Here is a 57,671-nt window from a genome sequence, read left to right as displayed (position 1 = left end):
CCCAAATAATCCTGTTAAGCTTACAATTGCACATACATTATTTTGTGGAGCAATTTCTACAGCTATAACACCTGTCAGTACTTGCACTCCAAATATAAAGAATCCTGATAAGATTGCACCAAGGTTCATAAGAATTATGTTTTGGCCAAAGTTCATTGCAATAAAAGTGAGTGCTATACCCAACATGTAAAGTAATGCCAGCAAGCTTCTATTTTGAAAAAAGTACATATCACTAATTCTTCCTGTGATTAAAGTTCCAAGGATTCCACCTAAATCATATACGCCTGTTATTAGTGAGGATTGTACAAGAGAAATTTGTAATTTATCCCTTAAAATTATAGGAAACCAAAAGAAGATTCCCATTTTTATAATATAAGCACAAAAAGTAGCACAACATAGAAACCATATGGAACTTTTCACTTTGACACCTATCTGAGATTTCTGCACCTTATAATAGGTAGTAAAGTTGGCACTTTCTTTGTAATATGCTTTTAATATTATATAAATTCCAAAAAGTAAGCATAAGAGACCAGAGTACAAAAATGCACTTTTTGCATCATATATTTTAATTATACTTGGTAATACAATTAAAGTAATACAAGAACCAAGTTGCTGAGATGCGCTCATAACTCCCCATGATGATGCAATTGAAGAGATGCTAGAGTTTGTAACCATAAACTTGGTAATAGCTGGCCAACCTAACCCTTGTGTCCAAGCTAATAATATTAATGTTAACAGTAATAAAGTTAGATTATTATATGATAAAGTTATACCAATGGTTAATAATCCAGTTGCAATATTGCATAGCCCAAACATAAATAATGGATTATTTTTGGAGTCCATGATTATTCCATTAACGAATTTTGATACTCCATAAAAAAAAGAAAAGCAGGCAAAAAAATAGCTTAATTTTACATGGTCAGTATCTATTAACAGTGGTAGAGCAATTGGTATACTTTGTCTTGATAAATAAAGCAGCATATATCCACAGAAGAATAGCAAATATTGAAAGAAGACAAAGTTCACACCTATTCCCAAATAGCTCTATGCAGATGCTAGCATAATACTATATTGGTATAATATTGTTTGACAAGAAGTTTGCAAACAATTAGTGCAGAAAATTACTTACTTAGTATCTTTCTTATAGCAGATACAGTAGTATTAATATCTTCATAGCTTATATCTCTATGTGTTATAGCTCTGATTTTACCTCTTATGTTAGCCATTCTAATTCCATAATTTGTAACTAGTACGTTTATTAATTCTTGAGTAGATATACAATTAGTACGTAATGAAAAATACGCTATATTAGTTTTGTATAGGTCGATATCAATTATAACTTGATCTATGGAGTCTAGGCCTTCTATAAGGTGCTGCATCTTTTTATGATCTTCCTCTAAACAATTTATATTATTATGTAAAGCATATAAACATGCAGCTGAAATAATGCCAGCTTGGTGCATACCTCCGCCAATTTGAAACTTATAGTACCAAGCTTTTTCAATAAACTCTTCACTTCCAAGCAATATTGCGCCCATTGGAGCACCTAATCCTTTACTAAAATCAATGAATACCGAATCAAAATAACTTGCATACTCTTTTGGAGATATTTTAGTATGAGCACAAGCGTTGAACAGTCTTGCTCCATCTAAATGAGTGAATACGTCATTCTCTTTGCAGAGACTTGAGATCTCTTGAATATATTCTAAAGGCCACACAGCTCCACCACCAAAATTTGTCGTTTGTTCGATAGAAACAAGCCCAACTCTCGGAATATTTCTTAAACTAGGACGAGTAATAAACTCAACAATTTGTTCTCCAGTAAATATTCCTCTCGTACCTTTGATGGGCAAAGGAGTGGCATGTGCCTGGGCTGCGATCAAGCCAGATTGTACTATGAGCGGATGTGAAGTTTCATCAAGCAGCAAGTAATCACCAGGTCTTTGAATGTGTACTTTATAAGCAATTACATTGGACATCGTTCCTGAAATCAAAAAGATTCCTGCAGGTTTACCTAATATTTTACATGCGGTTGCCACTAATTCGTTCACAGTTGGATCTTCACATGCAGCTTCGTTTCCAACTTTTGCTTTAGCCATCGCTTCCCTCATTTTAGCTGAAGGGTCAGTGTTTGAATCGCTAAAGAAATCTATTTTTATTCTCATATTAAATTTAACACAACTTCCTTTATAATTTCAGCAGCTTTCATGATGTCTGTTTCCTTTGTGCCAAGATGGGTAACTGCTCTTATATGAGACTCGAGCCAAGGAAAAAGCAATAAACCATAAGCTTGGCACTTACTCAAGAAAACCTCATTAGTTACATTTAGTGCTTTTATACTAAAGCTTACTATATTAGTTTCTGGATAAGGTAGTACCAGTTTTATGTGTGGAATTTCTTTAATCTTATCTGCAAACAATTTAGCGAGTTTATTATCTTCTTTAAGCCTAGAGATATTATTCTGTAGTACGTATTTTGCTGCATTAGCACAATACCCTATCTGATGGTAACCACTGCCTAGCCAAACCTGTAGCTTTTTAGCCCTTTCAATTATCTCTCTTTTACCCATAAGCATTGAACCAAAAGGAGCGCCAAGTCCTTTAGTAAAAGAAAAGCTCATTGTATCCACATATTTAGCATAATCTGCTAAAGCAATATTTGTTTCGATATGAGCATTAAATATTCTTGCACCGTCTAAATGAAGATTTACATTGTGAGCTTTTAAAAAGTGATATAACTCGACTTGTTTTTCAAAAGGATAAATTTTACCATTAAACCCATTTATACTATTTTCTATAGAAACAAGACTCACCTGAGCAAAAATTTTATACCTCGGCTTAGAATTAATAGCATATTCTACTTCATCAACATCTAAGATTCCGCTATTATTTCTAATACAATTAAATACGATATTATTTACTTTTGCATTGCCTGCGCTATCGAAAAAATTAACGTGATAATTATAATGAGTTATTAGTTCATCACCAGGACTTGTTTGACTGGCAATGGCGAATCTATTTGCAAGCATACCGCTGGTTACAAATAATGCTTCTTCTACTTTGAATAATTGTTTGCAATATTCTGATAAGTCATTACAGCTTTTGTCTTCACCATAAGCAAAATCTCCAACAGTTGCATCACTTATTGCATGTATAACGTTGGAGCTCTGCAGAGTTGTAGTGTCGCTTCTCAGATCAATAATTTTTTCCATCTTCTTTTTTGCCATTCAAACAACCAATTTGAGCATTCCAAAGTTCTTTATAAAGACCGTGTTTAGAAACTAGTTCAGCGTGTTTACCATCTTGGACAATTTTTCCTTTGTTAAATACTATAATTCGGTCCATGTGTAAAAGTGTAGAAATACGGTGTGCTATAGTAATTGTAGTTTTATTTTTCATCAATTTGAATAAACTCATTTGAATTGTTTTTTCTGTTATAGAATCTAACTGACTAGTTGGTTCATCGAGAAATAATATTGGAGCGTTTTTTAAAAATGCCCTTGCTATTATTATTCTTTGTCTTTCTCCTCCAGATAGCTTGATGCCTTTTTCTCCAACTGTAGTTCCATATTGATCTGGTAGAGTCATAATGAAATCGTGAATACCAGCCAGCTTTGCAGCTCTCATTATTTCTTCGATAGTAGATTGAAGTTTACCATATATGATGTTTGCTAAAATAGTATCATGAAATAACAATGGGTCTTGAGGTATTACAGATATTTGTTGCCTCAAAGAACTCTGTGTAACTTCTGATACTATTTGATTATCAATCTGTATATTACCTTTTTTAACATCAAATAGCCTTAGAATTAAGTTTATAAAAGTAGATTTACCACCTCCAGAATAACCAACTAGACCTACCTTTTCGCAAGGATTAATGGTAACTGAGAAATCTTGAAATAATGGCTTCTGACCTTCATAAGAAAAAGAAACATTGTTAAACGTTATTCTTCCACTTAATAAATTTAATTCTTTAGCATTTTCCTTATCTTGAATTTCTGGTACGGTAGTCAAGATTGGCAATGCATCTGAAACTTTGCCGAAATGAGTAGAAAATTGGGTAAGATTCCTAGTTAGATGGTTAAGAAACTCTATAATCGATATATTAATTCCAAGTACAAGAACAATATCTCCTATTGCGATTTTGTTCAATTGATAATCATGAATTAAAAAATACAAGTTTACTGCTTGGAGTATATCAAATGAATAGCCGTATATAAACCAAAGCCAAAAGTATGCCCATTGTAATTTTCTCTCTGCAATAGTTCTTTTCTTGCATATTTGAAAAAATTTGTCTCTCTCATGTGCTTGCTGAGAAAATAACCTTACTGATATAACATTTAAAATACTATCTGCTATACTAGCTATTACCTGTGAATTTTGTTTAGAGTAATTATCAGCTAATTCAGTAAGCACACGAAAGCTGAAAATCGAGACTAAAATAAAAATGCTTACCCAAGTGAATGTAGCGATTGCAAACTTTATGTTTACTAATGATAAGGTATAAATAGCTAAGACTAATGCTATACTGTAACCGAAAAAACAATCTATAAGCAATCTTATTAACTCTATCACACTATCCATTAAGCTACTGACCTTATGTACTAAGCTTCCAGATAAATTGTTCTGATAATAGGAATGGTCTTGTTGGAGTAGCCTACAAAAAGATATATCAGCTATCTTTTGACGCATTAAGGTAAACATTTGAATGTCAACAAAATAGCCATAGAATCTAAAAGCAGTAGTGATAAGTAATGCCATACCAAGATAAGCGCTTACAGGTAATAAAAGATTTTCAATTACGTTACCTTCATGATATTTTACAGCTGTATCTAGAATATTTTTTACTAAATACTTTCTAAAAGACAAATCAACAGCTACCACCATGGCAACTAAAGACATTATAAGTACATTAAGTTTGAATTTAGATGCTATATTCAAGATGAACATCAATACACATTTGAAGCTATCAACTCTACTTCTGTTCATTTATAATGCTAGCTCCACTACGTTGACTTTTTTATTGAGAAATACAAGTAGTGAAAACCATAAATTTTTGTATATTTTCCCTGAGATGTCTCCAGCATCATGTAGTGCTGATGCTTTATTTAGAATAAGCAGCTTATATAAATCTCGCTTAGCCTCAGTAGTGTCGATCTCAGAAATATTTGTAGTTGTGTCTGTAATAAAGGCTAACCAGCTCTTGATAAGTTCTTCCATGTTTTTTGCTTTTATACTTTCCTGGTAGCCAAACAATGACAAGCATTCTCTCAGTATAGATTCTGTTAACTCACCACAATTGAGTATACCAAAAACTGAAGGCTGAGGTTTTGGCACATAGGGAAGATCTTGATCTTTTACAATCCACCTTGTTACATAAGCAAATCTATCTTTAGCATCTGTATTCTTATCACTACCATGCCATAACCGTGAATCAAAAACTATCGCATCTCCTGCTGAAATAGGTAGTGACTTAATTTTGTAATTTTCCCGGTTATTTGAGTACTGATCAAAAAAATATGGGTACCAAAAATCAACTAAAGGCTGTATTTCCCATTTATGACTGTTTTCTATAATTTGCAGTGCACCTGAAGTTTCACTTACATTATTCAAAGCTAACCAAACAGAAAAGTGGTAAGGATCATCGAAACTATAGGAGATGTCTTGATGAAAGGGAACTGCATCTATTAAATCAGCAGTTTTACATATAACATTTGACTTTTTCTGCAGTATCTGACACTGAAGTGACTTTTCAAGGTAATTTTTAATAATTTTATTCAATGCTTGAGAGATAATTCTAGTTACTTGAGATGACGTGCCCCATCTGCCGGTACAGTTTAAGTAGTCAGAAGTTGAAACACTTAGTTCTTGGGATAGCTTTGATATTTTATTTGTTATATCACTTAAAGACTGAGTTATTAGTTCTAAAGGAACCAGATTTTTGATAATAAAAAAACCATTTTTTTGTAGTATTTCCATATGATTAACACCTGACATCAATGACTGATAAGTAATCTGTTAAAGGCACAACAGCAAAAATTTTGAATCCTTTTACTTGTTTTAATATTTTGTCCCAATCGCTTAATGTTCTTAGTTTACCTCCTGTTTCAACCATTACATTAATATCTACAGAGCCTCCAGCTGGAGAGCGGTAATCTAAAATAGTTTCTATCAATAAAATACGAGATATTCCTTTGACCAATTTTAAATAAGATAATACTTTATCATCATCATAATGCTGTAGAAAGCGGCAAAAGACACCTAATTCATAATTTGTAGCTGATAGTTCTTCCTGAGTTATAAGTTTGACTTTTAAATTTTCTACTAACTGTCTTGGTACTTTATGTTCGTTATATAGGCCTATAGAACCTTTATTGTGTATATCAGAATAAGCAAGAAATAAGGAGTGTACACCAAATAGCAATATATTCTTAGCACCATCTATATTGATCCTAGAATTAAACTCTTTAGTATCAAACCTAGAATATCCTAGCAATGCTTGGTAAAACGCTATTTTCTTATCTTCTGATGCTTCTCTTTCCTTAAAAGATTCAAATGAAGAGATTGACTTCTGTTTTAGTATATCGGCAATATTTAACCAATTCTTTTCAGCGGCAACTCTTGCCCACATTGTTGCTGCTTTTGGCAAAAATGGTATTTCCTTAAAACACTTACCTTTTGATGATAGTTTCCATAAGTCCTCGTCCTTATCATAATCAATAAACCCTATTTCCCACAACGCCCTTAACAGCCTTTCTAGATTTGGTACGATAATGTTTAACTTTTTAGATAAAAACGGCACAGTTGCAGGTAAAATATTTAACAAATCAAGTTCAATAGCAACGCTTGTTAGGTAAGTTTTCCAAAAGGCTGAAAGTTCTGCAGAAATCCTATGCACTTGAGATTCTTTACCTAAATCAAAAATACTAAACTTTACATTTCCGGTAATATCGATTTGTCCTAACACACCTTCAAAAGTTTCAACTTTTGCCATCCCATTATAGAATGCTTCTACCATTTTAAATCTCTGCTGGTAAACAGGATCACCATTAATATCTATATGAAACCAACCATGTTGATCTTCTGCAATAGAATACCCTTTATGAAAAACATTAAGTTTTTTATACCATTTATTATGTACTAACTTTCCATGATGATTAATATGTGTAGCTTTACCATCCTTATAGACTACAGCGATACCATCCTTAAAATCTCCAACATAATCATATTCCTCCTGATAAATCCTGTTGCCATTTAAATTAATATGAAAACATTTATCATGTCTTCTAACTACACAAGCATCTTCCTGATAATTTCCAATCCATTGATAAGACTGTTTGTATACTCTACATCCAGATGAATCAATATGGTAACACCCTGTATCATCTTCTACGGCTGCTCTATTAAAGTAGAATCCAAAAGTTTTTAGAAATCTATTATGATAAACTGCTTCTCCTCTTACATTGATATGATAAGCACCTGTCTGATCATAAACCGGTGCAAGACCGGGCTCATGAAATTTACCAACCTTTATAAACCTATTTTCATACAAAGGATTTCCTAGTAATTCGTGAAAACTCTCACACGGTGAAATTTTAATAGATTTAAGATTATCTTTGATTAATTGATCAAAGGTTTTCTCATGTTGCATGTTTTGCATAATTTGTAATTTAAATAATTCTTTTGTAAGCTTAGGTACTCACTACTCTGCCATATTTCCTCGAGTTTAACCTCATTAACATTACCAAAATTTCCTAATGTCTTACGGAGTTCATCTGGAGCACAGCAAGGACTAAACTTTCCTTCATTGTTTATCCATGCTTCTTTACCTAAAAATGGGCATTGACCACCTGGAGCCAAATCCTTAATACCTTCTTGAGAAAGGATTGTGAAATTTTCTAATTTTATCTTTTTACCATTTGGCAATAGAATATTATCTCTAAGTTCGTATAACCTTCTCACCTCCGTGTTCCATCTACTAATTGCTAACTCATCTCTTCTCATAGATAGATCCTTAATTTCCTCAAAATGTGCCCAAAGATGATGTCCTTTAACTCTATCTATGCCGTTTTTTATGGCCATCTTAACTATGTCATAGAGTTCATGTAAATTACTTTCCAAAAATATTAATTGTAAAGTAACGGTACACCTTTCACCTGTATCGCTAAAGTATTTATCTCTAACTTCAAGGAAAGTTTTTAAATTTTCTGTCACTACTTCCCATTTTGAACCTTTCATGATTCTTTCATGAGTTTCTTTAGTTGCCCCATTCCAGGAAATCTTAACATCAGACAAAATTGGCACCAATAATTCAGCCCATTTTCTAGCTCCTTTAATAGGAAAAGAACCATTGGTCGTGAGGTTAAGCTTAAGGCCGAACTCATGGCACAAATTGATTATTTCATCAAAGCTTTTATACATTAAAGGCTCACCCATAGTAGAAGGAATGATTTCCCTTAAAGGTGTTCCAGCTGCTTCCTTAATTACTTTTCTGATAGTTTCTATCGACAGTATCTTAGGTTTTATTCCTTTAGCTTTCTTCTCTTCTTTAACTTTGCTGTATGGTGAAAAACATTCGCACATTATACAAGCAAAATTGCAGTAATCTGGATTAGTATCAAAAGTAATTCTCCAAGGACCAGGTTTCAAAGCTACTGATTTGCCTTTCTTTTCAATAGCATTACGGTAAATCTTGTTAAGTTTCTCAGTATGCTCACCTATAGAAGGTATATTTCCATTTTCAGTATAAGGATAGCCTTTTTGGGTAAGTTTATTATATAACTCCTGATCTGTAGATAGGACTTGCATTTTTTCTGACAAACTACTTGCATCTCTGTGCTTAAATAATAGTCCATCTCTTACATATTCTGCCATGCCACCATAATCGGCTGTTATAACTGGTATTCTAAGTTGCTGTGCTTCATGTATTACTAACGGTGAATTTTCACCCCAAATTGAAGGAACGACTATTGCATCGACTTTATTAAATACGTCAGTAACTATATTCTTATTATCATAACTTCCCATCCATTCTATTCTTTCTTTAACAACAGGTGAAAACTGATCGGCAATCGCTTTTAAAGCTTTAGTTTCTTCTCTTGCTGCTCCCCAAATTCTAAGTTTTGCTTTAGATGATAAGTGAGAAAAAGCTTTCAATAATAGATCAACACCTTTCTCGGGAGTATGAGTACCAATATAACCGAAAATAAACTCTTTTTCTTGCGCTCTATTTCTATTCTTAAGACGATTGAGATCAAAACCATAATCAAGATAAGAAATTTTGTTTATCGGAACATTAAAATCCTGAGTAAATTTATCCATCAAGAATTTCGATGGGGAAATAAAGTAATCTATATAGTCTATTATTTTCCTTGTGTGCTTCATTCTAGTTGCAACCCATTGTTCCCAATAATTTATGTCTGAATTCAGGAATTCTTCATCTCCTGTAAAATATCCCTTGTAACATTGGGTTGCACATTTTTGATCCTTTTGTCCATCACAAAGCTGTAATAAATCTTCAGAATTACGTTGAATAAACCTTCCTCTTGGACACATTAACCAAAAGTCATGTAGCGTAAAAATTGTAGGTATATTTTCTTTAAAAGCAATTTCTGGTAAAGTAATTGATAGATGATTAAGATGACCAAAATGTATAAGATCTGGCTGAAAGTTATCTATTATTCTTTTAAATTTTATATTTACTTCTTCATTGATAAATTTATAACGATATTTAGCTGTAGGTATATTAATTAAATGCAGTAAAATCCGGGAATCACTACGATCTAGGACTGTAGTGTAATAAAAATCAGGTAAAAAGCTATTTTCATACCTGGTAAATACTTGTACCTCATTGTTATTTGCTAGTTCATGAGCAAGAGTTTGGCTGTAAACCTCTGAACCAGCACTATAATAAGGAGGGTAACCATGAATAACTTTTAATATTTTCATATATTACCATATCTATATTGTTAGGATATTCTTTTGTATTGTTTTGCAGACTTTTTATAAATTTACTTAATCCTATTTCTAATGAATACTTTGGAGACCAACCAAGTAGCTCTTTAGCTCTAGTAAAATCACCATGGAACTTAGTTACGTCAAAATTTCTTGGAGGATAAAAATCAATTCTAGAATCACTTTTCGTGACTTTTAATATTGTTTTTGCTAAGTTTTCTAAAGTACATGGGCTATTAGTAGTAAGATGAATAGCAGGAAGAGAAGATTTTTCACTTTGTAAATATTTAACAGTTAAGCATATACCCTCTATAACATCATCCAAATAGGTAAAATCAAAAACACATTCTTTACCTTCTATTTTAATTGGATCACCTCTTAATGCATTAATACAGAGTGCAGGAATTACTCTACTGTTATGATCTAGTAAACCACCATATACATTTGAAAAGCGTAATATTGCTACATTAAAATCTTTTAAACTTGTTATTTGTTCCTCAATAAATGCTTTGCCTTTGGCATAATTATTTATTGGATCGATACTAGCAGATTCTGTAACTGGCAGTTCCTTCTGCTCTCCATAAACTTCCCTACTACTTGCATATATAAACCACGGTTTATTTGGAAGTGACTTACATAACCCTAAAAACCGCATTGTACCATCAACATTAATTTTTTGACACAGTGTAGGATAAAGTTCACCATGTATAACTCTAGAAATTGCAGCCAGATGAATGATTCCTGTACACTGAGCAAGTAGTGGTACTATATCTTCTGAAAAAAAACTGAGTGGATTATCGCGAAACCTAATATCGCAGCTTATTACTTCATGGCCTTGGTTTTCTAACTTTTTCACCAAGGTTGACCCTATCAAACCTGCAGCACCTGTTATTAATATCCCCATGTATACCCTCTCACTACAACTAGGAAAATTTGTCGTACCAATTATCTTACAAGTAAGAATTAAAAGGTATTATAAAACCAGTATAAAATAAATGTCAACTTAAATTAGTGAATAAAAAAATGTAGTTATGAAATAAAAGTTGGCTGCCTTCTTTCTTGAAAATAGTGTTCGGCTTTAATCAAATCCTCCTTATTATTTACTCCCATTGCTTCTCTTTCATCAGAGACTACATAACCTACACTCAAGTTATTGGTTGCTGCAATGGGTACTATATCATTAAGACAATATTCATTGGTCGAATTATTGAATTTTATTTCTTTTACTAAGGTAAAAAGATCTTTAGCATATGAAACTATTATTCCAGAGTTTGCAAGAAGCATTTTATCTCCATTTTTTAGGATTTTTTGAACATTTCCGTAATTATCAATTACTAATCTTCCATATTGTTCATCTTGACTATTGAATCCAAGAAGAACTAAATTATTATACTTTAAACAATCAGTCATTTTCATAACTGTATCACTAGATATAAAGGGAGTGTCTCCATACTGTATTAAAACTATGTCTTGATTAGATAACTCCTCCAGATTTTCTAGAGCAATTTTAACTGCAGTGCCAGTACCTGTAATATCTTCTTGAATTATTAGTTTTATATTGTATTGATCGATTATACTTTTTAGGGTATCAAACTTTTCTAAATCTTTTAGAAGGGAGTTGTTAACAACAATTGATAAGCTTTTTAGACTCAGCAATTTTGCATTAGAAATTATATGTTCTAAAAGAGTAAGATTTCCCACTTGGTGCAACGCTTTTGAATATTCAGAATTCATTCTACTGCTCTTTCCTGCTGCTAATATTATCAAAATGTTACTCATACATAACTCAGGAATTGATTAGGTAGTAAGTTAATTTATAATTAGTAAGATGTAAAGTCCACTGTAATTTTCTAGAAACCCCAACTATGGATTAGCAAAGAGTAGAAAAGCTGGAAAAATAGGGTAAACTCCGAAAATATTTTGTGATAAATATAGGAGGTACCCATGAAAAAGGATATTACAGAACTTTATTGTTTCGTCGAGGATTTTTGTCGTGTTATTGATAAAAATTTTGCTGATAAGCTCCTGTCAAACGGTAAAAGACCAACCAGAGTAGCTGGAATTACTGTTGCTGAGATCCTTACAATTACCTTATTATATCATCAATCACCATGCAAAAATTTCAAAGCTTTTTACTTGCTTTATCTGCCACTCTACAAAGCAGAATTCCAGAAGTTACCGTCTTATGACAGATTTATTGCCCTTAAACCAAGAGTTTTATGGTATCTGGCACTACTGTTGCAGTGGTTCTGTACTCAAGCAGAAATGACCGGAATTTCCTACATTGATACTACTACAATCACTGTTTGTCATGAAAAAAGAATCTCCAGAAACAAAACTTTTTATGGTTTGGCAGAAATTAGTAAGAGTACATATGGCTGGTTTTTTGGCTTTAAACTGCATCTGATTATCAATGAAATTGGTGAAATTCAGGCATTTACGTTAACAAAAGGCAATGTTGACGATCGAAAGCCGGTAGCAAATTTAACCGAAAAACTAACAGGCCTTTTATTTGGTGATAAAGGTTATATTAAAAAAGATCTATTTCAAAAATTATTTGATCGTGGGTTACAGCTTGTCACTAACATTAAAAAGGGCATGAAGAATATCCTGATGCCACTTCGTAACAAGATTTTATTAAAAAAAAGATCGATTATTGAGACGGTTTTTGATTTCCTGAAAAATAAATTTGAACTTGAACATACGCGACATAGGTCTCCTATAAATTTTTTGGTGCACATTTTTTCAACATTAGTTTCATATTCTATGCACTCAAAAAAGCCCTCTATTTCTATGCCTTATTTCCTTTAGTAATCCATAGTTGGGGTTAGAAGATAACTACCATCGAACAGACAAAACTCGTTAAATTAGCATCTGTAGTAATTCTTAAGTAAAATTTTAGAAAGAGACGCCCCATAGTTATAATTGAGTGTGTGCTACTTTCAAGTATGGTTTTTATTGATGAAACCTCTTAGACCACTCTGTTTGAAATAAGGTAACTACTGCTTAATTCACCAAAAAGCCTGTAATTAAGTTTTAAAGCGAGTTTGCCCAAAACACACAAATCGATTGTACCTCTTTAGCGTCTGTAATGCCCTTTAAAATTTGAATAAAAGGTACTTTTACTAATTCTATTAGTATAAAATAAACTTGTGCATGATGTTATCGTCATTTTTATTCATTGTAAAGAAAATTTTGTATGAAAGTTTTTTAGAAAACTCACTTACCCCTCTTAAATGTTCTGAACATTCTGAAAATTTGAATAAGTGAAAACATAGGCTGTTTGTAAACAAAAAAGTAATTGCTATTTTCAGAAACTTTTTGAAAAATTACCATAAAACATCTAAATCTTTAATAGGCAAGACCGCACCATTTGCTTGTAGATAGTAATGTGTTGGCTTTATTAACTTGTGCTCTACTTTATCTCCTACTGAAACTTTAAATTCCATATCCTGCACACAAAGAAATCCATATTTAGAATTGGTTCCATATCCTGCAGCATTACGAAAGAATTTAATCTGTCCAAGAGTTGCAAGATTATTTATTCTTTCTCTAATATTGCGCTCACTGCCAAGCCCTTCTTCTCCTTCAAAACGCTTTGCAAATTGTCCAGCAGTATAAATATTACCTTGATATGCGCTACTGCGAATTAAACTCAAGATAACCTCATGTTTTCTCATCCGTTCTAAATCCAACTTTTTGCTATATTGATCTCTGATTATTGGTTCTGAATTTAAAACTGAATTGTCATGTACAAATGCCCCATTTTTCCAGTAAAGTGTCATTTGCCCGTTATTGCACTGCGAATAGTTAGATTTTTTGCGCGATAAAATTCTCTCATCAGGAGAAGCATTAGCTTTATCTGGTCTAGTCAAATACCAACGAGACCTTACTGTATTATTCCATGCTGTTGAACCACCTGTACCAGTTTTACGTATTATTCCCGCATCAGAAGGATGGGCAAGTAATAAAACAGCTCCTTTTATTTCTTGAGCTATTCGACCACAACAACCTTGAATAAATTGTCTCACATGAGAACGGTCGTTTTCATTTCCTCCAAATAGGTCTGCTGCTGTATCTAATACCACAAGCTTCGGCTGAAACGATTTAATATCCTCAAGTAACTCTTGAAAGTAAGTAGTTAATTGACCAGTATCTTTGTTATTAAAAACCATAAGTTGATTATTGTGCCCTGCTCGTGACCATAAGCCAACATTATCCTGAAAATCAGAAGATTCCATACCTGATTGATAAAATTCATTTATTGCGCATTGCCGACGCCAAAGTTCTTCTTCATCATCTTCACAGAACACACCGTATGTCTTTATTTTTTCCAGATCTATTCCAAGCCAAGGTTTACCAAAAGCAGCGGCTGTCATTAATTGTTGAGCAAGGAGAGATTTTCCAACACCACCATCACCATAAAGAGCTGTAACACTTCCTAAAGGGAGCCAATCCTTAATAACCCACTTTCTTTCTGGAGGGATATTGGTCCAAACTGTAGTATCAATTCTTTTTGACTTTCTTGAAGAATAAGGGCTTTTGTTGTTAAGGATAAATTCTTCAACGTTCATTCCTTCTAGCACACTATCTGCAGCATCCCAAGATTTTGGCTTATCTTGAGGAATCTTGAGAATAGAAAGTGATGCAACTCCAAAACCAGAAAGCTTTTTTGCGGCTTCTTGAGCATAATCTTTTCCAGGATCATCGTTATCTGGCCATATAATAATGTGTTTACCTTTAAGTGGAGTCCAATCAGTTTTCTCAATAGGTGCTTTTGCTCCAAACATTGCTGTTGTTGCAGTGATCCCTTGTTCTATGAGTAGCTCAGCACATTTTTCCCCTTCTACCAATATCACTCTATCAGATTTAGTGATGCCTGGAATGTTATACAGAGGCCTGATCTCAGGTGCAGTAAAGGTAGATTTTTTAGCATCAAATGGTTGATAACTTTTTCCTGAAGCAGTATCATAACGATATTTGCTGGCAATCAACTGATTATCCTGATCGAGATAGTCCCATTGAGTTATTCTCTTTTGCTCTTTAGTAGGTCGCTTGTTACATCCTATCCATTCACTTATCGAAGAAATTACTTCAACAAATTCTATTTTAGCGTTTTTCCCATGTGCAGCTGCCCAAAGATCAATAATGTCACCACCGTCCCCAGTTGCAAAATCAATCCATAATCCGACCTTTCCATACGCTAATTCAACTTTGAGGCTTTTGCCTTTATTACCTTGTACATCACCTATCTGAAATTTGTCACCATGAAAAGTTCCTCTTGGAAATAAATAAGAAAGGCATGATCTTATGTTTAATAATAGTTGTCTTTTTATTTCTTCTACATCAAATTGCTCTAATGGTTCTAAATGTGAGACAGTATTGTTAAAATCATAATTTAAAGTATTTTTTTCTTTGACGTCAGTTAAAAAATCTTGTATCATAAGTTAAATCTCCTTTTAAAGTTAAGTATTTGAAAGGTTTTTGAGTAAGGCTGTTTTGATGGGGGTCTTACTCGTTGTTGTTGAGGAAAAGCTATGGTGGGGGTTCTCTTAGCATATGTTTTACGCCTAAGTGAAAAGCGTATTAAGAAAGTTTTTCATTAATTGGCTAATAAAACTATTCAATAGGTTTATGAAATGTGAGGGTATTGAAGCTCTTTTTAATTAAGAGATAAACCTCTACGCCTATTCTACAGCATTCTTCTTACTATGTCAACTTCTTATAAAATAATCATAAAGTCATAATGCTTCTATTTTGTCACATTGATATATTACATACTACTAATATGTAATATATATTATATATAAGGAAATTTACCATTTAACATTTTGGCTAAACCTCCCCATATACGCAGCTTTGAGCCAATTGGTAATTTTGCCAAATGAAATCTTATTTGCCATTTGAAATTCTTTTAAAGTATTGATTTTCGTGCATTTCTCTTTGTAGGTTCATTTGGTTATTTGGTAGATTTGCCAAATGATTTGCATTTTGAAGCTTAAGTAAATATACCTATATGGTAGAAATTTGATAACAGTTGCTTACTGCATAAACTAAGTTTACTTATTAGTATAACCCAATAGATGCTTATATTTCTGTACCATTTACTATAGTATACCGGATCTCTTATCGATCTTTCCGTAAGTGAGGAAAACTTTTCCAAAACACGGTTACTCCTTATTATAAAAATATCTAACTTTAAACTTACACTATTTCCTTACTATATATGTTCACTAAAATTACAAAAACTGTTCACTTTTTAAAAAAATTTTGCACAACTCCGCTTTCATACTCCACTAAATGACTTCTTTTCTAAACGATATATACTAGAAATGCAATCCGAAATATGAATTGCTCTAAAATTTTTTTCATTACGATTTTTCTATTAAACTTTAATAGAGCTTAACGTGTTTACAATATACCCAGGGGAGAGATTTTCCGTCTATAAGAAGTAGCCACAAAAATGCTGTATTAGTAAGGTTATTCATAATAATTATTTGTGAATTAAGCGCTTTAGATTCGAGATTACATAGATTTTTGGCAGTTTAAGCCATTTTAGATTGGAAAATGAAATCTCCTAAAAGGAAAAAACCCGGCTATATTAAAGGATTAAGAGTAATTTAAGTTTGAAATTCAAAAAAACTTCTTAATTGCTTTAAAAGCTAGGATTATAGCGGATTTTTGAGTGTAGCACAGTTTCAGGTAAAACCTTATATATTATATATATAATAAATAATAATATATAATAATAGAACATATAGGATATGTACCTTTCATAATACCTACCTAAATATTATTAACACGCTTAAATATTTAATTTTTAAATAACAAGTTAAGCAAAAAAACATGAACTGTAATAAGTTTTAACCTGGTGCTCAACTGAAATGGTTTTCAAAAAGGCTAATATACCGTCTATTTTAATTTTTAACCGAAATATAAAAGTCGTTTTAACCGCGTTTTTAAAGCTACTCATGACTTAGATGAAGGAGAAATTACCCCTTAGTCAAAGAACGCTTGTAACATAGCTTAGAATTGAAATAAATGGTATTACTAAGTATCTCCTACCACAATAAATCTCTTCTTAGCAAAAATACACGTTTAATTCTATCATATCTTTTATTTATTGCAAAGATTTTTTTCACGTGGTAGGAGTGCTGTTGGTGTTCATAGAAATTAAGAGCTACTTAAAAAGATACAAAAAAAGGGAGGGGACAAAAAAGCACTACCCTTTAAATGAGTTTAAATGCTATTTATAGAGTTGTTTGTAGTTAAAGCAATAGGAGGCCTTGCAAAGATATTCTAGCAGGTTTCTTCTCCTTCCTTTCTCAATTCTTTTGCTTATCTCTATTTAAAGTTAAAATATAAAGAACTCTTATTATTATAACAACTATTTTAATGAATTTAATTAACTAATTTTGACAATTTTGAAATTTATTTAAACTTTTTTGAAAAATTTCCGGAAAAAGTAGTAAGAAATCCGGTATATATATAATAAAAGGGCATTGTTTCAACGAGGTAGATACGCTTTAAGTACAAAGAAAATGTCAATCCTACCACTAACAAACATTTAGTAGAAAGGAAATTTGGTAAGCTTGAGAATTTATATTTTTTTAGATGAGATAAAAACTTCGTTTTAAAGCTAGATGTGATTCTATGGATAATACATACACAGCACTTCACCAAAGAACGCATATAACACCCTTTAAAACTTAATTAAATGGCATTGTCAATAACCTTACTACTATAGAACAAACCTGTATATAAGTCTAATACGATTTTTGTACTTTGCAAATAAAAAAAAATTGAACAGTTTTCGTAATTTTGGTGAATATATATAATAAGAAAACAACTTTCTGCAGTAGCACATAATTCTCGTTGTTGGCCTACAAAAACCTATGAATTTCTAGTGTATTTTGCAGAAACCAGACGATATTTTGGAGTAAGTGCTACTTGTAATTTTTTAAATAATAGCAAATGTCAACCCTAACACTAGATCTCGGCAAACAAACAGGCTGGGCAATTCTAACCAATGGAGTAATTGAAAGTGGTAGCAAAAGCTTTCATGGTAGCCGTTTCAGTGGAGGTGGAATGTGTTTTTTAAGTTTTCACAATTGGCTTAATTCTTTGAAACATGAGTTCACTGCAGTGTATTTTGAGGAAGTAAGAAGACATCTAGGAACTGATGCAGCGCATTGCTATGGCGGTTTTCTCGCAGTTCTGTCTGCTTGGTGTGAAGAGAACAATATTCCCTACCAAGGTGTTAATGTTAAAACTATAAAACGCTTTATAACAGGCAAAGGCAATGCAAGTAAGAGTGAAGTTATTGAAGCGATACGTGAAAAAAGTTTTTCACCTAGAGATGATAATGAGGCCGATGCTTTGGCATTAATGTTCTATATTAGTAAAGATATTAATAAGACAAAAAACCCATAAAAAGTGGGTCCTTTCGGCCATAATGGCGGGTTTGGTGGGTTCGACCCCAGGCCTTCTTTAGCGTCAGAGATATTTTAAATATTAACTTTTTAATTAGCACAGTAATTATATGAATTTAGCAATCCACTATTATCCTACTCAAAATCTCATCGAATATGAGCGTAATCCACGTAAAAATGACGATGTAGTGAACAGAATGTGTGCTTCAATCAGGGAATTTGGCTTTCGTATACCAATAGTTGCAAAAAGCGATGGAACTGTGGTTGATGGTCATTTAAGACTTAAAGCAGCAAGAAAACTTGGTATGGAAAGTATTCCAGTGGTCTTAAGTGATAATTTAAATGAACCACAAACCAAAGCTTTTCGGTTACTGGCCAATCAATCAGCTAATTGGGCAAAGTGGGATGATGATCTTTTGAGAGTGGAAATTCAAGAGCTAGAAGATTTACAGTTTGACTTAAAAATGACAGGATTTGAATTAGAAAAAGTTCAACGGTTTCTCGATGATTTTGACGGTGAAAAAGAAGATCTTTCTGACTTAGTTGTTGATGACAAAAAGGTAGAAATAACAAAACCAGGTGATCTATGGATTTTAGGTGATCATCGAATCTATTGTGGTGATAGCTCTTTAGTTGAATCATATAAAGCGGTATTAGACAATAAAATGGCAGATATTACCGTATGTGATCCTCCATATAACGTTGATTACGTTGCGACGCGAAGGCGTCAGAAGTAGCTGTTTCTCAGGATTTTCTAGGTTTTCTTAGAAAGATCAAGAAGAAACCGTCCGTGTTGCCGGATGAATCTAGGGGCATGAATTAAGTAGCTGCCCTGACAATGTAACAAAGCATTATGCGGGATACAAATTGCAAAAGGCGTATTCTCCCTCAAACCATACAGAGGGTAAGTGCTAGATAGTGAATAAGGTGAAGGTAACTGAACCTGTGATAAAGACCGTAAACGTTGACAAGCGAAAGCGGTTGATACGCTTGGGCCAAAAGGCATTGGAAGCAGGAGGAACATCTCGTAGTTGTGTTCCCGTAACCTATAAGCTTCTCGGTCGACAGCAGGCACCTAAGTTCACAAGCTACTTTTGGGGAAGCGTGGAAACCCTGTACTTGCTCCCTACCATAGTGGGGACAGCAAACTGTAAGGAATGCTTATGGCAGTGCAGGTTTGGGATGTCGGAAAAAGCAAAGGTCTCACTGTAATGGTGGGAATACCAGTTGAAACATTACTGGACATAAAAGTGTGCCCACGTCCGATAGGTCTTTCTTTGTAAGAGATTTTGGAGAACTTTTTATATATGAGGAAAAGCAAATGACAACACTGACATATTCAGCGATTGGTGCATCCTCTACACCTACAATTACATGGGAATCTATTAATTGGACTAAAGTGATAATAGGTGTCAAAAAGCTCCAGATGCGTATTGCAAAGGCTGTTCGAGAAAGAAGGTACGGCAAAGTGAAAGCTTTGCAATGGATATTGACACATTCGTTTACTGCAAAACTTTTGGCTGTTAAACGAGTCACTCAAAATCAAGGAAAAAACACCCCTGGGGTTGATGGCTTAGTTTGGCGCACACCGCAACAAAAGATCAAAGCTGTTCAATCGTTAAAGCGTCGAGGATATTGCGTCCAACCGCTCCGACGAGTATGGATTCCAAAAAGAGCAGGAAAAAAACGTCCTTTGGGAATACCAACTATGAAGGATCGGGCAATGCAGGCTCTTTATCTGCAAGCACTTGAACCAGTTTCAGAATCAATTTTAGATCGTCATGCCTATGGTTTTCGGCATAAAAGATCAGCTGCTGATGCTATTGACCAATGTTTTAAAACGTTGTGCCAAAAAGTATCGGCACCATGGATCCTAGAAGCAGATATCAAATCTTGTTATGACTCCATTAGTCATGCATGGCTTTTAGAACACTGCCCTATGGATAAGAAAATTCTGAAAAAATGGCTGACAGCAGGATACATGGATAAGAACACTTTTTATATCATTAAAGAAGGTACTCCTCAAGGAGGGATCATCTCTCCTACACTGATGAATATTACCCTTAGAGGCTTAGAAAAGACAGCCCAAAAATCTGCCTTTTGGCGCGATAAGGTTAATACTACCGCCTACGCTGATGACTTTATTATTACAGGAAGATCGAAAGAAGTCCTTGAAAACAAAGTAAAACCAGCAGTGTGTGCCTTTTTGAAGGAGCGTGGATTGGAATTCTCAGTAGAAAAAACTAAGATTACTTCCATTGATGAAGGATTTGATTTTCTAGGATTTACGATTCGAAAGTATCGAGGAAAGCTCTTGATCATGCCTTCTAAAGCAAGTATCAAAGAGTTCCTAAAAATGATCCTGGAAACCATGAGACTTCACAGCACAATAACAACGGAACAACTTATCTACACCTTGAATCCTAAGATCAGAGGATGGACAAATTATTACCGTCATGTTGTGTCAAAGAAAGTGTTCAACTATGTCGATCATAAGATCTTTGGTGCGCTTTTGAGATGGATTAAAAGAAGGCATCCAAATAAAAATTTTCAATGGAGAAAGCAGAGATACTTTTGCACCATTGGCAATAATAACTGGACCTTCTTTGCTAAGTCTTCAAAAGATAAAGGACAAGGTAGCATGGTAACTTTAATGCAAGCTGCCTCAATTCCGATTGTGAGACATGTCAAAATAAGAGCAGATGCTAATCCCTATGATCCAAAGTTTAATTCATACTTTTTCAAGCGAAATCTTGAAAGAAAGAAATACCAACATTGTATTAAGGAGAAGTAATTATGACGAAACTTGAGAACCAGTCTTCTATCGATAACAGCCGGGCAAATAAATCTGCCTTTGAAAGGCTTGAGCCGTATGACGGAAAACTGTCAAGTACGGTTCTTAGGGGGAAAAGGAGCGGCAACGCTTCTCTTTCTACCCGGCGTAGCAGTCAAGATAAAAAAATATTAAACGATAATCAAGGTGAAAAGTACGAACTTTTTCTCTACGACATCTGTTCCCATATTTTAGCATATACGAAAGGTGCAATTTACATCTGCATATCATCATCAGAGTTTTCAACTTTGCAAAAAGTATTTGAGGAAGCAGGAGGAAAATGGTCAACATTTATCATTTGGGCAAAGAATCACTTTACGCTAGGAAGATCAGATTATCAAAGACAATACGAAGCAATGCTTTATGGATGGAAAAGCGGCAATAAACGTGAGTGGCATGGAGGAAGAAATCAAAGTGATCTGTGGTTTTATGATAAGCCAACGCACAATACACTACATCCAACGATGAAGCCAGTAGAGCTAATGGAGAGAGCAATAGTTAATAGCAGTAGACCAGGAGACATAGTACTTGATCCATTTAGCGGATCTGGAAGTACACTGATTGCATGTGAGAGAACAGGAAGAATTTGTAGGACAATAGAGCTAGATTCAAAATTTGTAGATGTAACGATAAAACGTTGGCAAATATATACCGGAAGAGAAGCTATTCTTTCTGGTACTGGTAAAACTTTTGCAGAAATTCAAGAAGAAAATTCGTAAAAAGGAGCGAAAAGAGAGGAGGAAAAGAGTGGAAAAGATCACACAAACAGAATGGGCAAGAGAGATAGGAGTATCAAAGCAATATGTCTGTTATTTAGTAAAAAAAGGAATAGTTGAGTTGGAGGATGGTTTGATCAATAGAGAACAAGCAAATGAAGCAGTAGCGGCAATAAGAGATCCAAGTCAGCCACTGAGGAGGAAAAATCCAGAAAATGAAAATACAAGTAACCTTTCCACGATGTTGCTAAAAACTAGAATAAAAAATGAAATGGAACGAGGTAAACTTCTTGAGGCAAAAGCTAGGGCTGAGATAGGAGAACTTGTGTCAGTAGAGGAGGTAAAAACCGAAGCATTTAATGTAGCAAGAGTTGTCCGTAATAATTTGCTTAATATTCCAAATAGAGTTTCAGCGCTGCTTGCATCACTGAGTGACACTGAAAAGATTCATATGGCTCTAACTGAAGAGATTACAAACTCATTACAAGAATTATCTAACACTAAATTTCAAATATAAAAAAGATTTTGAATATAAAATGGCTGATAACTTAAGTTTAGAGTTAATAAAGTGTCTCATTAATCAACCTGGATTAGATGTTAATGTCAGAGGATTAAATGGAAAGACACCACTACATTGTGCTATAGAATTTGATGAATTAAGCATGGTGGATTTGTTACTCACGAAGAAGAATATTAATCCTTTTGTGGAGGATAATGAAGGTAAAACATCTCTTGATTACGCCAAAGAAGGGAAAAAAGCAGAAATATTACAAGCGTTAATTAGTAATAAATACGGATCAGAACAAGATAGCTTACTTCACTTAGCTGCAATGATAGGTGAAATTAATGCAGTTAGATATTTGATAAGAAAAGGTATTGACGTTAATGTACGAAATGCTCTGCATCATACGCCATTACATCTAGCAGCAGGCATAGGACATGAAAATGTTGTCAAAGTTTTAGTGGAAGAAGGAAGCGCTGAAATAGATGTCTTTGATGCACGAAATCAGACACCAATGCACTATGCAGTTAATAACAAGAAGTTGGAGATAGTAAAGTTACTGCTAAAGCTTGGAGCAGATGTAAATAGTGCGCGCATGGGACAAAACTCAATGAAATTGTCACCTGTTCATATAGCTGTAAGTAATACTAATTACGATGAAAGAGATTTGTGTTTGGATATCCTCAAATGCTTAATAAATGCTCCTAATTCTGGGGTCAATTTGCAAGACTACGAAAATAAAACACCACTACATTATGCTGAAAGACTTAAAACAATAGAAGTTTTACTAACGCGAGAAGATATAGATCCTCTGGTAAAAGACGATAGCGGTAAAACACCATTTGACTACGCTAAACCTGAGATAAAGAAGGCTTTGATGAGCAACAAATATGGATCTGAAAAAAATAGTTTATTACATTTAGCTGCACAAAGAGGAGATATTGAGCTTGTAGAGTCCATTTTAAAAGAAGAAGTTGATGTTAATATTTCAAACAACAAAGGTCTATCACCGATTTACCTTGCTGCAGAAAAAGGACATTTACATGTAGTAAAATTACTACTGAAAAAAGGAGCAAATTATACACCTGTTTTTCACTTAGCAATCAAATCAAACAATTTAGAGTTACTTAAAGTTTTGTTTACTGAAAAAAATGGAGCGTTACTCTGCAGAGACACCGTTATTAATTTCCCAACCCTTCATAACAAATATGTAGTACAGAGAGAAATAGCAGATAAAAGGATGAAAAAACATAATAATATTATCTGCATCTGTATTACAGTCAGCGCAATAGCAGTAGCAGTGTATATAGGGTTAATAACAACAATAAGCAGTGTAATCATTTTTACAACAATAACAGGGGTATTTGCGCTTGTTATAGCAATAATGATAAGTGAGATGAGCAAAAGATATATAGAAAACGAATTTCAGAAAAAGATGTTTATGGAATTGGAGGAGTGTGGAGGAATAAACTCTACTGTTAACGATATTGAGATAGAACCAATTATGAGTAGATGCAGACAATGATATACGCTAGAGCTTTTTCTGAAGGTTTAAGACCAGATCCAGAGCTTAAAGTATCAGAGTGGGCGAATGAGTATCGAGTTTTAGCTCCAACTGCAGCATCAGAGCCAGGTAAATGGAGAACAGAAAGAACTCCTTATTTAAAAGAAATAATGGATTCACTTTCTCCTTCTTCACCTGCAGAAAAAGTAGTATTCATGAAAGGAGCGCAGATTGGGGGAACAGAAGCTGGTAACAATTGGATAGGCTATATCATCGATCAAACACCAGGGCCAATGTTAGTAGTACAGCCAACAGTTGAAATGGGAAAGCGTTGGTCAAAAGGAAGATTTGCGCCGTTAATAGAGAGTACGCCATGTTTAAAAAGTAAAGTAAAAGACCCAAGATCAAGAGATTCAGGCAATACTGTACAAAGTAAGGAGTTTCCAGGTGGAATAGTTGTGATTACTGGAGCAAATAGCAGTGTAGGACTGAGATCTATGCCAGTAAAATATCTCTTTCTTGATGAGATAGATGCGTATCCAGGAGATTCGGGAGGAGAAGGAGATCCAGTTTTACTCAGCATAGCCCGTACTAATACATTTGCACGGCGAAAGATTTTTTTAGTATCAACACCAACGATTCATGGAATAAGCAGAATTGAGAAAGAATTTGAAGCAACAGATAAGAGATATTTTTTTGTACCATGTCCGCATTGTAATTATTACCAAATATTAAAATGGTCACAAATAAAATGGGAAAATAGCGATTCAAGAACAGCACATTATGTCTGCACTGAATGTAGCGGCAAAATAGAAAATCATCAAAAGACAGAGATGCTTGAGCGTGGAGAATGGAGAGCTACTAATAGAGTAAAAGGTGAGAAAAAAGGATTTCATCTTTCAAGTCTTTATAGTCCAGTTGGCTGGTATAGCTGGACTCAAGCAGTAGAAGATTTTCTTCATGCAAAAGAAAGTGAACAATTACTAAAAGTATGGATAAATACTACGCTTGGAGAAACCTGGGTAGACAAAGGAGAAGTACCAGATTGGAAGCAATTATTTAACAGGAGAGAATTTTTTCCCGTAGGCACAGTGCCTAGGAGAGAAGTGGTACTTACTGCAGGAGTTGATGTCCAAAAAGATCGTTTAGAAGTAGAAGTTGTAGCCTGGGGAAAAAGCCGCGAAAGTTGGTCAATAGACTACCAAGTATTTGAAGGAGATACAGGAAGTGGGGAAGTATGGGGAAAACTTTCGGAGCTCCTCAATCATCATTTTATCGGTGAAAATGGTCTTGAATACATGATAAGTATGATGGCAGTTGATGCCGGGTATGCAACGCAGGAAGTGTATAATTGGGTAAGAGGTCATCAAGGCTCTGGAAGAGTAATGGCAGTAAAAGGTGTAAATAAAGCACTAGTACCACTTAGCAGCCCAAGTAGAGTTGATATAACAGTTGGTGGTCAAAAGCTAAAAAGAGGAATAAAGCTCTGGCCAGTAGGAGTATCAATATTAAAGTCAGAGCTTTTTCAATTACTTAATATTTTAAAAGATGGTGAAGAAACACCGCCAGGATATTGTCATTTTCCGGAGTATGCACCTGAATATTTTAAGCAGCTAACGGCAGAGCAATTAGTCAGCAAAGTGGTAAAAGGATACACCAAACAAGAGTGGCAGAAGGTAAGAGAAAGAAATGAAGTACTGGATTGCCGAATTTATGCGAGAGCAGCATCTATTGCGCTTGGAATTGATCGTTGGCCAGAGAGTAAATGGAATAGTTTGAGTGGAAAAATAGAAAGTAAAAAACCTAAAAAAGTAAGACAGAGTAAGTGGCTTGGTAATCAAAATGTACAGTGAAGAATATTTAACTCAAGTTGAGAAAGCAATTCAAAAACTGCAAAGCGGAGAAAGAGTTGTCTCAATTGCATATGGTGACCATGTTGTCCGTTATGCAGAAGTAGATATAAATGATTTACTAAGCTTAAGACAACGTATTAAAGCTGAACTGAAAACCGTAGCCAAAAGAAAGATTATTTTTTCAACGAGTAAAGGGATCATATAATAATAAAAATCGTTGAAAGGAATTTTATGACAAAAGTTATAGCAAAAGAATACACAGAATTTTTAGAGCAGCTAAAAGAGCAGATTGCTACTAGTCGTTATAAAGCAGCATTAGCAGTAAATAGCAAACTCATTGTGCTTTATCACTATATTGGTACAGAGATCTTAAGGCGCCAAAAAGAACATGGTTGGGGTGCTAAAATCATAGATCAGCTAAGTAAGGATTTAAGAAGCGCATTTCCAGAAATGAAGGGGTTTAGTGCTAGGAATCTTACGTATATGCGCCAATTTGCTGCAGAATATCAAGATACTGAATTTACGCAGCAGGTTGCTGCACAATTGCCTTGGTTTCATATTGTAGTTATTTTAGATAAAGTAAAAGATCGAAAAGAAAGACTATTCTATTTTCAAAAGGCTATAGAGCACGGTTGGTCACGTAGTATAATGGTGATGCAAATCGAACGTGAATTGCACAAACGTCAAGGAAAAGCTGTTACTAACTTCAAAGATAAATTACCTTCTCCGCAGTCAGATTTAGCACATTATACATTAAAAGATCCATATATTTTTGATTTTTTGAGTATGGGAGACGATGCTCACGAAAGAGAAGTAGAAAAAGGTCTTGTAGGCCATGTGGAAAAATTTCTGCTAGAGCTAGGGGAAGGATTTGCATTTGTTGGTAGGCAATTTCACTTAGATGTTGGAAATAAAGACTTTTATATTGATTTATTGTTTTACCATTTAAAGTTACGTTGCTTTGTAGTAATCGAGCTAAAAGACAAAGATTTCAAGCCAGAGTATGCAGGTAAAATGAATTTTTATCTTTCAGCCGTTGATGATTTACTAAAGCACGAAACAGATCAACCATCTATAGGATTAATTTTATGCAAGTCAAAGGATAACGTACTAGCTAAGTATACACTGAAAGACATAAATAAACCGATAGGGTTGGCAGAATATAAAATTACTGAAAATCTACCAAAGAATATAAAGGCAGCTTTACCAACAGTAGAAGAGCTAGAGGCTGAGTTATCCAAAGTTTCAGATAAAGAAAAGTAATGCTACTCAAATCATTCAAGCAACTATTCAATAAACCAAAACCAAAAAGTTCTGCATGGGACGCTTCAGGATCAGGAAGAAGGATAATGTATTGGCAAGGAGAAACAGGAAGCATAAACAATTTGCTGTCTCAAAGCCTTGAGCACTTACGTAGTCGATCACGTGATATGGTGAGAAAAAATCCATATGCAGCAAATATCATTGATACAATAGTAAGTAACTCTATTGGAACAGGAATAAAACCACAATCAAAAGCAAGAGATGGAGAATTTCGAAAGAAAGTGCAAGAATTATGGCTAAAATGGACAGATGAAGCAGATAGCTGTGGAATAAGTGATTTTTATGGATTACAAGCTTTAGTGTGCAGAAGTATGATAGAGGGAGGAGAATGTTTTGTAAGGTTAAGAACGAGAAAGCTGGAAGATAGATTTTCTGTACCACTACAACTGCAAGTACTTGAGTCTGAACATTTAGACAATAAGAGCAATCAAACTTTAGCAAATGGTAATGTAATAAGAAACGGGATTGAGTTTAACAAGCTTGGGCAAAGAGAAGCATATTACTTATTTAGAGAACATCCAGGAGAAGGCTCATTTGGAGAATCAGTGAGAGTACCAGCAAACGATGTTTTACATATCTATAGACCACTAAGACCTGGGCAAATTAGAGGAGAACCATGGCTTTCTAATATACTGCTAAAGCTTTATGAGCTTGATCAATACGATGATGCAGAATTAGTGAGAAAAAAGACAGCGGCGATGTTTGCAGGATTTATTACGAGACTCGATCCAGAAGCAAATATTTTAGGAGAAGGTGAAAGTAATGAGCAAGGAGTAGCACTATCTGGCCTAGAACCTGGAACAATGCAGCTTTTAGACCCAGGAGAAGACATAAAATTTTCAGAGCCGTCAGATGTTGGAGGAAGTTATGAAGCGTTTATAAGACAGCAACTCAGGGCAATAGCGATTGGTACAGGGATAACATATGAGCAGCTAACAGGAGATTTAACCGGCGTTAATTATTCATCAATTAGAGCAGGATTAATAGAGTTTCGTCGTCGATGCGCTATGCTGCAACATAACATTATGGTATTCCAATTTTGCAGACCAGTATGGAATAGATGGCTAGAGTTAGCAGTACTTTGTAGAGAACTCTGTATAGATGAAAAAGTAGTAAAAGCAGCGAAAGAAGAAGTAAAATGGATACCACAGGGATTTGATTGGGTGGATCCACTGAAAGACCAGCAAGCACAGCAAATGGCAGTAAGGAATGGATTTAAGAGTCGATCGGAAGTAGTATCAGAAATGGGTTACGATGTAGAAGAAATTGACCAAGAAATAGCAGAAGATCAAAAGCGTGCAAATAGTCTCAACTTAATGTTTGACTCTGATTGTAAAGGATTATGATGCTCTTAGGAAAACCATTAATGCTTGAACCAAGGAGTTTTGAGCTCTTGTCATTGAACAATCAAAAACATCCCACATTTAAAAACATAAAGCACTCCATCAAAAATAATGTAGAAAGAACTGCAATTATATCAATTCATGGAATTCTGACGAAAAAACCAGGCGTGTTTGATGGTTTTCTGGGAATGACATCATATGAAAAAATTCATGAAGAGATAGAGAGTGCTTTAGGAAATAAAAGCATAGAGACGATTCTACTTGATATAGATAGCCCAGGAGGAGAGGTAAATGGAGTATTTGACTTAGCTGATTTTGTCTATAGTGCAAGAGGAAAAAAGAGGATAATAGCGATAGCAAATGATGATGCATATTCTGCTGCATATGCTATAGCTTCTAGCGCTGAAAAGATTTTTCTCACCCGCACTTCAGGAGTTGGGAGTATAGGAGTAATAGCAAGTCATATAGATCAAAGTAAATTTGACGAAAAACAAGGTATTAAGTACACCGCAATTTTTGCTGGTAGTCGAAAGAATGATTTAAATCCGCATGAGCCAATGACGTCTGAAAGTCTGGAAAGCTTACAAAAAGAAGTAGATCGACTATATGAAATGTTTTTGCAGCTAATAGCAAGGAACAGAGGTCTTTCAATTGAAAAGATTCGATCAACAGAGGCAGGGCTATATTTTGGGGAGAAAGCAGTAGAAATAGGCCTTGCAGACGGAATGACAATTCTTTCATCTATTAATAAAAACAGGAGTATTACTATGAATGAACAAACTACAACTGACCTAGAAACTGATAATTTGACTAAGTATCGTAATGAAGTTCTTGAATTAATACGGTTATGTAATCTATCACGAATGCCAGAGAAAATAGAAGAATTTATTGAGGAAAGCGTAAGTGTTGAGCAAGCCAGGGAAGTTTTAATGGAGTTACTTGCAGAGAGAACGAAGAAGACAGAGATTTTGAGTACAATACCACAGAATTCAGGAGAAGATTTAATGATACAGGTAGCAAGAAGTCGTAGGAGTTAAAGTATTTTTATAACCGCCGTATATAGCATTGATAAAAGCGGCGGTAAGCAGTTAAGGAGAAATTTATGAGTTGTATAAGCGAACAAAATAATCTGGGTGACTTATTAAAGTATGAGGCATCAAGTCTATATTCAAGAGACCAAATAACAGTAGCTAAAGGTCAAAATATTAAACTTGGTACAGTAGTTGCCAAGAAGACAGATGATGGTTTTATTAGAGTGCTGAACCCCACTGGAACAGACGGCACACAAACAGCAGTAGGAGTAATTACAACCGATATACATAGCAAAGATTCTGACATGAAAGGAGTAATTATTACTCGCAGTGCAATGCTAGCAGATCATGCAGTTGTGTGGCCAGCAAATATAACTGAAGAGCAGAAAAATGCAGCAATAAAGCAACTTGAAGGACGAGGGATCATCCTTCGCAAAACAGTCTAATTTAAGGAGAAATTCAATGCAAAATCCATTTACAAATACAGCATTTAGCATGACGGCACTAACAAATGCGATGAATATATTGCCGATAAATTATGGACGTGTTGAAAATTTAAATTTGTTTCCAAGTAGGTCAGTAAGATTTAGACATATTACCATAGAAGAACATAATGGAGTATTAAGTTTACTACCAACGCAAGTTCCAGGAGCACCAGCAACAGTAGGAAAACGTGGTAAAAGAAAAGTAAGAACATTTACGGTTCCACATATTCCACATGATGATGTAGTGTTACCAGAGGAAGTACAGGGAATAAGGGCATTTGGATCAGAAAGTGAACTTAAAGCGCTGGCAGATGTAATAACTGACCATTTACAGCTAATGAGAAACAAACACGCAATAACATTAGAGCATTTGCGAATGGGAGCGCTGAAGGGAATTATTCTTGATGCTGACGGGTCAGAATTATTAAATCTGTACAACGAATTTGAAATCACACCAAAAGTAGTAAATTTTGCCCTTGGAACAGCAACGACAGATGTAAAACGTAAGTGTCTGGAAGTACTCCGGCACATAGAAGATAATCTAAGTGGTGAATATATGACAGGAATTCATGCCTTGGTAAGCCCTGAGTTTTTTGATGCACTAACTTCTCATTCTAAAGTAAAAGAAGCATATGAAAGATGGCAAGAAGGAGCGCTACTTCGGAATGATATGAGGTCAGGATTTACGTTCTGCGGAATCACATTTGAGGAATATAGAGGGCAAGCAACTGATCCTGAAGGAACCGTGAGAAGATTTATTGACAAAGATACAGGTCATTGTTTTCCAGTAGGAACAGCGAGCACATTTACAACATATTTTGCACCAGCAGATTTTAATGAAACAGTAAATACTCTTGGACAGCCACTATACGCAAAACAAGAGCCAAGAAGATTTGATAGAGGGACCGATTTACATACGCAGTCAAATCCTTTGCCAATGTGCCATAGACCAGGGACATTAATCAAAGTCGTTGCAGCATAACAATACTGGTAGAGTAACTACAAGGTGGTGAGGCACAGAATGACTCTACCGGTATGCGCTTTCTTAGCATGTAAAGGTTAGTATATCAAAAAGAAATATGCAAGAGAATATTAAGCGATTATTGGAAGATTGTTTTTCCCATTTAGGAGAAGTGGCTTTGTATAAATCAAAGGATAAGTCATACATGGTACAAGTATTAAAGCAAGAGCCAGATAAATTATACGAGATTGGTGAAGGACAATTTGTGGAAGAAACTTTAGCGTTAGAAGTAAGTGCGTTTGATGTACTGCAGCCAATTGTAGGAGATATTTTTGTTATAGGTGACCGTAAATATAAAGTATATTCTCCACCGCTGCAAGATAATTCAGGAATGGTATGGAAAATTCGAGCGTCAGGAGTATAAATGCGTATTAACACCGGTAGTATTATACAAAGTATAGATGCTGAAAGGAAAAAAGTGGAAAAAGCGACAGTGAGTGCATTAAACAAAACAGCAATATGGCTAAAATCAAAAGCAGCTAAGGAAATCAGTGAGGAAAAGAGAATAAAATTAAGTTTGATAAGAAAGAGATTAAGGATTTTTAAGGCGAAAATTAGCAGATTAGACGTGTTAATTAGAGCAAATCTCTATGACATTAGAGCATCGACAATTGGTAAAATACAAAAAACAAGAAGAGGATCGAAAGTAGGAAAGCACCAATTTATAGGAGGATTTGCAGCAGTTATGCCAAAAGGAAATAGCGGTATTTTTAAACGTGAAGGAAGAGCAGCATTACCAATAAAGGAGGTTAAATTGCCATTGGAACCAGAAGCATCAAAAGTAATAAGAGATCTTGTCAATTATGAAGTTGAGAAAGTCTTTACAAAGTTTTTTGAACGTGAATTGAGCTACAGAGTATGAGTTGGAAGAATTTGCATAACGCAATCTGCACTACACTAAAGAGAGAAATATCCATTATACAAACCTGTGAAATTTATCCATCAATAAGAAAAGAATTATTAGCGCCAGCGGTGTTTGTAGAACTTAGCAGTCTTGAAAAAGGAGATGATCCTGGAACAGAAGAATTAGCGCTGAAAGCAAGATTTGAAGCACGAATAGTAATTGATAGCACGGTAGAAAATGCACCTATTCTTGTCAGAACATTAGCTGCTGAGGTTGCGAGAGTAGTAAATAAAAATACTTGGAATATGAAAAATGTTTCACCGGGAGAATTTATATCAGGAGGAGGAGATGATTTTAGGCCAGAGTTAGATGCGTATTTAGTGTGGTTGATTGAGTGGGTGCATACAATACACGTAGGTCGATCTATTTGGGAAGAAGGAAAATTTATGCCACACAAAATAGAAATCGGTGAAATAAATGTTAGAAAATAATTTTGCAATTTCGGAATTACAGAGAAAACTGGCCAACATTGTTCGTATAGGAGTTGTAAAAGAAATAGATTATGAAAAAGCAAAAGTAAGAGTTAAAGTAGGAGAATTTTTAACAGATTGGTTGCCATGGATAACGAGCAAAGCAGGAAAAGATAGAGATTGGTGTCCTCCAGACATTGATGAACAGGTTATGATATTTTCTCCTCTTGGTGAACTATCATTAGGAGTGGCATTGTCAGGAATATATCAGGAAAAGTACCCTGCACTAGAAAATAAAAAAGAAATAAATAGTGTGAAGTTTCAAGATGGAACAAAGTTTACATATGATAAAGAGAAGCATCATTTAGAGATTGAAGTAGCAGATAAAATAACACTGAAGGCTGGAGGATCGAGTATAGAAATGACAAAGAGCGAAATAAGCCTAAAAGCGAAAAGAATAAATTTAAATTGAGGAAAAGGTGAAGATAGTACATCTAGGAAATCAGTGCGGAGAAGCTATACCACATTTTTGTATTAGTGGCAGTAACAATGTTTTTGTAAATGGTAAGCCAGTTTGCCGTAAAGGAGATAATTTTACAGAAGGAAGAGTATTAATTGAAGGATCAAAAACAGTTTTTGCCAATGGGCTTGGAATGGGAAGAGTTGGTGATATGGTTTCTTGTGGTTCCAAGGTGATCAGTGGTAGCAATAGTACATTTGCAGGCTAAGAGTGAAAGGAATGGATGCTAAAACAGGAAAAGCGTTAGAAGAAATAGACCATCTTAAACAATCAATTATTGATATATTAACCACTCCAGTAAACAGTAGAATAATGAGGAGAAGTTATGGTTCAAGGCTATTTGAATTAGTAGATAAGCCAGTTAATCGTGATTTAACACTAGAAATTTATGCAGCAACAGCAGAAGCACTGGGGAAATTTGAGAGGAGATTTAAGTTAGAAAAAGTAAAAATGACAGAGGTGAAAGAAGGAAAAGTAACGCTTGACCTAGAAGGATTATATGTACCAAGTGGGAAAAACATTCGCTTTGATGGAATGGTTATATAAGTATGCAGCAGCCAAATATTATCGAACCACTGAACTTTGAAGAGATTTTTTCTCGGATGAAGGAAGAGTTAGTGAAGAGAGATGAAAGTTTTACAGCATTAGTAGAAAGTGACCCAGCGATAAAGGTATTAGAAGTAGCAGCATGGAGGGAATTGTTACTAAGACAAAGAATAAATGAATCAGTAAAGAGCAATTTACTAAAATTTGCAACGGGAGAAGATCTTGATAACTTAGCTGAGTTTTATGGAGTGGAGAGGCAAAAAGAAGAAGATGATGAACGATTTAGAAAAAGAATTAAAGCAAAGATAGTAGGCTCAAGCACGTGTGGAAGCAAGGAGTATTATAGGTATCATGCACTGTCGGCAGATAGTAGAGTAAAAGATGCATTAGTAGAATCACCTATACCAGGAAAAGTACAAATTTCAATCTTATCAACACAAACTGGCATAGTGTCAGAAGAGCTACTAGAGATTGTAAAAAAGCAGGTTACTAGAGATGATATAAGGGTATTAACAGATGAAGTAACAGTGATTGGTTGTAATATTGTGGAAATAGATATTCATAGCAGAATGAGCATAAGTCCTGTAATATCGAAGGAGGAAATTAAGAAGCAGTTTATTCAGAAGTTTGAATTAGCAAAAAGATTAGGGTGGAGTGTGACAAGATCGTGGATAATAGCAAACCTATTTGTAGATGGTGTAGAAAATGTGGAATTAATCGAGCCAAAAGAGGACGTTGTAGTACTAGGAAATGAGTGCGCTGCATTAAGAAAGTTAAAGGTTGAGTAATGTTATTGCCACCAAATGCAACAAAACAGGAAAAAGCGCTAGTAGATGCAACGGATTATAAAGTTGATCCAAGCTGTATAAAAGGATTTAAGTTTAGTCTTAAAGAAGAAACATTGCCGTGGATAGTAGAAGAATATGGCTTAGAAGGAATACTGCGTTGGGTAAAAGATAGAAGAAAAGCCGTAGTAGAAGGAGTGAAATTTCAAAGACTGAGAGGAACTCCAGCATCACTAAAAATAGCACTAAAGTGGGCGAATATAGAAAATATTACAATTATCGAAGAACCACCTGGTAAACATTTTTTCGAGTTGCAAATAGGAATAAAAGATGTTCCAAATAACTTTTTTGTAGATGCGGTTGTAGAGCTTGCAAAACTATCATTACCAGCAAGATCGCAGCTAATGAGGATTTTCAATGACCACTATAATATTAGCAGATTTATTTTAGATGAGAGTGTATTTGGCAGCTTACTATCAGACTATTCAGGTAGAAAGGTTGAAAAAGACGGACCAGTATTATCATTTGGTAGAATGAACTTTTTCAGATCTGGAGATCCATTAGTAGAAATTATAGACAACTATTTAAGGGAGCATTATGAGCAAGTATTTAGTAATGACATATATCGATTAGATGTAGCAGTACTTGGAGAAACAGAGCCTCACATAAAGGATTACAAAGGCATCTATGAAAGAAGTCATCAGTGGTATAACTTAAAAGCACTATATCCTTTACCACAGAGTTTATTACCAGAAATAAAGTTTGCAAAAGCGCAAGTTATATTATCGGATAGTTGGAATTTAGGAGAAATAAACACATGTTTTCCAGTTAGTAGTGTAGAGGAAAGAGGGAATAAATTTGTATTGGGAAGCGATAAACTGTCTGAGCAACGTTGGAATTTAAGATATAAACCAATTTTAGAAAGATTCAGCGTTACCCATGATTATAAAGCAGAAAACTATACTGATCAGAAGATTACAAAATATGTTTTAGCAGAACACAATATTTACTATAAAAACGATTTGGATACAGAGCAAAAAGGCTCAATACACGAACTAGAAAAGCACATTTTAGTGTTTTATCCAGGAGTACTGAAGTGGCACGGACATCGACATTTGCACAGAAGTTGGAAAAATAGTCAAGCAATATCTATAATAAGTTAAGTATTTATATTTAGATCCTCATATATTATATTAACAATAGGTAAAAGTGTATGAAATAAAAAGAAAAGGACTTGCTTTCTCATGCTAAAAAGGACATGACTTGAATAGCAGCAGGTAAATATAAGAAATTTGTCTGGCGCTAGAAAAGCTAATTTTGTGAGGTATGAAATGAGTTTTAGCAAGAGTAAGTTTTTTAAAGAAGTATCAAGTAAAGATATTAATAAAAGAAATGAGGAAGGAGAGACGATCTTGCACCAAGCAGTAGAAATCTCCGATTACAAAACAGTGAGATTATTAATAAAAAAAGGGGCAGAGGTAAATGCAAGAGATAAAAAGGGTTATACACCACTGCACTGCGCAGTATTCGCAAAAAGTTTAGAAAATGTAAAAGTGCTGATAAGGAAAGGAGCAGAAGTAAATGCCAGTCAATATGTCAGTGGATGTACGCCACTGCACTCTGCGTGCAAAATGGGAGGAGCAGGAGTTGAAATAATAAAAGAGCTGGTAAAGGCAGGGGCTGAGGTTAATCAACTGAATAAATATGGCGCAACACCAATGTATTACATCTGGGAAAGTGAAAAGTATTCTTTGTGTGATAGAGAAGAGAGTGAAAAGGCAAGTAAATTTTTAAGAGAAAAAGGTGGAATAACAAAAAGTAGAGAACTGACGTGTTATGGAATAGAGGGGCTAGTAGGAGAAATAGCAGACATGTTGAATGGAAGCTACATGCCGGAGCTAAAAATAATAGAGATAGGGGAAATAAGGAAGAGAGACAAATCGCTAATAAAGAAAGAATGTCAAAATTTAGCAAGCAAGATAATGAGCCAAGTAAACGAAATGATAGATGAGGTGGTGAGAAGGAAAGCTTAAAAAAAAGGTCAAAGAAAAGGTGAGGTAGATTATGTTAAAGTTTGGTAAGAAAGAGGAGTCACTATTAGAGAACTCATATAAAAATATTTATGAAAGAGACGAAAAGGGGAGAACAGCTCTACATTATGCAGTAGACGGAAAAATAGTGAGTTTATTAGTTGAAAAAGGAGCGAATGTAAATGCAGCAGATATAGGAGGATATACAGCACTGCACCTAGCGGTAACGGAGAAACATCTAGAAACCGTGAGAGAACTGATAAAATCAGGAGCAAATGCAAATGCTGAAGAGTATGGCAATAAATGTACTCCATTGCACCTTGCATGTATGGTGGGGAAAGTGGAAGTAGTAAAAGAGTTAGTGGAAGCAGGAGCAGAAATAGAGCAAGAAGATAAGTTCGGAATGACAGCAATGGATTATGCGAAAAATAGTAAAGAGATAATCGAGGTATTAAAGAAAGAAACAGACAGAATTGAGAAGTTATTTATAAGAGGCTGAAAACATGGAGGAAGAAACAGAAAAGAAAGTAATGAATTTAGAGAGAAAACCTTTGGGTGAGCTGAGAAAAACGTGGAAGAAGGTATTTGGGGAAGAGGCGCCTAGATACTCAAAGAAATATCTGATACCAAGATTAGCTTATAGAATGCAGGAAAAAGCGTATGGAGAAATGTCAAGAAAAGGAGCAAAAAGACTAGAGTATCTGGCAGATCGGCTAGAGAAGGGAAAAAGAATAAGTAGTGACAAACTTCCAGTAGCAGGAACAGAGCTAATATTAGAGAGAGGGGAAGAAACGCATGCGGTAATGGTAACAGACAAGGGTTTAATCTACAAAGAAGAGTTTTATACATCATTGTCAGCAGTGGCAGGAAAAATAATGGGAATGAGCTACAACGGACCTTTATTATTTGGGATGCGTGATAAAAATGGAAGTTGAAAATGCTAAAAGAAGTAAGATGTGCGATATATACGAGAAAATCAAATGAAGACGGACTAGAACAAAAGTTTAACAGTCTTGATGCCCAGCGAGTAGCATGTGAAAAGTACATAAAGAGCAGAGAAGGCTGGGTAGCATTGGCCAAAAGGTACGATGATGGAGGTTTCTCAGGAAAGAATTTAGAAAGACCAGCAATAAAGGAATTATTTGAAGATGTAAAAAAAGGAGAAGTGGACTGTGTGGTAGTATATACGTTAGACAGGTTATCAAGGGAAACAAAAGATAGCATAGAAGTGACGTCGTTTTTTAGAAGACATAGAGTAAATTTTGTAGCAGTAACACAAATATTTGACAATAATACGCCAATGGGGAAGTTTGTACAAACGGTATTATCAGGAGCAGCACAACTAGAAAGAGAGATGATAGTAGAGAGAGTAAAAAATAAAATAGCAACATCAAAAGAGCAGGGATTATGGATGGGTGGAACTTTACCGCTAGGGTATGATGTAAAAGATAAAGAATTAATAATAAATGAGAAAGAAGCGAAAATAGTAGGGCACATATTTGAAAGATATTTGGAGCTGAAGTCAATGGCAGAATTGGCAAGGGAGTTAAATAGTCAAGGATACCGGACAAAATCAGATATCTTTAAAAAAGCGACGGTAAGGAGAATAATAACAAATCCAATATACATGGGAAAAATCAGACATTATGAGAAAGAGTATGAAGGAAAACATGAGGCAATAATAGAGGAAGAAAAATGGCAAAAAGCACAAGAATTGATAAAGAATCAACCATATAGAAAGGCGAAATACGAGGAAGCACTGTTAAAGGGAATAATTAAGTGCAAGGGCTGTGATGTAAACATGACTCTGACATACTCAAAAAAAGAGAATAAAAGGTATCGATATTATGTATGCAACAATCATTTAAGGGGAAAAGGTTGTGAATCAGAAAACCGAAATGTAATAGCAGGAGAAGTAGAAAAAGAAGTAATGAGAAAGACAGAGCAGCTATATGAAAATGGGAAAGAAAAGACCGAAGAAAAATGGAAAAATTTAAGTTTTGGAAAGCAGAAAGAAGTAGTGAAAAAGTTAATAAAGGGAGTAATGGTAAAAGAAGATGGAATAGAGGTGAGTTCAGAGGATAAGATAGAATTTATACCGATATGGTTAAAAAAGAAAGGAAATAAATGCACAGTAGTAGAACCAGAAGGAAAAACAAATAATGCGTTACTGAAAGCAGTGGTAAGAGCCTACCTGTGGAAACGGCAACTAGAGGAAGGAAAATACGCAAATATAAAAGAGCTGAGTGCCAAAATTAATATAGGTACAAGACGTATACAACAAATTTTAAGGTTGAATTATTTAGCACCAAAAATTAAAGAAGATATAGTAAATGGGAGGCAGCCAAGGAGTTTGAAGTTAGCTGACTTGAGGGAGATACCGATGCTATGGAATGAGCAGATGGAGAAATTCTATGGTCTTAATTTGTAAAAGCAACAGGAGATCGATGTGCCAGAAAATACTTCAAAATTAAAAGCTTAATTATATGATGAAAATAGTGACAATCTTAAACTTATATGTGAAACGACCTCAGAGCTTCAAAATTATTGCATAAGAACCTAATAGCCCTTCTTTCGCTGAATCATGTGTTGGGTCTGATAAAGGAAATTCTGTAGATATCATAAAAATCAATTCAATCAAACACAAAATTCGAGAAAGTAGAAAGTGTGGAGCAGTCAGTCTTTTTTGAATCAAACACGAAGGGCTATACCTATAAAAGAATAAATACCAAGAAAGGAAAATAATTTCTTTAGAAGAATCTCTAAATTATTAACTCAACACTTATTCCCCTACTATTTCTCCTCACCTTGAGCGTATGGTTTATACCTCAAAAAATCTTGCTTTGAAGATACATCAATTTTTTTACCCTTCAAGATCTTTCTTTTGTTTAATAATTTTAGTTGACTTTATTAACACACTGCTATTTCTTTCGAAGCCCCCATCTTTTGCAGTTGATCTAAACTATCGATTGGCCTCATAAGAGTAGATGGAATACCTGATTCTTTCACTACAAAATCTGATTGTTTAATAGTTTCAGCTAACTCTATAAGTATTTGACCGTTTCTTTCAAAACCTTTATCTTTTATAGCTTGTAGAACACTTTTCCCTCCTAAAAGGCAGCTTTCCCCTAAACTTGATTGATCTTTTAATTTGTCAAACTTCTCCTGGTTCTCTTCATCAAGATTTACTTTTATTATATTACTACCTTCATCACTAGGACATAGATGAATACTAATCTTGCCTACTTCAGTGATAAAGGACATTTCAATGCCACCTCCTAAGACATCTGTATAATTTCTTTTTTTTCCTATGCTTTCAACTCTTATTATACTTTTCCCGATCTGTAAGATGCTACTTTCTATACTGAAATTTTCATTCACCTTACTATTCATAACCTTTGTAACTTCAACGATACTATTTTGTGGCCATCTGAAAAAAACAAGATTGTTATCTACTTCTACTTTCAGATCATCATCTTTAATCTGTTCATTCTTGTTTACTAAACCTTTATATGCGATACTTTTTAGTTCGTCCTTAATTTTTTTACATTCTGTAAAAATAGGTTCATCACTTCCGTACATAGCTTCATCTATCATTCCGTCATTGTAAAAATCAGACTCTATTTTTGCACCTGCTAATAGTAGCTTATTGACAATATTGAATAAAGGTTCTAAAGCCTCTTCCCACTCATCTATTTGCTCCTCCCCATTGTCCTTATAACGTGATCTAGTAGTAGGAGTTATACGCATAACACTGCTAGCATTAGCAATGTCAATTATTTTTTTTAATATAAAATTCGACACACTACATTCATAGTGATCACAGCGTAAATTTAGCTTTATTTTTCTTTTCAAATATTCATCTATTAAATGTTCCATCTTTTCTAGAGTGACCTTTGCAGGATTTTCATATCTATTTTTATGAAACTCTTTCATTATACTTTCCATATTGTCATGAAATTCATCAATCGAAGCTTTTTCGCTCTCAGTTAACAGATTTGCTAAATTCATTAAAATTGAGTTTTCTGGAATAAAAGAACTTTCAACAACAGTATTGTTGTCTTCAATAACGGACTCATTCCAGTCATCATCACTTTGTTCTTGACTTAACGATGATGCGCTGCCTTCAAGAGTGTGCTGACCAAAAGGTTCCGTACGCTGTTCTTCAGTGGCTAACCCACTATTTGCACAGATCTGCTCATCCTTTGAAATATATCCTAACACCATACCCCCTCAATCTATAAACATATTATGCACAATAATTAGCATGAATAAAATCCAATGCAAGTATAATTTTTCTAACTTTTATATTTTTTAGAGAGTTGTGTTCTTCTACTATCACTTCATATATCTTTGCTATCCAACAAAAAACCGTTTCTGGACAACCTCTGTAGCATGACGTTCTTGGCCCATATGTGGTATTATGTAAAAGTTAGAATTAAACAGCGACCTAACAACTGCCAAGGATAAAAAAACTTCAAGAAAAACATTTTCTATATTAATGGATACAAAAATTTTATTGGAATTTACAGGAAATACAATACTCCTCAGCGTCATAAAAATTTTAAATGTTTACTTTATTCAAAAAGATAAAAATAGATCGTATATTTGTGAGAACAAGCCGCGTAAAAATAAGGTTATAAAAATAGAATTTTGAAATCTTTGCAACAAAGTTAGGCAAAACAGTTCGTATGTAGATATGGATGAAATGGTCTAATATGGCTAGTTTCATCGTATAGCAGAACCACTATATTAAAAAGTTCGTATGGATCACGTGGTAGTCCAATCCATCCCAAAACAAACTCTTCTCACGACCCTTGGTTTTGAATGCTGGAAATGGTTGTGTTATTTGAGTTAGTGGTAATTAATGTTAAAGAGTGAAAATTAGTTTATTTGGAAATAAAAGGAAAATTCATTGCAATTCTATATTTAAAATAGAATAAAGCTCTTTTTGCATCATGTATTAATAAAAAAATATATTTTTTTGCGTATCCTTTCGTTTTAATTAATATGAAGTGATATGACACCTAATGTAGAGTTTAAAGATAATCACGGCACATCGATATCAAATTTGGAAAATGTTAAAATTATAACCTTGAGCGATGAGAAAGGTAATAAGTATACTTTAGATGCAAGCAATGGTAGTCTGGAATTAAAATATAAACAAGATGGTCAAGGTGAAATAAGCTATAAAGTAGGAGGTTTAGCGGCAGCTTTTAAAAGTCTACTTGATATGAAAAGTACTAACAATGATGAACATACAGTACTTGAAGAGAAGTTAGCAGAAAAGTCCATAGTGGAGGCGATATTTTATGCAAAAGATTTTGATAAGGGTGATAGAATCTCTAACTTGATACTAGATAGTACATTTTCTAGGCGAGATGTTCTGCTTGCTTACCTAAATAAAAAGGTTGATGTTGAAAATGTATATACTAAGGAAGAAGTAGATGAAGGATTAAATAAAAAGGTTGATGTTGAAAATGTATATACTAAGGAAGATACAGATAGAGGATTTATTTCTCGTGACAGTGACGGAATCAATAGATTAGCAAGGGAATTATTTTATAAACATGATCCCAATGCAACTTCAATTTTAGTTAATACATTAGGGAAGCTTCTTGATGAAAAATATGAAATATATGGTGATAATAAAACAGCAAAAGATTTTTTGGCAGAAAAGGGTAATTTTGCTAAAGCTGATGGCTCTAATATAAAAATTTTAGAATTCACGAAAAAAATACTTGATGCAACAGAGGATATAGGATATAGGAGATGGGAAAAAGAAATCAATTTTAGTGGAGAAATTAGGCAGATTTCTTGATCAAACTGCTGATAACGAAAATGCTTATGATGGTAAGATAGCAAAAGCTTTTTTAGGAGACAAGGGGGTGCAGGGATCAAAAGGTGCAGATGGTCCTCAAGGTCCGGCAGGTAGAGATGGAAAAAGCCCATCAATTGAGGAAGTCGCTGTACAGCTACTTACTGATGAAAATAAAGATATATTGGGAAAAACAGTACTTGATATAACTGATAGCACTGGTCAAAATCTTGCTACTCATGTTGCTAATAAAATAAATCTTAATTCGCAGGATTTTATAAATAAAGCTGATCCAATAAAACTCGCTGAGTTGCTTTTTAATAAAAGTAACTTAGATCAACTTGCAGCCAAAAAGATTGCCGAAGATAAAGTTAGCTCGTATAAGATTTCTGAACTAGTATTTAACGATGCTAAGAATGCACTAGCAGAGAATTATCAGTGGGATCAAAAGAGCTTTATTGAAGATATAATAAAAAATGTCGGCACTTCTAGGTTAGCTGAGTTGTTATTTAATGCTGGCAGTATAGAGAAAGGTGAAGCAAAAAGAATTACTGAAGGGAAGGTTAGCCCTGAAAAATTAGCTGAATATTTGTTTAATGCAAGTGGCTTAGGCGATAATATAGATGAGTCGAAGACGTTAGTCAATAACGTAACTCAGCACCTTTTGAATACCAAGGTAGATGAAATAGGGAAAGCGGTTGTGAAGGATAATGAAAATAGAGAGATCTTAGCAGGTAGTCGTATTTTGCAGGAAGGAGTGGCAGAAAAATTAATTAGTAGCAACACAAATAAATTGGGACAAGCTATTCTGAATGTGAAAAACAAATTTGGTAATGACGCAAAACCTGTGCTGGAAACTCATCTTGCCAATAACAGCAGCTTTCAGGAAGCTGTGGCAGGAAATCAAGATTTAAGGACTGCAGTAACAGCTAATTTTGGGAGCAATAGAGATTTTTGCAATATTGTAACAAGAGATCTTAGTAGAGATGAAGAAAGTCTGTTAATTGATAGGCTGCCTTTTTATGAAATTCCAGATGATCCAAATGCTCCGCTTTCTTGGAATTAGTAATGTAATTTTTGCTAGACCAACCGATTCCAAGAAAAATTGTTCTCACGCTTGCTGGTTTTGGGTGCTGGAAATGGTTATATTGTTTAGGTTTTTAACAGTATGTATTGCTAAATTAGTAGCAATATATTAAAGACTTTCATCAAAAATTATTCCATAAAAAATTTCTAAATAGGGGTTGATAAGTTTTAAAAATGGAGTATTGTACTGAGTAGGAAAATAGTTTTTTTTATATAGTTTATGAAAGATCAAACGAGCCTTACAACGGATTTTACGCATGCTATAGAAAATGACGACTTTAAACGGTTGGAGGAATATATTGATCAACATATTGATAAATATAATGTTAATCGTGAACTTTTAGATAAGTTGCCTTTGCTGTCCTGGGCTGCCTGTAAAAATAGTGTAAATGTAGCTCAACTTCTTCTTAGTATTGGTGCTGATATTGACATTAGATGTGACCAAAATTGGACACCTCTACACTATGCTGTTAGTGCAGGTCAATACGATATGGTTAGATTTCTTGTTGATCAAGGTGCCAGCATTTTAGCTAAGGATAATAATGTTAAGACACCTTTACGCATAGTAAATGAGCTTGGTAACACAGAAGTAGCAAACTTTTTGAGAGCAAAGCTAGATAAATATTTATTTTCTGCTATAGAAAGAAAGGATATTAGAAAGGTTAGTGATTTTCTTGATGGAGGTGCTAATATTGAGGCTAAAGGTATAAACAATCAAACGCCTTTGTGTGTAGCTTCTTGTAAGGGTAATTTGTATGTCCTTAAACTTCTTCTCAGTAGAAATGCTAAGGTTAACGTTCAAGATGATAGTAGAAAAACACCTTTACATTATGCTGCTAGGGAAGGTCATTCAGATGTAGCTGAACTTCTTCTTGGCCGTGGTACTATGATTGATGCTGAAGACTGTTTTGGTATGGCTCCTCTACACTATGCTGCTTACCACAATAGAAAAAATATGGTTAGCTTTCTTATAAAACAAGATGCCAAAATTGAGGCCGTGGATAAAGAAGCTAAAACACCTTTACATTATGCTGCTGGGAAAGGTCATTTAGATGTAGCTGAACTTCTTCTTGACCGTGGTGCTATAATTGATGCTGAAGACCGTTTTGGTATGACTCCTCTACACTATGCTGCTTGCTACAATAGAGAGGATGTGGTTAGCTTTCTTATAAGCCGAGATGCTAAAGTTGAGGCCATGGATGAAGAAGATAAAACACCTTTACATTATGCTGCTGGGGAAGGTCATTTAGATGCAGCTAAACTTCTTCTTGACCATGATTCTATAATTAATGCTAAAGACCGTTTGGGTATAGCTCCTCTACACTATGCTGCTTACTACAATAGAGAGGGTATGGTTAGCTTTCTTATAAGCCAAGGTGCTAAAGTTGAGGCCATGGATGAAAAAGCTAGAACACCTTTACATTATGCTGCTAGGGAAGGTCATTTAGATGTAGCTAAACTTCTTCTTGAATGTGATGCTATAATTGATGCTAAGGACTGTTATGATCGGGATCCTTTATATTATGCTGATTCGTATAATAAATTAGATGTAGTTAGACTGCTTGAAGGTAGGAATGGTGTGAACACTTGTAACCCTCTTACTAATTTTTTAAGTGCATGTATCCATTCCCCTATTGCTCGTTACTTCGGAAGTGTTTGCGTAGAAGGAGCGCCAATTTTATACAGAAGGCAACGTGCCTCTGCAATTGATCACAATGCTTTGGAAGGTAGTTTACGACTCTTCAGTATCTGTAAAGGAGGAAGAGAAGGTATAGATAAAACACGTTTCAATAAAGAGATTAGTTATCTACATGAAAATGCTTATTTGTATGATGTTTTACTGTTACAAGATGAGGAAAATCAAAACACACTTTTGCATGTGGTTATTAAAGAAAATCAGGTTGATCTTGTAAAAGAACTTTTGTGTATTCTTAAGGAGCCATATCGTTCGAATAAGGTGTATAAGTGCAAGTATTTTGAAGATAAGCAAGAAAATGAAAAGCCGCTTTCTAAAGTTATTAATTCTAAGGATAAAGACGGAAAAGATGCAATTACTCTGGCTATTGAAGGTAATGACCCAGAATGTATTTCGGCTCTTTTCAAGTATTTAACTTATGAAAATATTAACAGAAGGAAAGATGTTAAAAGCGATTACACACCTCTACATGAAGCTGTGCGTTCTAGAAGTAGTAACGCAATTAGTGCGCTTCTAAAATCAGAGCATGTAAACGTTGAGCTCATAGATGGAAGATCTTACAGAGCATGGAAATATGTTAATAATGAAGAAACAAAACAATTGTTTATTAGGTATTATAGTGATAAAATTAATGATTTGCGTAAAGAATTAGCACATTGCAATGAAAAATTAGCGCAAGTCGAGTATTTCCTGTGCAGAACAAAACTTGCTTTTGTATGCTCTGCAGCTTTTGGCTCTTGTCTTAATATGTATAAAAATTTTCATGATGCAAGAAGTGGAGATATGCCAGGTGTTACCATTCATCCTCTCTTGTTGTTATTTTCTAGTGCTACAGGTCTAATAGTGTTGTGTAATCATTTTATCGATTTAACACTTTCAAAGTATAAAGAAGAAAGTGTTAGCTTGCAAAAAAAATTGGACAGTTTTAGAGAAGCAAGAGATAAGTTGGAAAATAAATTACTTCATTTTCAAGAAGGTACATCTCAGGGTATTAGGACGAATTCAATTTCTACGCAACTATCTGATTATGATGACGTACCTGGAACATTAGAATCACCTACCTCTATAAAGAGCTTTGAAAGCTCAGCAAAGGTATCCGTTTATAACCTGCCTAAGGAATTTAAGTAGCCTAATTTAGTAAGTACATAGAAGTAATCATATTAAAGAAGATATTGGTTTTTGAAGTAAGAGGAGAAAGCTCACAATCTTTGCTCATGTGTCTAAATTGGAGAACCAAGAGAAAGTTTGTTCCACAATAGAGATGTTCAAAAAAGTGTGTCAAATCAAAAAGAAAGTAATAAATTGATATAAAAAGGTGAAATAGAAAACCACTTATTGGCTGAAAGTGAAGAAAATAATAGAAAAAATGGGAGAAATGCAAAGGCTTTACGTACAAGTGCAGATTCATTTGAACTTTTAACACCAAGAGATAGAGAAGGAACCCCAAATAGTCAAAAAAAGGCAAACAAACTTACCCAGGGCTTGAAACGAAGATTTTAAGCACATTTGCAATACCAATCGATTTCCAAAAAAATCTTCTCATGCTAGCTGGTTTTTATTGCTGAAAGTGGTTGTATTATTTAGGTTCTTAGTAATATTTAATATTAAATTAATAGTAATTCATTAAAAATTTTCATCAAAAATTATTTCAAAAAAATTTTAAATTAGGGGTTGACAAGTTTTAAAAGTGGAGTACTATTCCTGAAATACATTAGATTACTAATTTTTTATGGTATGTAAGTGTGTGATGGCTAAGGTAATTTTACTTTTGTGAGCGGGCTATGTTATGTGAGGGCATTCCAGAATTCTTGTTTGAGGGAAGATGGTCCTTTCTGTGTTGCTTGAGGAAAGAAAAAAGCTCAGGGTAAGAGTGGCTTGTTATAGTGTGATTGCTTAGTTAAGTTAGGTAAGTTTTTATAAATGTGGAGGGACAAATGACTTTAAACAATGATGATTTATTAGTTAGTGCTGCAGGAGCAGGACGCCTTAGTGACGTTAGAGAACTTCTTGAGAAAGGGGCTAATATTGAAGCTAGAGATAGTGATGGTTACACATCTTTGCATAGGGCTGCTGAAGGAGGTCATTTAGAGATAATTAGATTTCTTATAGATAAGGGGGCTAACATTGGAGCTAAAAATAAGGATGGTGGAAAACCTTTAGATGTAGCAAATACCTCTCGTCAGTCAGAAGTAGTAAACTTTTTAGGACCAAAGCAAAGTGAGTATGATAGACTTTTATTTGCTGCTGTAGAAAGTGGGAATGTTAGTGAAGTTACAAATCTTCTCAATATTGGAGCTAGTATTGAAGTTAAAGGTGTAGAAAATGCGGAGTTTAGGTTAGCCCGTTATGTAAAAAGAATTATGGAGATGAGTAATTACCATAATGTTCATTCGGAAAAAAATCTGAGCTTGAAAGGATAAAAGGAGAATTACCAGAGTCAGTAAAGAATGCAGTATTTTCATCGGAGGTATGTATTAAAAGTGTTTACTATAGTAATGAGTATTTATATCCTGCTAGTGATTATCTTAGCCATGATAGGGATAGAAGGAGAGTATTTACTTGGAGGCCAGGGGGCAAAGATAGTTCATGTCAATGGAAATTTGAACCTGAAGGTAACAACATATATATAAAAAGCACTTATTTTAATGAGTATTTATATCCTGCTAGTGATTATCTTAGCCATGATAGGGATAGAAGGAGAGTATTTACTTGGAGGCCAGGGGCAAAGATAGTCCATGTCAATGGAAAATTGAGGATTGTGGATCTACTCGCAAGAAGCGTGATGTACAATATAGTATTACAAAAGAAGCTAAGTGTGATCTATCTTATGATAATGCATCAGACAATTCATCGCAAAGTGACGAAATAGGCTATAACAAAATAGGAGCTACAAGCGGAGCAAGTAAGCCGTCTTCATGGATAGATGCTGTTAAAGGTGTTTTTCAGTTTATCTCTTCCCCTTTAAGGGCTGCGTTGCCTTCATTTTCAGAAAATAGCTCTAGCCGTTCTGGTACAGCAGGAAGTAGCTCCAATCATTCTGATACAGTAAGAAACCCAAATATCCAATATACTAGCCAATTTAGTCGTGAAGTTTGTGCGAGTAATAATGCTAGCTTGATGTTTTTCTTGTTACAAGCTTTTCTAGATAAAAAGTGTCCTCTTCCTAAGTTTTCTGATGTTAATCCTGTAAAGGCTCTTTTTTACACATCGGATATTATAAAGTCGTTCAAGGAAGTATTAGAGAAGCAAGCTGAATCGAAAGGTGGTATAAAAATGCACCGCTTAGATATTAATTTTGAGAAATTATTTGAGAAGATTAATGAAAAAATTAGGAGTGGTGAATTTAATGAAATTTCAGGGATTTTAAAATCATACGCAGAGGAAGCATTGCCTGGTAGAGAACCCGGAGATCCCGGTAGATTAAGTCCGAAAAAGTTTGATAAGTTTATGGCTGAATTTAATAGAAGAATAGACCCAGTAATAAATCAATTAATGCAACAAATGTTAAGCAGATTAGAAGTGAGTGACGTAAAAGAACAACAAATAAGCTTGGAGCCTAAAAGTTATCTAAATAATACTTCTGTTCAATGTCATTTAACTCAAGCTAGAGGTCAAGGTAAAGTATTAATTCCTTAATTTTTGAATTTCATCTATCGAAAGGCCGGTAATTTGAGCGATAACATCAATAGAGACACCGGCCTTAAGTGAGTTCTTTGCCACTTCGATTTTCTCTGCTTTTCTGCCTTTTTCATGTCCGATTTGGATGCCTTCTTCTTTACCTTCTTCTCTACCTTTTTCAGTAGCATCATCAAGTTTTTGAGCGAGGACAGCCTGTTCATCAAGAATACGTTTTATTTCCTGTTCATAGGCAATAAATTCTTTTTCTGACCAGTTGAATCTATTTAGCTCTTCATAGGCCTTTTTAATTATTACATCACTACCTATTATTTTTTCCAGCTCTTCTTCACTAGTCTCATCTGCATATCGAAAAAAATAAACCCATTTTTCAACTATATTTTCCAACTGATCTTCCTTATTCTTTGGAAATTTTGGCAACTCAATAAATATAAAATAGAAATCTTTTAGATCATGCTCATTAGTGTCTTCATCTCGAATAGTATGCTTTGATTTGTACTCAGATTTATTAGGAAACAGTACACAATCTGCTATAGCAATGAAGATAATTTCCTTAAGGTTATGATACTGGTCACCTTTATCAGCTTGCCTTGAGTAAGCTTTAGCAGCATAGTATTGGGCACGTTTTTCAAAGCCTTTAGTTTTAGCGACCTGCATTTCGCAAATGTATTGAGCACCTGTAGAATCTCTACAGAGAACATCAACAATACTTTGCTTTTTAGCGGCGATATCGGGGTCTTGAATAGTATTTAAAAACTCTATATCCTTTATTTCATTTTTACCAGTAAAGCCAAGAATATCATTGAGGAAGTGAATAAGGATATCTCTATTTTTTTCAGTACCGAAGATACGCTTAAACGATACATCATTTTTGGGATCAAGAAACTTAGAAAAAGTCATAAGAAAGAACCTTAAAAAGCATTAATAATTATACACAATTCTGAAGAAATGTTCAAGTTTTTTATTTTTTTAAGTTTTGAATGCGTTGATGAAAAAAATGTCTCCCATAGATGGCTTTAGAATGCTACTACGCACCTTAGACGTCCTTTTTACATCTTTTATTAACCCTTCTATAAAGCGCCTTAAAAGGCTGGCAAATGGATGCTATGAGTTTGGAGCTGTAGGAGATATCAAAGATACCCTTTTTGGTGTATAAAAATACGAATCTACGACAACATCGTTTAAAGAAATTAGCAGCTATTAATATCTTCTACCTTTTCATAAAAAAATAAACAAAAAAAAATTGAAAATTTGATTTGACTTCACCCAAAAGCTATGGCTTTATGCCAATACTGCTAAGAAAATAACAGTAAACATTTAAAAATAATTTATTATTAGTGAAGGGTATATTATATGAACAATAAGAATAAAAGTAAAGATCGTAAAAAAGAAATAGAGTTCCGAATTGACCTTACCCAGAAAAAGTGGAGAGAAAGAAAGGAGTTTTTTTGGGTAAAATAAAATTTTGGAGGATTAGAAATGGCAAGAGAATATACGGCAGAATTCAAATTGGAAGCTGTTAAGCTGACAAATGAACAAAGAAAGGTAGGTCAACCAGTTGCAAAAGTAGCAAGAGATCTAGGAATAAGGGATAGTGTATTAGGAAAATGGATGAAGAAATATAACGAAAAAAAGTCAGCGGCAAATGCATTTCCAGATGTAGCACCTTATGACAAAGAGAGATTTGATTTACAGAAAGAGTTAGCAAAAGTAACAAGAGAAAGAGACATTTTAAAAAAAGCCCTGGCCAGTCAAAAAGAGTAAAATATTTTTTTATATAGTAACTGCTATAAAGTACAGGAATTATGTAGGATTTTCTGCTAGTGGCTACTATAAGTGGACCACAAGAAAAATAAGCAGTAGAGAATCAGCAAATAAAGAGTTATTAGCAGATATTCAAAAAATATATCAAGCTTCTAAATGTAGATATGGAGCTCCTAAAATTCATGCTGAATTAAAGGCTTTGGGTAAAAGTTGCAACTTAAAAACAGTGCAAAGTATTATGCAGAAAAATGGTATTCAGGCTATATTGAGAAGAAAATTTAAAATTAAGAAACAACAAACGGACAGTAGCTCCCAATATATTAGACCAAAACTTTATTGTCGATCAACCAAATAAAGTATGGGATTACTTATATAAAAACCAAAGAAGGATGGCTATATTTGGCAACAATAATCGATCTATATTCACGCATGGTAGTTAATGAGCAGTTCAATAAATAAACAATTGGTTATGGACTCTTTATTAATGGACGTTAACAAGCGTAAACCTGCCAAAAATCTACTATTACATAGTGATCAAGGTTCACAATATACTTTGCAAGGTTATCAATATCTCTTATCCATAAAAAACATAGATGAGTCATAAAGGTTGTTGTTACGACAATTCTGTTGTGGAAAGCTTCTTCAGTTCTCTAAAAAGGGAGTTACCAATAGACACCTCTCGGCACTCTAAACAGCATATCAAAACTGCTATATTTGAATATATAGAAATTTTTTATAACAAACAACGTCACTATTAACTATTGCATTCCAGAACAATTTGATGCATCATTCTTTTTGTAAAAAACATTCCAAACTTTCTCTCCACTTTTTCTGGGTAAGGTCATCATAGCATTAGTTAGATGCATTAGAATTGATCATGATGATGTACATATAATGTTTAGGTTTCAAGAACTTGCTCTGGAAATGCAAAAAAAAATGTTCAACATTATGTCGCGAGTCAAACTTAGGGTATTTGGCGTCTCATGTTTAATTTTTCGCACTACGTGCATCGCATGTCTTTAAAAATTTCTGGGTTTTTACCTATATAAGCCGAAACGCGCTTATAAAGCGTTACAAGACATCAAAAAATGCCAATACTCGACAGAGATAGTAAAAGACTAGCTAACTCGGGGATTCTTTGTCTTTTTTTCTGCTTAGTAAATTTCTTAAACATTTGCAGCGTAGGTTAGTTGCAATTAAAAGCAGCTGAATTTCGCTTGTCAAGCGTTTAAAACATAAAAAACGCCAATATTTTAAAGCGGATAATAACCCCAGGGCTTCTTTTGCCTTTTTTTTATTTGGTAAATTTCTTAATGTTTATGGCTAAACGACAATCGTCATCCCGCTACTTGTTAGCGGGATCTAGAGATACCGCGAATGAATCGCGGTATGACGGTTTGTGGCGGCATGACGATAAGGTTTATACCTTGTCATCCCAGTGCTTGACACTGGGATGACAGCTAGCCTGACAATCGTCATCCCGCTACGTGTTAGCGGGATCTATGCTTTGAGATACTGCGAATGAATCGCGGTATGATGGTTAAGTAAGGGATCTATGCTAAGAGATGCCAAAGACCTTCATGAAACTTTGCCCATTTGGCTTCTCTAAAGATTTCGTTTACAGAATCTAGTAACTCAGCTATGCAGAATAAAAAAAGTTTGTATGGTATATAAATAGTGTGTTTTTTTTATAATTATTTTCTATAATACATAAACCTTTGGTCCAAGCTGTAAATGCCACCATAGGCATTAAAAGTTAATTAACAAACTGCAATGTATAATTAAATAAAGAAACTTGTAAGACTTTGATCTTACAGATTATAAACTTGTCATAAAGTTTAATAGTGTCTGTTACTGCTTTTAGGTGTGAGGCTAGAGGGTTATTAGCAGTAACAGACACTATTAAACTTATTATAAAACTTACTTAAAGTAAATACTTAATTTAAAATATTATAATATTTTTACTTACAATAGATTTATGTAAATGCTTTTTTCCTCAATTAGTATTGTACTATTATACTTGTTGAATGCTAAAAAATTATTAACCATCACTAATCTCTATTTGCATAGTAAGTTTATATATACTATTATACAGTATATCACTTAGTTTTATAGCAAACAAACAAAAGATATGGTGAAGTTATTTGCACTATTGATAATATTTTACTCAAATATATCTGTTGCCTCTGCTCCTACTTCCTGGCAATTTGGATTTCCTGCTCCTGCAACTGAAGTAATGGAGGCTGTAGTTAGGTCACATTCGTTTGTGATGCTTGTGATGGTTACAATAATGCTTTTTGTGTGGGCGCTGCTTGCTTATATAGCGTTTCGCTTTCGTAAAAGCAAAGTAACAAACATAAGTAAAACTACCCATAGTGTTCCTTTAGAAATTATTTGGTTTGTTATACCAACTATCATTGTTGGTATATTAGCCTTTGAAAACGCTAAATTACTGAAGCTACAGGAAGAAATACCGAAAGCTGATATAACACTGAAAGTTATTGGCCATCAATGGTATTGGAGTTACCAATATCCAGAATATCAAGGTGTGTCATTTGATAGTTATATTAAGGGAAAAGAAGACTTTATCGAAGGAGATTTAAAGCTGTTCTCTGTTGATAACAACATCGTTTTACCCGTTAATGCTAACGTTCGTTTACAAGTTACAGCAGGAGATGTTATACATAGCTGGGGAGTACCAGCTTTTGGTGTAAAAATTGATGCGATACCAGGTAGGCTGAATGAGGCGTGGTTTAATATCAAAAAGCCTGGTGTTTATTATGGGCAGTGCTACGAATTGTGTGGTCAAGGCCATGGATTTATGCCAATTGTTGTTGAAGCAGTAAGCAAAGAAGATTTTAATAAGTGGATTGAAAATAGAAAATTAGTGAGTTAAATTTGGAGTATAGATATGAGTGACGTACCAAAGGGCATAAAGCGTTGGTTGTTTTCCACCAATCATAAAGATATAGGGACACTGTACATTATTTTTTCCATATTAGCTGGAATTATTGGTGGATTATTATCGGTGATTATTCGCACTCAGCTAATGCACATTAATATACTTAACAATAACTATCAATTATATAACGTAATGGTTACAGGGCATGCGTTGATAATGGTGTTTTTTATGATAATGCCAGCCCTCATGGGAGGATTTGGTAACTGGTTTGTACCTCTCATGATTGGCGCACCAGATATGGCGTTTCCTCGTATGAATAATTTGAGTTTCTGGTTATTAGTGTCATCTTTTATTTTGCTCATTCTCTCAGTGTTTATTGGTGAAGGTCCAGGTACAGGTTGGACTTTATATCCACCTTTATCACAGGTAATGTCCCATCCAAGTGCAGGAGTTGACATTGCTATACTTGCACTCCACGTTGCTGGTATGTCGTCAATTGTTGGGGCGATCAACTTTATAGTTACTATATTTAACATGCGCGCAAAAGGCATGTCATTAACTAAGATGCCACTGTTTGTTTGGTCTGTCTTGTTAACAGCATTTATGTTGATTGTTGCCTTACCAGTGCTTGCCGGTGCTATAACTATGCTTCTTACTGATCGCAATATTGGTACTTCCTTTTTTGATCCTGCCGGTGGCGGCGATCCTGTGTTATTTCAACATCTATTTTGGTTTTTTGGTCATCCAGAAGTTTACGTAATTATTTTTCCTGCATTTGGCATCATAAGTCAGGTTGTATCAACTTTTTCTCACAGACCTGTATTTGGTTACATAGGGATGGTTTATGCAATGATAGGTATAGCAGTATTTGGCTTTATGGTTTGGGCTCACCATATGTTCACTGTTGGGCTTAGTGCTGACGCTGCTGCATTTTTTAGCACTACCACAATTTTTATCGGTGTTATAACTGGTGTAAAAGTCTTTAGCTGGATTGCAACTATGTGGGGTGGAGCAATTGAGTTTAAGACCCCTATGCTATTTGCACTAGGTTTTATTTTCATGTTTGTTGGCGGTGGCATAACGGGAATAATTCTTTCTCATGGTGGAATAGATAAGCTCTTGCACGACACCTATTATGTTGTTGCTCACTTCCATTATGTCATGTCACTTGCTGCATTATTTGGAGCTTTTGCTGGCTTTTATTATTGGATTGGTAAAATGTCGGGTAAACAATATAATGAGCGCTTAGGTCAAATCCACTTTTGGCTTACTTTTATTAGCACCAATATCACTTTTTTACCTCAACATTTCTTGGGATTAGCTGGTATGCCAAGACGTATACCTGATTATCCTGATGCGTTTATCCCTTGGAATTATATATCCTCAATTGGCTCATATATGTCCTTTGTTTCAGTTATGTTTTTTGTGTTTATAGTTATACATCTCTTCAAATGGGGCAAGAAAGCTGGAGATAATCCTTGGAAAGGTGACACCTTGGAATGGACGGTATCTTCACCACCGCCTTTTCATACTTTCGAAAAGCCACCAGTGGTAAAATAGAATGTACACAAGTGTTTTGCTAAATGTTGAATCAACAATACTGGATTTTTGGCGTTTGCTGAAGCCAAGGATAATGTATCTTGTGGTATTTACTGCAGTTGCCGGTATGGTTGCTGCACCAGGTGGTATGCATCCTTTTCTAGCATTAATATCTCTTATATGTGTTGCTCTTGGCTCAGGATCTGCAGGTGCTATAAATATGTGGTATGACAGAGATATAGATCTGCTCATGGAAAGGACAAAAAACCGCCCTATACCCTCAGGTAGAGTTTCTGCAGAAAGCGCGCTTGAATTTGGTATCACTCTTGGAATATTATCAGTATTTATCATGGCAATAGCAGTAAACTATATTTCTGCTGCTTTACTTGCAATCAGCATATTGTTTTACGTTTTTGTATATACGATCTGGCTCAAAAGACGCACTCCGCAGAATATCGTTATCGGTGGTGCAGCAGGTGCTTTCCCTCCAATGATTGGCTGGGCAGCTGTGACTAATTCTGTAAGTTGGGAAAGTTTCATTTTATTTTTAGTAATTTTTATGTGGACTCCACCACACTTTTGGGCCCTATCTTTAAATAAGTCTGAAGACTATGTAAAGGCATCGATTCCAATGTTCAATATTGTTTATGGTCCGAAGAAAACAAGAAAATATATATTAATTTATAGTGTTTTGCTGGTGCTAACTAGCTTGCTTCCAGCTCTATTCTTGAAAAAGGCTTTACTTTATCTAAGCATGGCAACCTTTGAAGGGTGCGTTTTTATTTGGTACGCTATATCAATTCTCAGATTCAAGAACCACAGCTCACAGAAAAAAATGTTTTCTTATTCAATTTCTTATCTATTTTCCCTATTCGCCAGTATTATTTTTTGTTCTATTGATTTATTTTAATTATGAAAGAACGGCAGAAGCATAAAAACTATTTTTTACTTTTCCTTTTGGTAATGCTCGTTGTCACACTTTTTTTTGTTTCTATAATAAAATTTAAAGGTGCAGCTTAAACTACCTTTAGAAATTGTGCTTTCATAGAAGCAACTATATACTTTATTAATTCATTACAGTTAAAGATGAGCAAAAAGGAAGTGACAATATATACGGATGGGGCGTGTTCTGGTAATCCTGGAGCGGGAGGATGGGCAGCTATCATATTATTTCAAGATTATAGAAAAGACATTTATGGTAGAGAAGAAAATACCACAAACAATAAAATGGAGTTAACAGCGGTGATCAATGGGCTGAAAGTATTGAAATTTTCTTGTAATATTAATTTATATACGGATAGTCTCTATGTTAAACATGGCATAACAGAGTGGATAAATAAGTGGAAAATGAATGGTTGGAAAACAAGTAATAAAAAATCAGTAAAAAATATGGAATTGTGGAAAGAGTTAGACAACGTTGCTTTACAACACGAAATTGATTGGAAGTGGGTTAAAGCACACAGTGGCGATAAGTATAATGAGGAGGCTGATAGTTTAGCAAGAAAAGCAATAATCAATGCTTAAAAAAATTACTGTATTATTTTCCGTAGCTTTATTGTTCATATTGTGCTTCTTTATTTTTTTAAAGCCTTTAGAAATCAATATTAATTATGTTAATTTTTATGTTAAACATAAAATATCAAAAATATTTGTTGGCTCAAGCGTTAATGTGGAGAATACCTCAGTTGTTTGGCAGAAAGGTAGCAAAGATCCGTATTTAGTCATTACAGATTTGGCAATAGCAAACCCTAATTTTACTATAAAAGTTCCTGAGCTTTTTGTACATTTTAAGTTAAGTTCCTTATTTAAAGGTAACATAAAATTTTCTCAAGTTTTAGCTGATAATGTGCGTGTATATATCAAGAGAGAAGAAATTAATGTTAATCCGCAAAACTCATTAGACCTTTTGGATAATCATTATTTAAGTAATAACCGCCTTCCTTCGGTGTCATTCCAGCGCGTGACGCTGGAATCTAGAAAAAAAGAAACAAGTAGTCAAGCTACTTGGATGACAGGAAAAAAAGATATTGGGATGACAGGAAAAAAAGATACTGGGATGACAGGGAAGAATTTCAAGATGACAGAAAGCAGTGCAAAAAATCTATTAAAAACAATAAGGGAATTTTTTTTTGACTTAAATGCGGATTCAAAAATTGAATTTACTAACATCGCTATTAATAAAGGCACGGAAGATGAATTTTTTATTGATAAATTGTATATAGGGAAGGGGGAAGATTTTAATGTTTTAGATATTCATGTGAATACAAAAGATGAAAAGGGATTTTTGGATGATTTATCAATTACGATAAAAAATCGCAACAATTTGCTAAATGTGTACGGGACATTTTATGATCTAAAATTGGGACTATTAAGCGAGTTTTCTACATTAGTTAAAAGCTACAATTTGGACAAAAATATAGGATTCAAAGGAAGCTTCTCAGTGAAAATTAATAAAAAGGATGAAATTGTAGATGGAAATATATACGTATTGAATACAGAAAATTATTTGAACAAAAATTTGGCCTTAACTAATGTAAATATAAATTTAACATATAGTAATGGAATTATTAGTGTAAAAAACTTCCATTTTAAGTTAAATGACACGTATCTCTCTTTAATAGGCAAAATGAACTTTGGTACAAGTCATGCTTTGCTTAGAATTAATATTAGTAAGTTTGCTGCAAAGGATTTATGTACTTATATACCAGATAGTGTAGTAAATAGTAAATTTAAAAGCTGGTATTGTGATAATATTGATGGGGATGTTTTAAATACCATTGTAAGTTTCAATGGCAAAATTAACAATTTGGTTGATGACGATCTGTCAGACATTGTAATTGTTGCTGATATAGAAAACGGTAGCGTAAAATTTGATGAAGATTTTGAGCAAGTAAAGGAATTAAAGGGTGATTTGATCATCAAGAATAACGATCTTGAAATTACTGTAAATAGCGCTAAGTTTCAGAATTTCACTGTTAATGGTGGTGATATTGAAATGAAATCTCTAAATAAGGAAGATTCAGTTCTAACCATTAATGG

Annotated in this window: 49 protein-coding genes and 3 pseudogenes (2 of these 52 running past the window's edge); 40 read left to right on the top strand and 12 right to left on the bottom strand. The window is 34.3% G+C overall.

What is annotated here, in order from left to right; genetic code table 11:
• From ABWU32_RS05335 to ABWU32_RS05295, 9 genes are all read right to left on the bottom strand, one after another.
• Positions 1–981, bottom strand: partial view of an MFS transporter gene (locus ABWU32_RS05335; RefSeq protein WP_353278477.1) — the 5' portion only. 165 nt of this gene lie to the left of the window's left edge; only the first 981 of its 1,146 coding nucleotides appear in the window; it begins with the start codon at positions 979–981; its stop codon lies off the left edge, out of view.
• A 140-nt stretch (positions 982–1,121) separates the two neighbouring features.
• Positions 1,122–2,165, bottom strand: coding sequence for a threonine aldolase family protein (locus tag ABWU32_RS05330; RefSeq protein WP_019236558.1), 1,044 nt, complete (start codon positions 2,163–2,165; stop codon positions 1,122–1,124).
• Positions 2,162–3,211, bottom strand: coding sequence for a threonine aldolase family protein (locus tag ABWU32_RS05325; protein WP_353278961.1), 1,050 nt, complete (start codon positions 3,209–3,211; stop codon positions 2,162–2,164). Before ABWU32_RS05325 ends, ABWU32_RS05330 begins: the two co-directional genes overlap by 4 nt.
• Complete coding sequence (locus ABWU32_RS05320) at positions 3,195–4,988, bottom strand: ABC transporter ATP-binding protein (RefSeq protein ID WP_353278475.1); 1,794 nt, start codon at positions 4,986–4,988, stop codon at positions 3,195–3,197. The genes ABWU32_RS05325 and ABWU32_RS05320 overlap by 17 nt, the downstream gene beginning before the upstream one ends.
• The gene (locus tag ABWU32_RS05315; protein WP_353278473.1) at positions 4,989–5,978 is read right to left on the bottom strand and encodes a phytanoyl-CoA dioxygenase family protein; all 990 of its coding nucleotides are present in this window, start codon (positions 5,976–5,978) and stop codon (positions 4,989–4,991) included.
• Positions 5,979–5,982: 4 nt separating this feature from the next.
• Positions 5,983–7,659, bottom strand: a complete 1,677-nt coding sequence (locus tag ABWU32_RS05310; protein ID WP_353278471.1) for a WG repeat-containing protein — start codon at positions 7,657–7,659, stop codon at positions 5,983–5,985.
• On the bottom strand, positions 7,620–9,947 hold the full coding sequence (locus ABWU32_RS05305) for a glycosyltransferase (protein WP_353278468.1): 2,328 nt from the start codon (positions 9,945–9,947) through the stop codon (positions 7,620–7,622). The genes ABWU32_RS05310 and ABWU32_RS05305 overlap by 40 nt, the downstream gene beginning before the upstream one ends.
• On the bottom strand, positions 9,904–10,857 hold the full coding sequence (locus tag ABWU32_RS05300; RefSeq protein ID WP_353278466.1) for an NAD-dependent epimerase/dehydratase family protein: 954 nt from the start codon (positions 10,855–10,857) through the stop codon (positions 9,904–9,906). Before ABWU32_RS05300 ends, ABWU32_RS05305 begins: the two co-directional genes overlap by 44 nt.
• Positions 10,858–10,982: 125 nt before the next feature.
• Positions 10,983–11,732, bottom strand: coding sequence for an NTP transferase domain-containing protein (locus tag ABWU32_RS05295; protein WP_353278464.1), 750 nt, complete (start codon positions 11,730–11,732; stop codon positions 10,983–10,985).
• A 165-nt stretch (positions 11,733–11,897) separates the two neighbouring features.
• On the opposite strand from ABWU32_RS05295, the gene ABWU32_RS05290 reads away from it, so the two are divergent.
• A complete protein-coding gene (locus ABWU32_RS05290; protein ID WP_353278462.1) occupies positions 11,898–12,764 on the top strand; it encodes an IS982 family transposase in 867 nt (288 codons plus the stop codon).
• A gap of 518 nt (positions 12,765–13,282) precedes the next feature.
• Here the strand turns inward: ABWU32_RS05290 and ABWU32_RS05285 are convergent.
• A complete protein-coding gene (locus ABWU32_RS05285; RefSeq protein ID WP_264375765.1) occupies positions 13,283–15,397 on the bottom strand; it encodes an AAA family ATPase in 2,115 nt (704 codons plus the stop codon).
• 2,530 nt (positions 15,398–17,927) lie between these two features.
• Between ABWU32_RS05285 and ABWU32_RS05280 the strand changes: the two genes are divergently transcribed.
• The 25 genes and pseudogenes from ABWU32_RS05280 (at position 17,928) to ABWU32_RS05160 (ending at position 38,622) form a co-directional block, all read left to right on the top strand.
• A complete protein-coding gene (locus ABWU32_RS05280) occupies positions 17,928–18,386 on the top strand; it encodes a crossover junction endodeoxyribonuclease RuvC (RefSeq protein WP_353278460.1) in 459 nt (152 codons plus the stop codon).
• A 109-nt stretch (positions 18,387–18,495) separates the two neighbouring features.
• A pseudogene (locus ABWU32_RS05275) lies at positions 18,496–19,116 on the top strand (ParB N-terminal domain-containing protein); the annotation flags it as partial.
• A 590-nt stretch (positions 19,117–19,706) separates the two neighbouring features.
• On the top strand, positions 19,707–21,179 hold the full coding sequence (gene ltrA, locus ABWU32_RS05270; protein ID WP_264378235.1) for a group II intron reverse transcriptase/maturase: 1,473 nt from the start codon (positions 19,707–19,709) through the stop codon (positions 21,177–21,179).
• A gap of 155 nt (positions 21,180–21,334) precedes the next feature.
• A pseudogene (locus ABWU32_RS05265) lies at positions 21,335–21,937 on the top strand (DNA-methyltransferase); the annotation flags it as partial.
• Positions 21,938–21,965: 28 nt separating this feature from the next.
• A complete protein-coding gene (locus ABWU32_RS05260; protein WP_281508715.1) occupies positions 21,966–22,451 on the top strand; it encodes a hypothetical protein in 486 nt (161 codons plus the stop codon).
• A gap of 19 nt (positions 22,452–22,470) precedes the next feature.
• Positions 22,471–23,961: an ankyrin repeat domain-containing protein gene (locus ABWU32_RS05255; RefSeq protein ID WP_353278457.1), complete on the top strand. Its 1,491-nt coding sequence runs from the start codon at positions 22,471–22,473 to the stop codon at positions 23,959–23,961.
• Complete coding sequence (locus ABWU32_RS05250; protein ID WP_281508752.1) at positions 23,958–25,793, top strand: phage terminase large subunit family protein; 1,836 nt, start codon at positions 23,958–23,960, stop codon at positions 25,791–25,793. Before ABWU32_RS05255 ends, ABWU32_RS05250 begins: the two co-directional genes overlap by 4 nt.
• Positions 25,783–25,998 (top strand): gpW family protein, encoded by a 216-nt coding sequence (locus tag ABWU32_RS05245; RefSeq protein ID WP_253309294.1) that lies wholly within the window; start codon positions 25,783–25,785, stop codon positions 25,996–25,998. The genes ABWU32_RS05250 and ABWU32_RS05245 overlap by 11 nt, the downstream gene beginning before the upstream one ends.
• A gap of 26 nt (positions 25,999–26,024) precedes the next feature.
• A complete protein-coding gene (locus tag ABWU32_RS05240) occupies positions 26,025–27,056 on the top strand; it encodes a YhcG family protein (protein ID WP_353278455.1) in 1,032 nt (343 codons plus the stop codon).
• Positions 27,056–28,462, top strand: coding sequence for a phage portal protein (locus ABWU32_RS05235; protein WP_353278453.1), 1,407 nt, complete (start codon positions 27,056–27,058; stop codon positions 28,460–28,462). Before ABWU32_RS05240 ends, ABWU32_RS05235 begins: the two co-directional genes overlap by 1 nt.
• Positions 28,462–29,496, top strand: a complete 1,035-nt coding sequence (locus ABWU32_RS05230; RefSeq protein ID WP_015587741.1) for a S49 family peptidase — start codon at positions 28,462–28,464, stop codon at positions 29,494–29,496. The genes ABWU32_RS05235 and ABWU32_RS05230 overlap by 1 nt, the downstream gene beginning before the upstream one ends.
• Before the next feature lie 65 nt (positions 29,497–29,561).
• Positions 29,562–29,936, top strand: a complete 375-nt coding sequence (locus tag ABWU32_RS05225) for a head decoration protein (RefSeq protein ID WP_135352713.1) — start codon at positions 29,562–29,564, stop codon at positions 29,934–29,936.
• A 16-nt stretch (positions 29,937–29,952) separates the two neighbouring features.
• Positions 29,953–30,957: a major capsid protein gene (locus ABWU32_RS05220; protein ID WP_265027815.1), complete on the top strand. Its 1,005-nt coding sequence runs from the start codon at positions 29,953–29,955 to the stop codon at positions 30,955–30,957.
• A 97-nt stretch (positions 30,958–31,054) separates the two neighbouring features.
• The gene (locus tag ABWU32_RS05215) at positions 31,055–31,360 is read left to right on the top strand and encodes a hypothetical protein (protein ID WP_265027814.1); all 306 of its coding nucleotides are present in this window, start codon (positions 31,055–31,057) and stop codon (positions 31,358–31,360) included.
• Positions 31,361–31,858: a phage tail protein gene (locus ABWU32_RS05210; RefSeq protein WP_265027813.1), complete on the top strand. Its 498-nt coding sequence runs from the start codon at positions 31,361–31,363 to the stop codon at positions 31,856–31,858.
• Positions 31,855–32,331, top strand: a complete 477-nt coding sequence (locus tag ABWU32_RS05205) for a hypothetical protein (protein WP_265027812.1) — start codon at positions 31,855–31,857, stop codon at positions 32,329–32,331. The genes ABWU32_RS05210 and ABWU32_RS05205 overlap by 4 nt, the downstream gene beginning before the upstream one ends.
• A complete protein-coding gene (locus tag ABWU32_RS05200) occupies positions 32,318–32,782 on the top strand; it encodes a phage baseplate assembly protein V (protein WP_265027811.1) in 465 nt (154 codons plus the stop codon). The genes ABWU32_RS05205 and ABWU32_RS05200 overlap by 14 nt, the downstream gene beginning before the upstream one ends.
• A gap of 7 nt (positions 32,783–32,789) precedes the next feature.
• Complete coding sequence (locus tag ABWU32_RS05195) at positions 32,790–33,038, top strand: PAAR domain-containing protein (protein WP_265027810.1); 249 nt, start codon at positions 32,790–32,792, stop codon at positions 33,036–33,038.
• Positions 33,039–33,040: 2 nt separating this feature from the next.
• Positions 33,041–33,376, top strand: coding sequence for a GPW/gp25 family protein (locus ABWU32_RS05190; RefSeq protein ID WP_265027809.1), 336 nt, complete (start codon positions 33,041–33,043; stop codon positions 33,374–33,376).
• A gap of 2 nt (positions 33,377–33,378) precedes the next feature.
• On the top strand, positions 33,379–34,164 hold the full coding sequence (locus tag ABWU32_RS05185) for a baseplate J/gp47 family protein (RefSeq protein WP_353278448.1): 786 nt from the start codon (positions 33,379–33,381) through the stop codon (positions 34,162–34,164).
• A complete protein-coding gene (locus ABWU32_RS05180) occupies positions 34,164–35,324 on the top strand; it encodes a phage tail protein (RefSeq protein ID WP_265027807.1) in 1,161 nt (386 codons plus the stop codon). The genes ABWU32_RS05185 and ABWU32_RS05180 overlap by 1 nt, the downstream gene beginning before the upstream one ends.
• A 168-nt stretch (positions 35,325–35,492) precedes the next feature.
• Positions 35,493–36,194, top strand: coding sequence for an ankyrin repeat domain-containing protein (locus ABWU32_RS05175; protein WP_265027806.1), 702 nt, complete (start codon positions 35,493–35,495; stop codon positions 36,192–36,194).
• A 31-nt stretch (positions 36,195–36,225) separates the two neighbouring features.
• Positions 36,226–36,690 (top strand): ankyrin repeat domain-containing protein, encoded by a 465-nt coding sequence (locus ABWU32_RS05170; protein ID WP_265027805.1) that lies wholly within the window; start codon positions 36,226–36,228, stop codon positions 36,688–36,690.
• 4 nt (positions 36,691–36,694) lie between these two features.
• On the top strand, positions 36,695–37,126 hold the full coding sequence (locus ABWU32_RS05165; protein WP_265027804.1) for a DUF2924 domain-containing protein: 432 nt from the start codon (positions 36,695–36,697) through the stop codon (positions 37,124–37,126).
• Between the two features lie 2 nt (positions 37,127–37,128).
• Positions 37,129–38,622, top strand: a complete 1,494-nt coding sequence (locus ABWU32_RS05160) for a recombinase family protein (RefSeq protein ID WP_341812960.1) — start codon at positions 37,129–37,131, stop codon at positions 38,620–38,622.
• Between the two features lie 479 nt (positions 38,623–39,101).
• On the opposite strand, the gene ABWU32_RS05155 is transcribed toward ABWU32_RS05160, so the two are convergent.
• A complete protein-coding gene (locus tag ABWU32_RS05155) occupies positions 39,102–40,418 on the bottom strand; it encodes a hypothetical protein (RefSeq protein WP_353278445.1) in 1,317 nt (438 codons plus the stop codon).
• 793 nt (positions 40,419–41,211) lie between these two features.
• On the opposite strand from ABWU32_RS05155, the gene ABWU32_RS05150 reads away from it, so the two are divergent.
• The 6 genes and pseudogenes from ABWU32_RS05150 to ABWU32_RS05125 all read left to right on the top strand — a co-directional run bounded on the left by ABWU32_RS05150 (position 41,212) and on the right by ABWU32_RS05125 (position 48,427).
• The gene (locus ABWU32_RS05150; protein ID WP_353278443.1) at positions 41,212–42,012 is read left to right on the top strand and encodes a hypothetical protein; all 801 of its coding nucleotides are present in this window, start codon (positions 41,212–41,214) and stop codon (positions 42,010–42,012) included.
• A complete protein-coding gene (locus ABWU32_RS05145) occupies positions 41,987–43,075 on the top strand; it encodes a hypothetical protein (RefSeq protein WP_353278441.1) in 1,089 nt (362 codons plus the stop codon). The genes ABWU32_RS05150 and ABWU32_RS05145 overlap by 26 nt, the downstream gene beginning before the upstream one ends.
• 240 nt (positions 43,076–43,315) lie before the next feature.
• Complete coding sequence (locus ABWU32_RS05140; RefSeq protein ID WP_208571662.1) at positions 43,316–45,919, top strand: ankyrin repeat domain-containing protein; 2,604 nt, start codon at positions 43,316–43,318, stop codon at positions 45,917–45,919.
• 183 nt (positions 45,920–46,102) lie between these two features.
• Positions 46,103–46,302: pseudogene (locus tag ABWU32_RS05135) on the top strand (transposase); the annotation flags it as partial.
• Between the two features lie 423 nt (positions 46,303–46,725).
• Entirely contained in the window at positions 46,726–47,211 is a 486-nt protein-coding gene (locus ABWU32_RS05130) for an ankyrin repeat domain-containing protein (RefSeq protein ID WP_015589130.1), read from the top strand.
• 289 nt (positions 47,212–47,500) lie between these two features.
• Positions 47,501–48,427, top strand: a complete 927-nt coding sequence (locus tag ABWU32_RS05125; protein WP_015589129.1) for a hypothetical protein — start codon at positions 47,501–47,503, stop codon at positions 48,425–48,427.
• Here the strand turns inward: ABWU32_RS05125 and ABWU32_RS05120 are convergent.
• Positions 48,416–49,327: an Rpn family recombination-promoting nuclease/putative transposase gene (locus ABWU32_RS05120; protein WP_353278439.1), complete on the bottom strand. Its 912-nt coding sequence runs from the start codon at positions 49,325–49,327 to the stop codon at positions 48,416–48,418. The genes ABWU32_RS05125 and ABWU32_RS05120 overlap by 12 nt on opposite strands.
• Positions 49,328–49,906: 579 nt before the next feature.
• Here ABWU32_RS05120 and ABWU32_RS05115 point away from each other — a divergent pair.
• The 8 genes from ABWU32_RS05115 to ABWU32_RS05080 all read left to right on the top strand — a co-directional run.
• Positions 49,907–50,191 (top strand): transposase, encoded by a 285-nt coding sequence (locus ABWU32_RS05115; protein ID WP_039964423.1) that lies wholly within the window; start codon positions 49,907–49,909, stop codon positions 50,189–50,191.
• Between the two features lies 1 nt (position 50,192).
• Positions 50,193–50,546 (top strand): IS3 family transposase, encoded by a 354-nt coding sequence (locus ABWU32_RS05110; protein ID WP_095866555.1) that lies wholly within the window; start codon positions 50,193–50,195, stop codon positions 50,544–50,546.
• A 238-nt stretch (positions 50,547–50,784) separates the two neighbouring features.
• Complete coding sequence (locus ABWU32_RS05105) at positions 50,785–50,949, top strand: IS3 family transposase (RefSeq protein WP_081600772.1); 165 nt, start codon at positions 50,785–50,787, stop codon at positions 50,947–50,949.
• A gap of 1,373 nt (positions 50,950–52,322) precedes the next feature.
• Positions 52,323–53,087, top strand: coding sequence for a cytochrome c oxidase subunit II (gene coxB / locus ABWU32_RS05100; RefSeq protein WP_015589127.1), 765 nt, complete (start codon positions 52,323–52,325; stop codon positions 53,085–53,087).
• A gap of 15 nt (positions 53,088–53,102) precedes the next feature.
• On the top strand, positions 53,103–54,653 hold the full coding sequence (gene ctaD, locus ABWU32_RS05095) for a cytochrome c oxidase subunit I (RefSeq protein WP_015589126.1): 1,551 nt from the start codon (positions 53,103–53,105) through the stop codon (positions 54,651–54,653).
• A gap of 1 nt (position 54,654) precedes the next feature.
• Positions 54,655–55,542, top strand: coding sequence for a heme o synthase (locus tag ABWU32_RS05090; protein WP_015589125.1), 888 nt, complete (start codon positions 54,655–54,657; stop codon positions 55,540–55,542).
• Positions 55,543–55,718: 176 nt separating this feature from the next.
• Positions 55,719–56,156, top strand: a complete 438-nt coding sequence (rnhA, locus tag ABWU32_RS05085; protein ID WP_015589124.1) for a ribonuclease HI — start codon at positions 55,719–55,721, stop codon at positions 56,154–56,156.
• Positions 56,149–57,671 carry the start of an AsmA-like C-terminal domain-containing protein gene (locus ABWU32_RS05080; RefSeq protein WP_015589123.1) on the top strand. Its footprint extends 1,603 nt past the window's final position, so 1,523 of the gene's 3,126 nt are visible here — the first part of the coding sequence; it begins with the start codon at positions 56,149–56,151; its stop codon lies beyond the right edge, outside the window. Before rnhA ends, ABWU32_RS05080 begins: the two co-directional genes overlap by 8 nt.

It is taken from the genome of Wolbachia endosymbiont (group A) of Udea olivalis, assembly GCF_964028365.1.
GTDB classification, from domain to species: domain Bacteria; phylum Pseudomonadota; class Alphaproteobacteria; order Rickettsiales; family Anaplasmataceae; genus Wolbachia; species Wolbachia pipientis.
Note: the sequence above shows the minus strand (reverse complement) of the source record. Positions and strands in the feature narration are given on the sequence as shown.

What these genes read in the sequence shown, in the direction of transcription:
- ABWU32_RS05130 (WP_015589130.1), top strand. Translation starts at nt 46,726, where the DNA reads ATGACTTTAAACAATGATGATTTATTAGTTAGTGCTGCAGGAGCAGGA.
- ABWU32_RS05330 (WP_019236558.1), bottom strand. Translation starts at nt 2,165, where the DNA reads ATGAGAATAAAAATAGATTTCTTTAGCGATTCAAACACTGACCCTTCA.
- ABWU32_RS05140 (WP_208571662.1), top strand. Translation starts at nt 43,316, where the DNA reads ATGAAAGATCAAACGAGCCTTACAACGGATTTTACGCATGCTATAGAA.
- coxB (WP_015589127.1), top strand. Translation starts at nt 52,323, where the DNA reads ATGGTGAAGTTATTTGCACTATTGATAATATTTTACTCAAATATATCT.
- ABWU32_RS05320 (WP_353278475.1), bottom strand. Translation starts at nt 4,988, where the DNA reads ATGAACAGAAGTAGAGTTGATAGCTTCAAATGTGTATTGATGTTCATC.
- ABWU32_RS05230 (WP_015587741.1), top strand. Translation starts at nt 28,462, where the DNA reads ATGCTCTTAGGAAAACCATTAATGCTTGAACCAAGGAGTTTTGAGCTC.
- ABWU32_RS05180 (WP_265027807.1), top strand. Translation starts at nt 34,164, where the DNA reads ATGTTATTGCCACCAAATGCAACAAAACAGGAAAAAGCGCTAGTAGAT.
- ABWU32_RS05295 (WP_353278464.1), bottom strand. Translation starts at nt 11,732, where the DNA reads ATGAGTAACATTTTGATAATATTAGCAGCAGGAAAGAGCAGTAGAATG.
- ABWU32_RS05235 (WP_353278453.1), top strand. Translation starts at nt 27,056, where the DNA reads ATGCTACTCAAATCATTCAAGCAACTATTCAATAAACCAAAACCAAAA.
- ctaD (WP_015589126.1), top strand. Translation starts at nt 53,103, where the DNA reads ATGAGTGACGTACCAAAGGGCATAAAGCGTTGGTTGTTTTCCACCAAT.
- ABWU32_RS05255 (WP_353278457.1), top strand. Translation starts at nt 22,471, where the DNA reads ATGGCTGATAACTTAAGTTTAGAGTTAATAAAGTGTCTCATTAATCAA.
- ABWU32_RS05165 (WP_265027804.1), top strand. Translation starts at nt 36,695, where the DNA reads ATGGAGGAAGAAACAGAAAAGAAAGTAATGAATTTAGAGAGAAAACCT.
- ABWU32_RS05300 (WP_353278466.1), bottom strand. Translation starts at nt 10,857, where the DNA reads ATGGGGATATTAATAACAGGTGCTGCAGGTTTGATAGGGTCAACCTTG.
- ABWU32_RS05160 (WP_341812960.1), top strand. Translation starts at nt 37,129, where the DNA reads ATGCTAAAAGAAGTAAGATGTGCGATATATACGAGAAAATCAAATGAA.
- ltrA (WP_264378235.1), top strand. Translation starts at nt 19,707, where the DNA reads ATGACAACACTGACATATTCAGCGATTGGTGCATCCTCTACACCTACA.
- ABWU32_RS05220 (WP_265027815.1), top strand. Translation starts at nt 29,953, where the DNA reads ATGCAAAATCCATTTACAAATACAGCATTTAGCATGACGGCACTAACA.
- ABWU32_RS05210 (WP_265027813.1), top strand. Translation starts at nt 31,361, where the DNA reads ATGCGTATTAACACCGGTAGTATTATACAAAGTATAGATGCTGAAAGG.
- ABWU32_RS05185 (WP_353278448.1), top strand. Translation starts at nt 33,379, where the DNA reads ATGCAGCAGCCAAATATTATCGAACCACTGAACTTTGAAGAGATTTTT.
- ABWU32_RS05170 (WP_265027805.1), top strand. Translation starts at nt 36,226, where the DNA reads ATGTTAAAGTTTGGTAAGAAAGAGGAGTCACTATTAGAGAACTCATAT.
- ABWU32_RS05250 (WP_281508752.1), top strand. Translation starts at nt 23,958, where the DNA reads ATGATATACGCTAGAGCTTTTTCTGAAGGTTTAAGACCAGATCCAGAG.
- ABWU32_RS05315 (WP_353278473.1), bottom strand. Translation starts at nt 5,978, where the DNA reads ATGGAAATACTACAAAAAAATGGTTTTTTTATTATCAAAAATCTGGTT.
- ABWU32_RS05240 (WP_353278455.1), top strand. Translation starts at nt 26,025, where the DNA reads ATGACAAAAGTTATAGCAAAAGAATACACAGAATTTTTAGAGCAGCTA.
- ABWU32_RS05305 (WP_353278468.1), bottom strand. Translation starts at nt 9,947, where the DNA reads ATGAAAATATTAAAAGTTATTCATGGTTACCCTCCTTATTATAGTGCT.
- ABWU32_RS05105 (WP_081600772.1), top strand. Translation starts at nt 50,785, where the DNA reads ATGAGTCATAAAGGTTGTTGTTACGACAATTCTGTTGTGGAAAGCTTC.
- ABWU32_RS05120 (WP_353278439.1), bottom strand. Translation starts at nt 49,327, where the DNA reads ATGACTTTTTCTAAGTTTCTTGATCCCAAAAATGATGTATCGTTTAAG.
- ABWU32_RS05200 (WP_265027811.1), top strand. Translation starts at nt 32,318, where the DNA reads ATGTTAGAAAATAATTTTGCAATTTCGGAATTACAGAGAAAACTGGCC.
- ABWU32_RS05115 (WP_039964423.1), top strand. Translation starts at nt 49,907, where the DNA reads ATGGCAAGAGAATATACGGCAGAATTCAAATTGGAAGCTGTTAAGCTG.
- ABWU32_RS05325 (WP_353278961.1), bottom strand. Translation starts at nt 3,211, where the DNA reads ATGGAAAAAATTATTGATCTGAGAAGCGACACTACAACTCTGCAGAGC.
- ABWU32_RS05310 (WP_353278471.1), bottom strand. Translation starts at nt 7,659, where the DNA reads ATGCAAAACATGCAACATGAGAAAACCTTTGATCAATTAATCAAAGAT.
- ABWU32_RS05150 (WP_353278443.1), top strand. Translation starts at nt 41,212, where the DNA reads ATGACACCTAATGTAGAGTTTAAAGATAATCACGGCACATCGATATCA.
- ABWU32_RS05285 (WP_264375765.1), bottom strand. Translation starts at nt 15,397, where the DNA reads ATGATACAAGATTTTTTAACTGACGTCAAAGAAAAAAATACTTTAAAT.
- ABWU32_RS05215 (WP_265027814.1), top strand. Translation starts at nt 31,055, where the DNA reads ATGCAAGAGAATATTAAGCGATTATTGGAAGATTGTTTTTCCCATTTA.
- ABWU32_RS05245 (WP_253309294.1), top strand. Translation starts at nt 25,783, where the DNA reads ATGTACAGTGAAGAATATTTAACTCAAGTTGAGAAAGCAATTCAAAAA.
- ABWU32_RS05155 (WP_353278445.1), bottom strand. Translation starts at nt 40,418, where the DNA reads ATGGTGTTAGGATATATTTCAAAGGATGAGCAGATCTGTGCAAATAGT.
- ABWU32_RS05090 (WP_015589125.1), top strand. Translation starts at nt 54,655, where the DNA reads ATGTACACAAGTGTTTTGCTAAATGTTGAATCAACAATACTGGATTTT.
- ABWU32_RS05280 (WP_353278460.1), top strand. Translation starts at nt 17,928, where the DNA reads ATGTCAACCCTAACACTAGATCTCGGCAAACAAACAGGCTGGGCAATT.
- ABWU32_RS05205 (WP_265027812.1), top strand. Translation starts at nt 31,855, where the DNA reads ATGAGTTGGAAGAATTTGCATAACGCAATCTGCACTACACTAAAGAGA.
- rnhA (WP_015589124.1), top strand. Translation starts at nt 55,719, where the DNA reads ATGAGCAAAAAGGAAGTGACAATATATACGGATGGGGCGTGTTCTGGT.
- ABWU32_RS05290 (WP_353278462.1), top strand. Translation starts at nt 11,898, where the DNA reads ATGAAAAAGGATATTACAGAACTTTATTGTTTCGTCGAGGATTTTTGT.
- ABWU32_RS05175 (WP_265027806.1), top strand. Translation starts at nt 35,493, where the DNA reads ATGAGTTTTAGCAAGAGTAAGTTTTTTAAAGAAGTATCAAGTAAAGAT.
- ABWU32_RS05225 (WP_135352713.1), top strand. Translation starts at nt 29,562, where the DNA reads ATGAGTTGTATAAGCGAACAAAATAATCTGGGTGACTTATTAAAGTAT.